At 71.6% G+C, this 55,947-nt stretch carries 50 protein-coding genes; 16 read left to right on the top strand and 34 right to left on the bottom strand.

Annotated elements, in window-relative coordinates; translation table 11 throughout:
* Positions 1-177: 177 nt before the first annotated feature.
* The 3 genes from ACFW3L_RS00005 to ACFW3L_RS00015 are packed head-to-tail and all read right to left on the bottom strand — an operon-like array spanning position 178 to position 2,764.
* Positions 178-870: a CoA-transferase gene (locus ACFW3L_RS00005; RefSeq protein WP_378734536.1), complete on the bottom strand. Its 693-nt coding sequence runs from the start codon at positions 868-870 to the stop codon at positions 178-180.
* Positions 867-1,562, bottom strand: a complete 696-nt coding sequence (locus ACFW3L_RS00010) for a 3-oxoacid CoA-transferase subunit A (RefSeq protein ID WP_378734538.1) — start codon at positions 1,560-1,562, stop codon at positions 867-869. Before ACFW3L_RS00010 ends, ACFW3L_RS00005 begins: the two co-directional genes overlap by 4 nt.
* Positions 1,559-2,764: a thiolase family protein gene (locus tag ACFW3L_RS00015; protein ID WP_378734540.1), complete on the bottom strand. Its 1,206-nt coding sequence runs from the start codon at positions 2,762-2,764 to the stop codon at positions 1,559-1,561. The genes ACFW3L_RS00010 and ACFW3L_RS00015 overlap by 4 nt, the downstream gene beginning before the upstream one ends.
* 71 nt (positions 2,765-2,835) lie before the next feature.
* Between ACFW3L_RS00015 and ACFW3L_RS00020 the strand changes: the two genes are divergently transcribed.
* Both ACFW3L_RS00020 and ACFW3L_RS00025 read left to right on the top strand, forming a co-directional pair.
* Entirely contained in the window at positions 2,836-3,792 is a 957-nt protein-coding gene (locus tag ACFW3L_RS00020) for a LysR substrate-binding domain-containing protein (RefSeq protein ID WP_378734542.1), read from the top strand.
* Between the two features lie 280 nt (positions 3,793-4,072).
* Complete coding sequence (locus tag ACFW3L_RS00025) at positions 4,073-4,771, top strand: IclR family transcriptional regulator (protein WP_378734544.1); 699 nt, start codon at positions 4,073-4,075, stop codon at positions 4,769-4,771.
* 19 nt (positions 4,772-4,790) lie between these two features.
* Here the strand turns inward: ACFW3L_RS00025 and ACFW3L_RS00030 are convergent, their stop codons facing one another.
* From ACFW3L_RS00030 to ACFW3L_RS00095, 14 genes are all read right to left on the bottom strand, one after another.
* Positions 4,791-5,429, bottom strand: a complete 639-nt coding sequence (locus tag ACFW3L_RS00030; RefSeq protein WP_378734546.1) for a flavin reductase family protein — start codon at positions 5,427-5,429, stop codon at positions 4,791-4,793.
* On the bottom strand, positions 5,422-6,507 hold the full coding sequence (locus tag ACFW3L_RS00035) for an ABC transporter substrate-binding protein (protein WP_378734548.1): 1,086 nt from the start codon (positions 6,505-6,507) through the stop codon (positions 5,422-5,424). Before ACFW3L_RS00035 ends, ACFW3L_RS00030 begins: the two co-directional genes overlap by 8 nt.
* Positions 6,508-6,526: 19 nt before the next feature.
* Positions 6,527-7,387 carry an ABC transporter permease gene (locus tag ACFW3L_RS00040; protein ID WP_378734550.1) on the bottom strand — a complete coding sequence of 287 codons (861 nt, stop codon included), beginning with the start codon at positions 7,385-7,387 and terminating at the stop codon, positions 6,527-6,529.
* Positions 7,384-8,154: an ABC transporter ATP-binding protein gene (locus ACFW3L_RS00045; protein ID WP_378734552.1), complete on the bottom strand. Its 771-nt coding sequence runs from the start codon at positions 8,152-8,154 to the stop codon at positions 7,384-7,386. Before ACFW3L_RS00045 ends, ACFW3L_RS00040 begins: the two co-directional genes overlap by 4 nt.
* Entirely contained in the window at positions 8,147-8,899 is a 753-nt protein-coding gene (locus tag ACFW3L_RS00050) for an HpcH/HpaI aldolase/citrate lyase family protein (protein WP_378734554.1), read from the bottom strand. The genes ACFW3L_RS00045 and ACFW3L_RS00050 overlap by 8 nt, the downstream gene beginning before the upstream one ends.
* Positions 8,896-9,810, bottom strand: a complete 915-nt coding sequence (locus tag ACFW3L_RS00055; RefSeq protein ID WP_378734556.1) for a hypothetical protein — start codon at positions 9,808-9,810, stop codon at positions 8,896-8,898. The genes ACFW3L_RS00050 and ACFW3L_RS00055 overlap by 4 nt, the downstream gene beginning before the upstream one ends.
* Positions 9,811-9,813: 3 nt before the next feature.
* Positions 9,814-10,731, bottom strand: a complete 918-nt coding sequence (locus tag ACFW3L_RS00060; protein WP_378734558.1) for a DUF6282 family protein — start codon at positions 10,729-10,731, stop codon at positions 9,814-9,816.
* Between the two features lie 797 nt (positions 10,732-11,528).
* Complete coding sequence (locus ACFW3L_RS00065; RefSeq protein WP_378734560.1) at positions 11,529-12,218, bottom strand: sirohydrochlorin chelatase; 690 nt, start codon at positions 12,216-12,218, stop codon at positions 11,529-11,531.
* Between the two features lie 42 nt (positions 12,219-12,260).
* Positions 12,261-13,361, bottom strand: a complete 1,101-nt coding sequence (locus tag ACFW3L_RS00070; protein WP_378735346.1) for a uroporphyrinogen-III synthase — start codon at positions 13,359-13,361, stop codon at positions 12,261-12,263.
* An 86-nt stretch (positions 13,362-13,447) separates the two neighbouring features.
* Positions 13,448-13,810, bottom strand: coding sequence for a nitrite reductase small subunit NirD (gene nirD / locus ACFW3L_RS00075; RefSeq protein ID WP_378734562.1), 363 nt, complete (start codon positions 13,808-13,810; stop codon positions 13,448-13,450).
* Positions 13,807-16,317, bottom strand: a complete 2,511-nt coding sequence (gene nirB, locus ACFW3L_RS00080; protein WP_378734564.1) for a nitrite reductase large subunit NirB — start codon at positions 16,315-16,317, stop codon at positions 13,807-13,809. The genes nirD and nirB overlap by 4 nt, the downstream gene beginning before the upstream one ends.
* Before the next feature lie 167 nt (positions 16,318-16,484).
* Positions 16,485-17,927: an FAD-dependent oxidoreductase gene (locus ACFW3L_RS00085; RefSeq protein ID WP_378734566.1), complete on the bottom strand. Its 1,443-nt coding sequence runs from the start codon at positions 17,925-17,927 to the stop codon at positions 16,485-16,487.
* Positions 17,924-20,056, bottom strand: coding sequence for a molybdopterin oxidoreductase family protein (locus ACFW3L_RS00090; RefSeq protein ID WP_378734568.1), 2,133 nt, complete (start codon positions 20,054-20,056; stop codon positions 17,924-17,926). Before ACFW3L_RS00090 ends, ACFW3L_RS00085 begins: the two co-directional genes overlap by 4 nt.
* Positions 20,053-21,435: an MFS transporter gene (locus ACFW3L_RS00095; RefSeq protein WP_378734570.1), complete on the bottom strand. Its 1,383-nt coding sequence runs from the start codon at positions 21,433-21,435 to the stop codon at positions 20,053-20,055. Before ACFW3L_RS00095 ends, ACFW3L_RS00090 begins: the two co-directional genes overlap by 4 nt.
* A 309-nt stretch (positions 21,436-21,744) precedes the next feature.
* Here ACFW3L_RS00095 and ACFW3L_RS00100 point away from each other — a divergent pair, with 309 nt between their 5' ends.
* Both ACFW3L_RS00100 and ACFW3L_RS00105 read left to right on the top strand, forming a co-directional pair.
* Positions 21,745-22,590: an ABC transporter substrate-binding protein gene (locus tag ACFW3L_RS00100; RefSeq protein WP_378734572.1), complete on the top strand. Its 846-nt coding sequence runs from the start codon at positions 21,745-21,747 to the stop codon at positions 22,588-22,590.
* The gene (locus tag ACFW3L_RS00105; RefSeq protein WP_378734574.1) at positions 22,587-22,889 is read left to right on the top strand and encodes a hypothetical protein; all 303 of its coding nucleotides are present in this window, start codon (positions 22,587-22,589) and stop codon (positions 22,887-22,889) included. Before ACFW3L_RS00100 ends, ACFW3L_RS00105 begins: the two co-directional genes overlap by 4 nt.
* A gap of 113 nt (positions 22,890-23,002) precedes the next feature.
* Here ACFW3L_RS00105 and ACFW3L_RS00110 read toward each other — a convergent pair whose 3' ends face one another.
* Complete coding sequence (locus tag ACFW3L_RS00110; RefSeq protein ID WP_378734576.1) at positions 23,003-24,412, bottom strand: sodium:solute symporter; 1,410 nt, start codon at positions 24,410-24,412, stop codon at positions 23,003-23,005.
* Positions 24,413-24,522: 110 nt separating this feature from the next.
* A complete protein-coding gene (locus ACFW3L_RS00115) occupies positions 24,523-25,356 on the bottom strand; it encodes a MurR/RpiR family transcriptional regulator (protein ID WP_352388730.1) in 834 nt (277 codons plus the stop codon).
* Positions 25,357-25,513: 157 nt separating this feature from the next.
* On the opposite strand from ACFW3L_RS00115, the gene ACFW3L_RS00120 reads away from it, so the two are divergent.
* The 3 genes from ACFW3L_RS00120 (at position 25,514) to ACFW3L_RS00130 (ending at position 30,490) form a co-directional block, all read left to right on the top strand.
* Positions 25,514-26,761 (top strand): amidohydrolase family protein, encoded by a 1,248-nt coding sequence (locus tag ACFW3L_RS00120; protein WP_378734579.1) that lies wholly within the window; start codon positions 25,514-25,516, stop codon positions 26,759-26,761.
* A 922-nt stretch (positions 26,762-27,683) separates the two neighbouring features.
* Positions 27,684-29,243, top strand: coding sequence for a BCCT family transporter (locus ACFW3L_RS00125; protein ID WP_378734581.1), 1,560 nt, complete (start codon positions 27,684-27,686; stop codon positions 29,241-29,243).
* A gap of 197 nt (positions 29,244-29,440) precedes the next feature.
* A complete protein-coding gene (locus ACFW3L_RS00130) occupies positions 29,441-30,490 on the top strand; it encodes a ferric reductase-like transmembrane domain-containing protein (RefSeq protein WP_378734583.1) in 1,050 nt (349 codons plus the stop codon).
* Positions 30,491-30,547: 57 nt separating this feature from the next.
* Here the strand turns inward: ACFW3L_RS00130 and ACFW3L_RS00135 are convergent, their stop codons facing one another.
* The 3 genes from ACFW3L_RS00135 to ACFW3L_RS00145 are packed head-to-tail and all read right to left on the bottom strand — an operon-like array spanning position 30,548 to position 33,646.
* On the bottom strand, positions 30,548-31,372 hold the full coding sequence (locus ACFW3L_RS00135) for a carbohydrate ABC transporter permease (protein ID WP_378734585.1): 825 nt from the start codon (positions 31,370-31,372) through the stop codon (positions 30,548-30,550).
* A complete protein-coding gene (locus ACFW3L_RS00140; protein ID WP_378734587.1) occupies positions 31,372-32,322 on the bottom strand; it encodes a carbohydrate ABC transporter permease in 951 nt (316 codons plus the stop codon). Before ACFW3L_RS00140 ends, ACFW3L_RS00135 begins: the two co-directional genes overlap by 1 nt.
* Positions 32,315-33,646: an ABC transporter substrate-binding protein gene (locus tag ACFW3L_RS00145; RefSeq protein WP_378734589.1), complete on the bottom strand. Its 1,332-nt coding sequence runs from the start codon at positions 33,644-33,646 to the stop codon at positions 32,315-32,317. The genes ACFW3L_RS00140 and ACFW3L_RS00145 overlap by 8 nt, the downstream gene beginning before the upstream one ends.
* A 248-nt stretch (positions 33,647-33,894) precedes the next feature.
* Here ACFW3L_RS00145 and ACFW3L_RS00150 point away from each other — a divergent pair, with 248 nt between their 5' ends.
* Positions 33,895-36,048, top strand: a complete 2,154-nt coding sequence (locus ACFW3L_RS00150; protein WP_378734591.1) for an alpha-N-acetylglucosaminidase TIM-barrel domain-containing protein — start codon at positions 33,895-33,897, stop codon at positions 36,046-36,048.
* A 263-nt stretch (positions 36,049-36,311) separates the two neighbouring features.
* Positions 36,312-37,424 carry a winged helix DNA-binding domain-containing protein gene (locus ACFW3L_RS00155; protein ID WP_378734593.1) on the top strand — a complete coding sequence of 371 codons (1,113 nt, stop codon included), beginning with the start codon at positions 36,312-36,314 and terminating at the stop codon, positions 37,422-37,424.
* A gap of 150 nt (positions 37,425-37,574) precedes the next feature.
* Here the strand turns inward: ACFW3L_RS00155 and ACFW3L_RS00160 are convergent, their stop codons facing one another.
* From ACFW3L_RS00160 to ACFW3L_RS00190, 7 genes are all read right to left on the bottom strand, one after another.
* Positions 37,575-38,348: a DUF1932 domain-containing protein gene (locus tag ACFW3L_RS00160; RefSeq protein WP_378734594.1), complete on the bottom strand. Its 774-nt coding sequence runs from the start codon at positions 38,346-38,348 to the stop codon at positions 37,575-37,577.
* 130 nt (positions 38,349-38,478) lie between these two features.
* Complete coding sequence (locus ACFW3L_RS00165; RefSeq protein WP_378734596.1) at positions 38,479-39,207, bottom strand: IclR family transcriptional regulator; 729 nt, start codon at positions 39,205-39,207, stop codon at positions 38,479-38,481.
* Between the two features lie 81 nt (positions 39,208-39,288).
* Positions 39,289-39,888 (bottom strand): RraA family protein, encoded by a 600-nt coding sequence (locus tag ACFW3L_RS00170; RefSeq protein ID WP_378734598.1) that lies wholly within the window; start codon positions 39,886-39,888, stop codon positions 39,289-39,291.
* A 196-nt stretch (positions 39,889-40,084) separates the two neighbouring features.
* On the bottom strand, positions 40,085-40,351 hold the full coding sequence (locus tag ACFW3L_RS00175; RefSeq protein WP_378734600.1) for a hypothetical protein: 267 nt from the start codon (positions 40,349-40,351) through the stop codon (positions 40,085-40,087).
* A 58-nt stretch (positions 40,352-40,409) separates the two neighbouring features.
* Positions 40,410-41,753: a TRAP transporter large permease subunit gene (locus ACFW3L_RS00180; protein ID WP_378734602.1), complete on the bottom strand. Its 1,344-nt coding sequence runs from the start codon at positions 41,751-41,753 to the stop codon at positions 40,410-40,412.
* Between the two features lie 383 nt (positions 41,754-42,136).
* Positions 42,137-43,015: an HpcH/HpaI aldolase/citrate lyase family protein gene (locus ACFW3L_RS00185; protein ID WP_378734604.1), complete on the bottom strand. Its 879-nt coding sequence runs from the start codon at positions 43,013-43,015 to the stop codon at positions 42,137-42,139.
* On the bottom strand, positions 43,015-44,199 hold the full coding sequence (locus ACFW3L_RS00190) for a CaiB/BaiF CoA transferase family protein (protein ID WP_378734606.1): 1,185 nt from the start codon (positions 44,197-44,199) through the stop codon (positions 43,015-43,017). Before ACFW3L_RS00190 ends, ACFW3L_RS00185 begins: the two co-directional genes overlap by 1 nt.
* A gap of 148 nt (positions 44,200-44,347) precedes the next feature.
* On the opposite strand from ACFW3L_RS00190, the gene ACFW3L_RS00195 reads away from it, so the two are divergent.
* On the top strand, positions 44,348-45,031 hold the full coding sequence (locus tag ACFW3L_RS00195; protein ID WP_378734608.1) for a GntR family transcriptional regulator: 684 nt from the start codon (positions 44,348-44,350) through the stop codon (positions 45,029-45,031).
* 296 nt (positions 45,032-45,327) lie between these two features.
* Here the strand turns inward: ACFW3L_RS00195 and ACFW3L_RS00200 are convergent, their stop codons facing one another.
* Positions 45,328-46,071 carry an SDR family NAD(P)-dependent oxidoreductase gene (locus ACFW3L_RS00200; RefSeq protein WP_378734610.1) on the bottom strand — a complete coding sequence of 248 codons (744 nt, stop codon included), beginning with the start codon at positions 46,069-46,071 and terminating at the stop codon, positions 45,328-45,330.
* Between the two features lie 96 nt (positions 46,072-46,167).
* Here ACFW3L_RS00200 and ACFW3L_RS00205 point away from each other — a divergent pair, with 96 nt between their 5' ends.
* A complete protein-coding gene (locus ACFW3L_RS00205; RefSeq protein WP_378734615.1) occupies positions 46,168-46,590 on the top strand; it encodes a winged helix-turn-helix transcriptional regulator in 423 nt (140 codons plus the stop codon).
* 337 nt (positions 46,591-46,927) lie between these two features.
* Here ACFW3L_RS00205 and ACFW3L_RS00210 read toward each other — a convergent pair whose 3' ends face one another.
* Positions 46,928-47,248: an antibiotic biosynthesis monooxygenase family protein gene (locus tag ACFW3L_RS00210; protein WP_378734617.1), complete on the bottom strand. Its 321-nt coding sequence runs from the start codon at positions 47,246-47,248 to the stop codon at positions 46,928-46,930.
* A 454-nt stretch (positions 47,249-47,702) separates the two neighbouring features.
* On the opposite strand from ACFW3L_RS00210, the gene ACFW3L_RS00215 reads away from it, so the two are divergent.
* Both ACFW3L_RS00215 and ACFW3L_RS00220 read left to right on the top strand, forming a co-directional pair.
* Positions 47,703-48,731, top strand: coding sequence for a LacI family DNA-binding transcriptional regulator (locus ACFW3L_RS00215; protein WP_378734620.1), 1,029 nt, complete (start codon positions 47,703-47,705; stop codon positions 48,729-48,731).
* A complete protein-coding gene (locus ACFW3L_RS00220; protein ID WP_378734622.1) occupies positions 48,724-52,185 on the top strand; it encodes a substrate-binding domain-containing protein in 3,462 nt (1,153 codons plus the stop codon). The genes ACFW3L_RS00215 and ACFW3L_RS00220 overlap by 8 nt, the downstream gene beginning before the upstream one ends.
* A gap of 102 nt (positions 52,186-52,287) precedes the next feature.
* On the opposite strand, the gene ACFW3L_RS00225 is transcribed toward ACFW3L_RS00220, so the two are convergent.
* Positions 52,288-53,427, bottom strand: coding sequence for a methyltransferase domain-containing protein (locus tag ACFW3L_RS00225; protein ID WP_378734624.1), 1,140 nt, complete (start codon positions 53,425-53,427; stop codon positions 52,288-52,290).
* Positions 53,427-53,570, bottom strand: a complete 144-nt coding sequence (locus ACFW3L_RS00230) for a hypothetical protein (protein WP_378734626.1) — start codon at positions 53,568-53,570, stop codon at positions 53,427-53,429. Before ACFW3L_RS00230 ends, ACFW3L_RS00225 begins: the two co-directional genes overlap by 1 nt.
* Before the next feature lie 138 nt (positions 53,571-53,708).
* Here ACFW3L_RS00230 and ACFW3L_RS00235 point away from each other — a divergent pair, with 138 nt between their 5' ends.
* The 3 genes from ACFW3L_RS00235 to ACFW3L_RS00245 are packed head-to-tail and all read left to right on the top strand — an operon-like array spanning position 53,709 to position 55,313.
* A complete protein-coding gene (locus ACFW3L_RS00235; protein WP_378734628.1) occupies positions 53,709-53,912 on the top strand; it encodes a hypothetical protein in 204 nt (67 codons plus the stop codon).
* A 1-nt stretch (position 53,913) separates the two neighbouring features.
* Positions 53,914-54,444: a DUF6879 family protein gene (locus ACFW3L_RS00240; RefSeq protein WP_378734630.1), complete on the top strand. Its 531-nt coding sequence runs from the start codon at positions 53,914-53,916 to the stop codon at positions 54,442-54,444.
* Entirely contained in the window at positions 54,441-55,313 is an 873-nt protein-coding gene (locus ACFW3L_RS00245) for a helix-turn-helix domain-containing protein (RefSeq protein ID WP_378734632.1), read from the top strand. Before ACFW3L_RS00240 ends, ACFW3L_RS00245 begins: the two co-directional genes overlap by 4 nt.
* An 11-nt stretch (positions 55,314-55,324) precedes the next feature.
* Here the strand turns inward: ACFW3L_RS00245 and ACFW3L_RS00250 are convergent, their stop codons facing one another.
* Entirely contained in the window at positions 55,325-55,813 is a 489-nt protein-coding gene (locus ACFW3L_RS00250; protein ID WP_378734634.1) for an HIT family protein, read from the bottom strand.
* Between the last annotated feature and the right edge of the window lie 134 nt (positions 55,814-55,947).

Here is a 55,947-nt window from a genome sequence, read left to right on the forward strand (position 1 = left end):
GGGGGGGCCTTGGGTCCCCTGGCTATCAGCGCCAACACCCCCCCCCCCCGGGCCCCCCACCCCGCGGAGCAGTGGGGGCCCGGGACCGGGGGGGGGGGCCCCCCCGCCCCCCCCCCGCCGACGCGTCGGCCCGCTCACGCGCCGCGTACTCCGCCGACCCTCTTCCGGAACACCCCTTCAGCCCGTGGGCGCGGTGTCCGGGTCCGTGATGCCGAGCCGTCGTGCCAGTTCCCGGGCGCCGACACCGTACGTCTCCCGGATCCGTACGCCCTGCGCACCGACCTCGAAGACGCCGTGGTCCGTGTAGACGCGACTGACACAGCCGACCCCGGTGAGCGGATACGTGCAGAGCGGTACGAGTTTCGGCTGGTCGGAGCGGGTGAACAGGGGCATCATCACGTGGACCTCCTTGGCTCCGATGGCGAGGTCCATGGCACCGCCGACAGCGGGAACCGCGTCGGGTGCGCCCGTGTGCCAGTTGGCGAGGTCGCCCTGGAACCCCACCTGGTAGGCGCCGAGAACACAGACGTCCAGGTGTCCGCCGCGCATCATGGCGAAGGAGTCGGCCTGGTGGAAGTACGCCGCTCCCGGCAACTCGGTCACCGGGACCTTGCCCGCGTTGGTCAGGTCGGGGTCCACGGCGTCGCCCTCGGCCCTCGGCCCCATGTTGAGCATGCCGTTCTCGGTGTGGAGCACCACCCCGGAGCTGGCCGACAGGTGGTCGGCGATCCTGGTGGGCTGCCCGATCCCGAGGTTGACGAAGGCTCCGGACGGGATGTCGGCGGCGATGACGGCGGCCAGCTCGTCCATCGACAGGGGGTGGTCGGCCCTCATCGGCGCTCCGGCGGACGGATCGTTCGCGTGGGTCATCGGGCCCCCTGGACGGTGTGGCGACGGGTCTGCACCTGGACGATCCGGTCGACGTAGATGGACGGGGTGACCACGGCTTCGGGGTCGAGTTCCCCCGGCTCCACGATCTGGTCGACCTGGACGACGGTCGTCGCCGCCGCCGTGGCCATGACCGGGCCGAAGTTGCGTGCGGTCCTGCGATAGGTGAGGTTGCCCAGCGTGTCCGCCCGGTACGCGCCGATCAGGGCGTAGTCACCCCTGATCGGGTACTCCAACAGGTACCTGCGACCGTCGATCTCACGTTCCTCCCTGCCCTCGGCCAGAGGCGTACCGATCGCCGTCGGGCAGTAGAAGGCGCCAATGCCCGCCCCGGCCGCGCGCATCCGCTCGGCGAGGTTGCCCTGCGGCACGAGCTCGAGTTCGATCTCACCCGACCGGTAGAGGCGGTCGAAGACCCAGGAGTCGGCCTGCCGGGGGAAGGAACAGACGACCTTGCGCACCCGTCCGGCCGCGAGCAGCGCGGCGAGCCCGACCTCGCCGTTGCCGGCGTTGTTGGACACGATCGTGAGGTCCTTGGCTCCCTGGCGGATGAGCGCCTCGATCAGGTCGAACGGCATGCCCGCCAGTCCGAAGCCGCCGACGAGGACGGTGGCCCCGTCCTCGACCCCGGCCACGGCTGCGTCGGCGCTCTCCACGACCTCCGCGCGGCTCATCGGAGCCGCCCCGTGTCGTCGGTGTTCTCCAGCACGACGGCCAGCCCCTGGCCGACCCCGACGCACAGCGCGGCGACGCCGTAGCGCCGTCCCGACTCGCGCAGCACCTTGGCCAGGGTGGCGAGGAGTCGACCACCGGAAGCGCCCAGCGGATGTCCGATCGCGATGGCCCCGCCCTTCTGGTTGACGATGGCGGGATCGATCCCCCAGGCGTCGACACAGGCGAGCGCCTGCACGGCGAAGGCCTCGTTGAGCTCGACCGCGCCCACCTGCTCCCAGCCGATCCCGGCGCGGGCCAGGGCACGGTTGGCGGCCTCGACCGGCGCGAACCCGAAGGACCGCGGATCCAGCGCCGTCACGCCCCGCCCGGCGACGCGGGCGATCGGGGCGGCCCCGATCGTGTCGGCGGCCCCCTCACTGCCCAGGAGCACCGCGGAGGCACCGTCGTTGAGGGGGCTGGCGTTCCCCGCCGTGATCGTGCCGCCCCGCTCGGGTGAACGGAACACGGTCCTGAGTGTGGCCAGCACGTCCGGTGTGGACGCGGCTCGGATGCCTTCGTCGCGCACCAGGTCGGTCTCCGCCACCGGTGTCACCAGGTCGTCGTAGAAGCCCGACTCCCAGGCCTGGTGGGCGAGTTCGTGGGAGCGGGCGGCGAACCGGTCCTGCCGCTCCCGGGAGATCCCGAAGCGTTCCCGGAGCAGTTCGTTGGCCTCACCGAGCCCCACCGTCCACTCCTCCGGCATGCGCGGGTTGACCAGACGCCAACCGAGCGTGGTCGACACGGCGGTGAGGTCCCCGACCGGGAACGGCCCCGTCGGCTTGGGCAGCACCCACGGCGCCCGCGTCATCGACTCCACACCACCGGTCAGCACGATCTCGGCGTCGCCGGACTCGATCGTCCGGCTGGCCGCCATCGCGGAGTCGAGGCCGGACCCGCAGAGGCGGTTGACCGTGGTGCCCGGGACGCTGACGGGCAGTCCGGCGAGCAGCGCCGCCATACGGCCGACGTTGCGGTTCTCCTCCCCGGCCCCGTTGGCGTTGCCCCACACCACGTCGTCGATCGCGGCCGGATCGAGTTCGGGCACCGTGGCGAGTGTGGAGGTGATCGCGGCCGCGGCCAGGTCGTCGGGGCGGACCCCGGCCAGCGCGCCGTTGAAGCGACCGAACGGCGTCCGGGTCGCGGCGTACAGGAATGCGCTCATGGCACCGACGCTAGGCCCTGAGCGCGATATCCTGAAGTACTCATATCCCAGGCTATTGATATGGACCAGATATGGATCTGCGGCATCTCAGGTACTTCGTCGCGGTGGCGGAGGAACTCCACTTCGGTCGGGCCGCCGAGCGGCTGCACATGGCCCAGCCGCCGCTCTCCCAGCAGATCCGCCAGCTGGAGGCGGAACTCGGTGTCGAGCTGCTGCACCGTACGACGCGTCGCGTCGCGCTCACCGAGGCCGGCCGGGTGTACCTGGACCTGGCACGCGGGATCCTCGCGGACGTCGACCGGGCCGCCCACCAAGCCCGTCTCGTCTCCTCCGGCGCCGTGGGCCACCTCTCCCTCGGATGCGTGGGATCAGCGACGTACAGCCTGCTGCCGAACCTCAGCCGTCGGCTCTCGGTCGAGCTCCCGGGGGTCGACTTCTCCTTCCGGGGTGACATGCTGGGCCCCGACCAGGTCGAGGCGCTGCGCGGCGGCACGATCGACGTCGCGTTGTTGCGCCCCCCGGTGGCCGACCGCTCCATCATCGTGCACACGCTGCGCCGGGACCGGCTGCTCGTCGCCCTGCCGGTGCACCACCGCCTGGCCGGGCGCGGACGGCTGCGTGCCGAGGACCTCGCGGGAGAGGATCTGATCGTGCACTCCGCGGACCGCCGGTCGGTGATGTACGACATCGTCCTGGGCCTGCTGCGCGACGTGGGCGTCGAGCCACGCGTTCGCCACGAGGTCGGGGAGACCTCGACCCTGGTCACTCTGGTGGCCGGGGGGCTGGGTGTGGCGGTCGTGCCCGAACCCGTCACGGCGCTGGAACTCCGGGGCGTCGCCTACCGGCCGCTCACCGGGGCCGACGCGCACGTGGAACTCGCCGTCGCGCACCGCGCCGACCGTTCCGAGCCCCACCTGGCACGTACCGTGGAGATCATCCGGGCGACGGTCCCAGGGATCACGGACCACACCCCCCGGCGGGACACCGCCCACGAGGACGAGGAGGGTCACGGGCGTTCCGGTGCGTGAGCCATGCGGGACCTCGCGGCGCCGAGGGGAGGTCGTCGGGACGACCGACGGCCGATGCCCCGGCGCCCCGGGATCGAGGCGTTCCTGGTCAGGACCACCCCCGGCGGGGATCGTCGGATCCCCTGGCTCCACGGGGTTCTCGGAGCCCGGATCCCCGGGGCCGGACGCCGCCAGCGGTTCTTCGCGGTCCCCCCGAGCACGGTACGATGTGGTCGCCATGTGAACAACTGGAACACATCACGTCAGGGGCTCCGGAGTGGACATCCAAGCAGTAGACCGGGTGGGAATGATCCTCGCACTGTTCGGTCCGCATCGTGAATCAGTGACGTCGACCGAAGCCGCCGACCTCATCGGACTCAACCGCACGACGACCTACCGTTACCTGACCTCCCTGGTCAACGCCAACGTGCTCGCCCTCCGCGACGACCGCACCTATGTTCCGGGACCGGCACTCGTGCAGCTCGGCGCCTTCGCCCTCGGCCGACGCGACATCCTGCGCCTCGCCGTGGACCCGATGCAGACCCTGGCCCGCGACACCGAGATCACGGCGGTCCTGTCCCTCTGGGGTTCCTCGTCACCGGTCGTGGCGCACGTCGAGGAACCTCCGCGCCGCGAGATCGTCGTCTCCGTGCGGGTGGGCATGCAGCTGTCGACCGCCGCCGCGCAGACCGGCATCTTCCACACCTTCATGGCCGACGCCCCGAGCGTGGTGCGCGCCTCGCGACAGCTCCCGGACGGGGAGCGTGAACGGATCGGGCGCCTGGTGCGCGAGACGTCCGAGCGCGGGTACGCCGCCCAGGTCAGCACGCGGGGCATCGCCGTGCTCGCCACTCCCGTGTGGGACGAGCACGGCCTCGCGGCGTCACTCGCGCTCCTGAGCACCCGCGACGTGCTCGACGTCCACGCCGAGAGCGTCGAACTCGCGGCACTCCGGAGTGCCGCGACCACGATCTCCCGGTCGCTCGGCGCGGACGACTGAGCCCCTCAGACCTGCTCCGTCAACGGTCCCCCCTGCCCCGGGCCCCCGACGGCGCGTCACCGAGCCGTTCGACGTTCCCGAGCCGTCCGTAGGTCGGACCAGCCAGGCGTGACGCCGGATCGATCATCGCGGTGTCGATCTTGAGGCCGTCCAGCGCCGACGAGAGCACGTGGAACCGCACGACCTCCCCGACCGTGAACTGCGCACCGGCCCGGCCGAACTCCACCACGCGCGCGAGCCGGCACTCCAGACTCACCCGGGCGGTGGCCAGCCGGGGCACGCTCACCACGTCGCTCGGCTCGGTCGCGAGACCGAGGAGCTCGGCCTCGTCGACACCGGGGGGATGGACCTCCCCCGACTCGTGGACCTCCCTCCAGTGCTCCCATCCGGGGATGTTGACGACGTACTCCCCCCGTTCCGCGATGTTGCGGGCCGTGTCCTTGAACCCGCCCCCGCGCCGCCCGATGTTGATCCCGACCATGGGCGGATCGTTGGACACCATCGTGAAGGCGCTGAACGGGGCCAGGTTCGCCGCACCGTCACGGCCCACGGACGTCACCCACGCGATGGGCCGGGGAACGACACAGCCCGTGAGCAGCCGGTAGTTCTCCTGGGCGGTCAACCCCGAGGGGTCGATCACGGTCGTGTCGTCAGGCATGGTCGGCGGCTTCCTGTCGGACGGCGGCCCGGTCGAAGTCGTTGATGTCCTGGATCAACGAGTCGTCGTACAGGTCGGCGGGGTCCACCGGTTCGGTGAGCTCGCCCGCGTCGAGCAGGAAGTCCACGTTGGCCTGGAGCGCCTCCTGGTCGATCACGCCGTACGGGTCGTCCTCGGCGCCGAGGTTGGCCAGTCGCGCCTCCAGGACGGAGACCGACGAGGACAGGGCGACGTCGTCGTCCAGGCCCGAGGGGCGCGCCTCGGGGTGGGCGTCGAAGAGCAGTTGGACGGCGGCCTCGGGGTTCGCCTCGCTGAAAACGACGCCCTTGGCGATCGCGCGGCCGAGCTTGACGTACAGCTCCCGGTCCTCCTCCAGGTCACCCGTCCGGGCCGCGAGTCCACCGCTCGTGAGCATGTCGGTCCCCGGGACCTCGATCTCGCGCAGCTCGATCCCCTGGTTCTCCAGCACCTGGAACGACGTGTCCAGCAGGGCGAGCGCGTCGACCTGGCCGTTCTCCACGGCGGTGGCCTGCTGGCCACCCGTCCCGATCGCGACGAACGTCACCGAGTCCTCCGGTACACCCGCCTCCCGCAGACCGACCTGGGCCTGCGTGACCGAGGCGCTCGCGAGACTGATCGCGCCGACGGTCTTGCCCTCCAGGTCCTCGATCGACGTGATGTCGCTGTCGGCCGGGACTCTCAGGCCGTAGATGTTGTCCTTGTAGTAGGACATGAAGTAGGTCAGGTCGAGGTTCTTGCCGGGCTCACGGCCCAGGATCACCGGTTCGGGGCTGACGGCCCCGGTCGCCACCTGGCCGGTCGCGATCTGCTGGACCTGGGTCGTCGCGGAGTCGGCCAGGATGATCTCGACGTCCAGGCCCTCGTCCTCGAAGTAGCCCATCTCCTGGGACACCGCGATCGAGGCGATCCCCGCGTTCCAGGTCGGGGTCGCGAGCGTCATGGAGACCTGCTGGTCGCCACCGTCGCCGCCCGACCCGCCACAGGCCGCGAGCAGGGAGGTGAACATCAGTACGGCGCCGCCTTGCAGCACCTTGCGGGACACGCGTGTCATGGTCATGAGTCGTCCTTCGAGGGAGTCAGTTTCCAACGGAGCGGGCACGGTTCTCCTCGGACCAGAAGGCGAGTCGCCGCCCGCCGAGGACGACCGCGTAGTGCAGTACGAGACCGATGGTCGAGAGCACGACCAGGGCCGCGAACATGGTGGCCACGTCCAGCGAGGTGTTGCTGGCGATGATCAGGTAGCCGAGTCCGGCCTGTGAGCCGACGAACTCGGCGACGATGGCACCGATGACCGAGAGCACGACCGCCACGTCCAGTCCGGCGATGATGCTGGGGACGGCCGTCGGCAGGCGCAGCCGTGTGAGGACCTGCAGACGCGTCGCTCCGAAGGAACGCATCATGTTCACCTGGTCGCTGCTGGTGGAGTTGAAGCCGAGCGTGGCGTTGACGAGGATCGGGAAGAACGCGATCAGCGCCGTCGTGAGGATCTTCGACTCCATTCCGAAGCCGAACCAGACGAGGAACAGCGGCGCGAGGGCCACCTTCGGCACGGTCTGGAGCACCACGACGATCGGCAGGACGATCTTCTCGGCCAGGCGCGAGGAGCTCACCCACACCGCGACGAGCAGTCCGGAGACGACGGCGATGGCGAAGCCGTAGAGGATCTCCTGCAACGTGACCCAGGTGTGGCGCAGGAACGGCCCGTCGGTGAAGCCCTCGACGAGCGCCTCCACGATCCGGGTGGGCGCGGGGAAGAGGATCACCGAGATGTCGAAGGTGCGGACCACCACCTCCCACACGGTCAGCAGGATGAGCACCGTGGCGCTCGACAGCAACCAGCCAGGAAGGTCGGAGAGCCTGCGACGCGTCTCGGTGTCCCCCGCCTCGCGGCGCACTGTCAGGGTCTGCCCTGTCGAGGAGGAGTCTGGTGCGGTCATGGGGTGGTCACCACTTCGGCTGTGTCAAGGACGGTTCTGATACGGCGCGTGTAGTCACCGAACGCGGCGGTGCTCACGACGTCGAGGGTGCGCGGGCGCGGCAGGTCGATGTCGATGACCGCGCCGACGCGACCGGGGCGCGGCGTCATCACGACGACGCGGTCGGAGAGGAGGACCGCCTCGGAGATGCTGTGGGTGATGAAGACGACCGTCTTGCGGTCCCGTTCCCAGATCTCCAGCAGGTCCATCGTCAGCTGGTCGCGGGTCATCGCGTCCAGTGCGCCGAACGGTTCGTCCATCAGCAGGATCCGAGGGTCGTGCAGGAGGGCCCGAGCGATCCCGACACGCTGTTGCATCCCGCCGGACAGCTGGTAGGGGTGGCTGGTGGCGAAGTCCGACAGCCCGAGCATCTCCAGGAGCTCGTGCGCCCGGCCTTCGTCGCGCCTGCGCTGGGAGCGCCCCTGGAGGGTCGAGGGCACGAGCACGTTGTCCAGGACGGTGTGCCAGGGAAGCAGGAGCGGCTGCTGGAACACCATCCCGGTCATCGCCGACTCGTCACGCGCCTCTGCCCGGTAGCTGATACTGCCCTCGGTCAGCGGCTCCAGTCCCATGATGAGTTTGAGCAGGGTGCTCTTGCCGCATCCGCTCGGTCCGACGATGGAGACGAACTCCCCGTCGGCGATGTCGAGGTGGAAGTCCTCGACCGCGACCGTTCCACCGCGATAGTGCTTGCTGACGTGGACGAAGTTCATGACTGGCTCACCCATGGAGCGACGCCTTTCCCGTGTGGTCCTCGGTTGCCCGCATGCGCCTGACGGCGTTCACGGCGGCTTCCGCGAGCAGTGTCGTGTCGGCGGCGCCGACGAAGAAGTCCAACCCCAGTTCGCGGGCGCGTGCGGCGCCGCCCGGTCCTCCCGCCGCCCCCGCGGCGATCCCGTGCCTGTGAGCCGCGGTGACCACGGTGCGATCGGCGTCTCCGACGGCACGTCCGGCGTCGAGCCCGAGGTCGGCGGCGCCGAGAAGGAGCCCGGTGATCCCGTCGACCGCGGCGATGTCCTCAACGTGCTCCAGCGCGGAGAGCGACTCGATCTGCGCGATGACCTCGACCGGCCGGGACAGGTAGTCGGCTCGTGGCCCCTGCCCCCACGCCCCGGCTCGCGACGTCGCACCGGAGCCGCGCCGTCCCTCGGGAGCGAACCGCGTCGCGGACACGATCTCGGCGGCGGCCTCGGGACCGTCGACGTGGGGAACGACGATCCCGTCGGCGCCGGCGTCGAGCACCCGTTGGACGAAGGACGGCCCCTGGTCGGGAACCCGCACGAGCGCGCGCATCCCGTGCGCCTGGCCGACGGCGATGTGCCGGGCGATCGCCGACAGGTCCAGCATCGTGTGTTCGGCGTCGACGACGATCACCTCGACACCGGCGCGGGCGAGGATGGCCGTGGACTCCCAGGAGTCGAGCTTGACCCAGGCGGCCCACTGTGGGCCCTGGGACCCGTTCCCACTGCTCATCGGTCCGTCTCCGGCCACGGGTAGTCGTCGGCGTTGAGGACCCAGCCCGGACGGCGCGAGAAGTCCTCGCGCGGCCCGGCGAAGATGTCGACCATGCGGTTCTCGCCGGATCCGACGGCCTCGCTGGTGTGCACCAGCGGCGGCGGGATGATGGTGAGCGACGGCCCGCCGATCTCACGGTGATGGTCGGGGCGCCACGCGGTGCGGTCGTTTCCCCACGCACGCCGGATGTGGTGGACGTACTCACCGGCGTCGACGAAGCTCAACTGCTCGAAGTCGTCGTGGGTGTGGGGCGAGAGGGTGCGCGGGTCCCGGGGTCCGACGCGTGGGTACAGCAGGTTCACCATCGCGTGACGGCCACGGAGGATGCGCCCCAGGCGTCCCTCCTGCGGGGCGATGTCCTCGATGGCGTCGTAGACGCGGATCTCGGCGTCGCCCGAGGGCGCGGGCCAGGGATCGGCGGGAACGCTGAGTCCGAGGCCGTCGGCGTAGGCCTCGCCGTTGAGCGCCTGGTCCAGCAGGTCCGACGCGGCCACCGTGTGCAGCCGCAGCAGCCGCAGCGCCCCCTCGACCTCGTACCGCCAGGGGCCCGGCTGGACCGTGACGACGCTCGTGGGTTCGACGCCGACCGTCTCCCCGTCGGTGCGCACCACGAGGCGGCCTCGGGAGGGCAGGACCACCAGCATCGTCTCGTCGGCGTCCTGGCGATCGACGGTGTCCCCGTCGGCGTGTTCGGCGTAGACGACGGCCGCGTTGGCGGCTCGTACCGTCCACAGACGCCCGCCCCGTCCCGTGGTCACGGTGGGTGCGAGTTCACTGAAGTCGAAGTACTGCGGGTCGTGCGCGGCGTCGGCGTCGGGCCCGCTCGAGGCGGACAGTTGGCTGCGCGGGTCACTCGCGAGGTAGGCCATCCGTCAGCCCCTCTCGACCGGAGCGGGACGTTCGTCTTCCAGACCGAGCAGGAAGGCGGCGTTGTGCGAGGTGACCTGGCGAAGCTCCTCGACGGTCAGGCCTCGTTCGAGCAGGGCCGCACCGACGCGCATGAAGGCGTCGACGGGCATGGGGCGCCCTCGCTGTCCGAGGTCCGAGGAGAGGACCGTGTGGTCGGGGCCGATGGCCCGGATCCACTCGACCAGCAGCCCCGGGTCCCACTTGCGGAAGCCCTGGGGGTCGTACATGCCGACCTCGTGCTCGATGTAGCCGCCCAGCTCCGCCAGCTGGCGGCAGCGCTCGACGTCGGCGTCGACGATGAAGTTCGGGTGGCTGAGGATCATGCGGCGCACGCCGCGCTCAGTGGCGGCGGCGAAGAGCTGGGCCGACTGGGCCGGTTCCAGATGGCCCGCCGAGAGGAGCACGTCCGCCTCCGCCACCAGGTCGATGACCTCGTGGGCCGCGTCGAGGAGACGGCCCTCGGCGTCGACCACGTCGACGACCCGGTTGGGGATGTCGTAGTCGGACTCGGGGAAGCCGTGGTGCTCGTTCTCGCAGTGGCAGCGGCTGGAGAAGGTCGGGAACCAGACCGCGCGGCCGCCCATCTGGAGCGACATCGCGACCGCGTACGGGTTCAGTCCGCCCACCTGGGCGTTGAGGGCGATCCCGCCGAAGATCGGCGTCGCGACGCCGTCCAGTTCGCGGTGCATCGCGAGCAGGTCCATGACGGTGTTGTGGTGGTGCGACTTCACCAGGATTCCCCGCATGTTCAGGCGCTCTCCGTCGCGGGCCGCCTCCACGTGGTCGAACTCCCGTGAGAAGGGGTTCGGGCCCGAGTGGCAATGCAGATCGACGGCTCCGTCGAGTGCCTCCGCGAGGGGCGGGAGGGACGTGAGAGTCATAGAGCACACCTCTGAGATCAGGGTCACATGTTCGTATTGAATCATCTATGTTCATATTGCGACTGTCAAGTGTGGGTGTGCGTTCGCCCCGGGACGGTCCCCACAAGGCGCTTCGTTGCGGGGATCGAACACGTTCCCGCAGCGTGTGGCCACTGTCGCGCCCCGACGACAGCTCGTGCGGGGGTGCCGACACCGCGTGACCGCACTCCCCCGCCGCCACCGCGCGGAGGGACGTTCGTACGGGTTGCGCCCGCCCGCGCGAGCCTTGAGGCCTCGGTGCGTCCGGCGCTCTCCCCCACCCGTGTGGCCCCGGCGTACGGACCGAGAGGCGACCGCACCGACACGCGTCGCCGCGAACTCCGGACGTCCACCTCGCCCGCCCGAGGTCTCCGTGCGTCCCCGCTCTCCCCACGAGTGGCCCGGGTGTACGCGCCGAGGAGCGATCACACCGCCACGCGTCGCCGCGACCGCCGAATCACCTCGGCACGGCTGAGGCACGGGTACGGGGCTCGCGTCGCCCCCAGGGTTTGGCCAGCGAAGGGCGGTGCGGTCAAGGGGCGCGGGGTCGAAGACACGGGGGACGAACCCCCGTCCGGCTGGGGCGGTTGCCCACCGCCGGGGGCGGCGTCCACCCGTCCCGACCCACGGGAAGGGCCCGTTCCGGAGAGAACCGGAACGGGCCCGTCGAGTGTTCGGTCACCGCCGGGCGGGCTCACCCGCCGGGCGTTCGGATCCACGGAGGACGTGCGCGCGTGAGGACGCCACGGCCGTCCGTGCCTGGTGGGAAGCGGTCGTCCTCAGGCGGGCTGCCCGACGACCGCCCGGCGGTAGCGGTCCACCACCGCGCGGGCGATGGCCGGCGCTGGGCACAGGGGGTCCGCCACCGCGTCGGCGCCCGCGTGCGCCAGCCGGTCGTGGAACAGGCCCGGGGCCAGCAGCCAGCTGGCCACAGCCACCCGGCGGTGCCCCCGCTCGCGCAGCTGGGCGACGCGTTCGGTGACGGTGGGTCCGCCGGTGGCGATGAAGGCGACCTCCACCCGGGTCCCCAGGCGCCGGGAGAGGTCGGCGGCGGCCCGCCGGAGTTCGGCTCCGGCACCGGGGTCGGAGGTCCCGACGCAGGCCAGGACCACGGCGTCGCCGGTCCGGTACCCGGCGTCGTCCAGGCGACGCACGGCGGTGTCCAGGAGCGCCGGATGGCCGCCCAGCGCGGGGGTGACGACGGCGTCGGCGCGACCGGCCCGGGCCAGCTGGTGCGGGATGTCGGTGCGCACGTGATAGCCGGAAGCGAGGAAGGCGGGCACGACCACCAGCGGGCCCGGTGTGCGGGCCGCGACCTGGCCGACAGTGGGTGTGCGCACGTCGGCGAAGGCCAGTCGGGCGGGCTGGCGGACCAGTTCGGCCACGTCCAGGGCCAGGGACCGGGCGACGGCGGTTCCGTGCGGGTCGCGGGTGCCGTGGACGGCCAGGATCAGGTTGCCGGTGTTCATCGCGTGGCGGGCGTACCCGCTCCGTCCTTCCTGGTGCCGGGGTCAGGAGGTGCAGTCGGGGGTGTCCAGGGCCAGCCGGTAGCCGCGCTTGACCACGGTCTGGATGATCCGGGGGTCGCCCAGGGCGGTGCGCAGCCGGGCCACGGCCGACTCCACCGCGTGGGAGTCGGCGTCCTCACCCAGGCAGGTGAGCAGGTGGGAACGGTCCAGGACCCGGCCGGGCTGGTGGGCCAGCGCCCGCAACAGCCGCATCAGGGTGGGCGAGAGCGTGTGGACGACGCCGTCGACCAGGACGGCGTGGCCGCGCGGGCGCAGGCGGTGTCCGGCCACGTCCAGCGCGGGGAACCGGGCGGGCAGCTCCTCCGCGAGCCTGCGGACCTGGGAGCCGATCCGGGCCCGGTCCGGCCAGACGGTGGGGATGTCGTGGGCCATGAGGGGACGCGCGGTGACCGGACCCACGCACATGGCCAGGACGTCGCCGCTCAGCGCGCGGACGAGCCGGGCCTGCTGACCGGTGGTGTGGGCGCGGGCCAACAGCCCTGCTGCGGCGGGCGCGCTGGTGAAGGTCACCGCGTCCACTCCCCCGCCGGTGACCGCCTCGATGAGCCGGTCCAGGGCGGCGGTGTCCTCGGGCGGGGTCCAGCGGTAGACGGGTACCTCGACCACCTCGGCTCCGGCCAGGCGAAGCGCGGCGGTGAAGTCCGGCAGGGGCTCGCCGTGCAGCTGGACGGCCACGCGCAGGCCCCGGACGCCCTGTTCGAGCAGGTGGTCCAGGACCTCGGCGGAGGACTCCGAGGGCGGTGACCACTCCTCGGTGAGCCCGGCCGCCCGGATCGCTCCACGGGCCTTGGGACCGCGTGCCAGCAGCCGGGAGGCGCGCATACCGTCCAGGAGCCCCTCGGCGGTTCCCCATGTCTCGCACGCCTCGACCCAGCCACGGAACCCGATACCGGTGGTGGCCACGACGACGTCGGCGGGGCGGCGCGCGAGCTCGTCGGAGACCGACGCCAGGCGCTGGTCGTCGCTGAGCGGCACGATGCGCAGGGCGGGCGCGGCCACGACCCGGGCCCCCTTGCGGCGCAGCAGGGCGCTCATCTCCTCGGCGCGGCGGGCGGCGGTCACCGCCACGGTGAACCCCGCCAGCGGCGCTGCGGCGGCGGGTTCGTTCCCCGGAGACGGGGCGCCAGTGGCGGGTTCGTTGCCCGGAGGAGTGGTGGCGGGGGCGGTGCTCACGGTGTTCCCCCCTCGGTGGCGATCTGCACCGTGCCACCCCTCTGGCGCACGGACCAGGTGGTCAGTCGAGTGTCGCCGTCGAGGCCGGTTCCGGTGCGCAGGGAGTAGACCTCCTTGAGCATGGGCGAGGTGATGGTGGGTTCTCCGCCCCGGTCACCGACGATGCCCCGGGAGATGACGGCGGCGCCGGTGCGGGGGTCGATGTTGTCCACCGCGTACAGGTGGTGGTCGCGGGTGCGGAACAGGGCGACCTGTCCGCCGTCGGGGAGCAGCACGGCCACACCGTCCTCGACGCGCAGAGTGTGTGCGGGGCAGACGTCGGTCCAGGTGATGGCGGGTGCCTGCGTGGTGACGGTCATCGGGTGGCCTCCTGCGGTCGTCGGGCGGGCATGCCCAGGTTCACGGACGCGGTGTCGGGCACCCGCTGGTCGCGGGCGGTGGTGAAGCTGATCGTGGGGTCGGGCGTGTGGGGGGCGTTGGCGAAGGACACGAACCGGGAGAGCTTCTCCGGGTCCGCCAGGACCGCGGCCCACTCGTCGGTGTAGGAGGCCACGTGCCGGTCCATGGCCTCCTCCAGTTCGGCGGCGACGCCCAGGGAGTCGTGGACGACGACGTCGCGCAGGTGGTCCAGGCCGCCTTCGAGGGACTCGATCCACGGCGCCGTGCGCTGGAGCCGGTCGGCGGTGCGCACATAGAACATCAGGAACCGGTCGATGTAGCGGATGAGGGTGGGCTCGTCCAGGTCACCGGCCAGGAGTTCGGCGTGGCGGGGTGTGAACCCGCCGTTGCCGCCCACGTACAGGTTCCAGCCCTGGTCGGTGGCGATCACCCCGAAGTCCTTGCCCCGGGCCTCGGCGCACTCCCGGGCGCATCCGGAGACGGCGGACTTGAGCTTGTGGGGTGACCGTAGGCCCCGGTAGCGCTCCTCCAGGCGGATGGCCAGACCCACCGCGTCCTGGACCCCGTAGCGGCACCACGTGGTGCCCACGCACGACTTGACCGTGCGCAGGGCCTTGCCGTAGGCGTGTCCGGACTCGAAGCCCGCCTCCACCAGGCGCGCCCAGATGGCGGGCAGCTGTTCCAGCCGGGCGCCGAACAGGTCGATCCGCTGGCCCCCGGTGATCTTGGTGTAGAGGTCGAAGTCGCGTGCCACCTCGCCGATGACGATCAGTTTGGCGGGGGTGATCTCCCCGCCGGGGACGCGCGGCACGACCGAGTAGGTGCCGTTGCGCTGGATGTTGGCCAGGTAGCGGTCGTTGGTGTCCTGGAGGGTGGCCTGCTCGCCCTCCAGGATGTGGCCGTTGCCGAGTGAGGCCAGGATCGACGCGACGGCGGGTTTGCAGACGTCGCAGCCGTGTCCGGTGCCGTGGGCGGCGATCAGCGCGGAGAAGGTGGAGGTGCCGGTGGCCCGGACGATCTCGACGAGTTCGGCGCGCGACTGGGTGAAGTGCTCGCACAGAGCTCTGGACTGCTCGATTCCGGACTGGGCGAGGATCCGCTTCAGCATGGGTACGCACGAGCCGCAGCTGGTGCCCGCCCTGGTGCAGGCCTTCAGCGCGGGGACGTCGTGGTTGCCAGCGTCGACGGCCCGGGTGAGGTCGCCCTTGGTGACGGCGTTGCACGAGCAGATCTGCGCGTCGTCGGGCAGTGCCTCGGCGCCCAGCCCCGCGGCGCCCTCCGGGGTGATCAGGGCGAGCGGGTCACCGGGCAGCGGGGATCCGACCAGGGGGCGCAGGGTGGCGTAGGCCGAGGCGTCACCGACCAGGGCACCGCCGAGCAGGGTGGTGGCGTCGTCGGAGACCACGAGCTTGGCGTAGCGGCCGCCCGCGGCGTCGTTGACCACGACGTCCAGGGCTCCGGGTGTGCGACCGTGCGCGTCACCGAAGCTGGCGACGTCGACCCCGAGGAGTTTGAGCTTCGTGGAGGTGTCGGCGCCGGTGAAGGTGGCCGCGCCGCCCAGGAGACGGTCCGCGACGACCTCGGCCATGGCGTTGCCGGGAGCGATGAGGCCGTAGACGGTGCCGTCGTGGTGTGCGGCCTCACCGACGGCGTGGACGCGGGGGTCGCTGGTGGTGCAGGTGTCGTCGATGACGATGCCGCCGCGTTCGGCCACGCGGAGTCCGGCGGCGCGGGCGAGGTCGTCCCGGGGGCGGATGCCCACGGAGAACACGACGAGGTCGGCGTCCAGGTGGGCGCCCCCGTCCAGGGTCAGGCGCGCCGCGCGCCCCTGGGGCGAGGGTTCGACGCCCGTCGAGGCGACGCCGGTGTGCACGTGTACGCCCAGGTCGGCCACCAGTGTGCGCAGCAGGGACGCGGCGCCCTGGTCGAGTTGGGCGGGCATCAGGTGGGGGGCGAGTTCGACCACGTGGGCCTCCAGCCCCAGCAGGCGCAGGGCGTTGGCGGCCTCCAGCCCCAGCAGGCCGCCGCCGACGACCACTCCGGTGCGGGCGCCACGGGCGGAGGCCGTGATGGCCTCCAGGTCCTCGATGGTCCGGTAGACGTGGCAGCCCGGGAGGTCGTGTCCGGGGATGGGCGGCACGAAGGGGGTGGAGCCGGTGGCCAGGACCAGGCGGTCGTAGGGCAGTTCACGGCCGCTGGCGGTGGTCACCGTGCGGCGGACGCGGTCGACGGCGGTGGCGCGTTCGCTGACGTGCACGTCGACGGCGGGGCCGGAGAGGTCGCCCAGGGAAAGGTCCTGGGCGCTGGCTCCGTCGAAGTAGGAGGACAGGGCGACCCGGTCGTAGGCGGTGCGGGGCTCCTCGCCCACGACGGTGACGTGCCAGCGCCGGTCGGTGTCGCGGTCCCGGAGTGCCTCGACCAGGCGGTGGCCGACCATGCCGTTGCCGATGACGACGAGCTCTTCCATGGTGTGCTCGGCTCCTCGTGTAGCGGGTGCGGACTGCGTCCAGGCAACCTCGCGGGTGTTTCCCTCGGGTCAGACGACCGTGTCGCGGTTGTTTCGTTGTGCTGCCACCGCAGGTGGGGGCGGGGTGATGCGCGGACCGGGGTGGAGCGGCCGACCGACGGGCCCGGTCACCCCACCGGGGCGGGCCGCATCCCCGACAGCAGGGCCCCCACGTCGCGTACGCACCCGCCGCAGCCGGTGGTGGCGCGGGTGCGTTCGGCGACGGCCTCGCGGGTGCGGGCCCCGTCCAGCCACGCCTTCTCGATGTCGGCGCGGCTGACCGCGTTGCAGCGGCACACCGGTGCCTCCGCCGCCCCCTGGGCCTCGGGGACGGTGGTGGGCGGCCCCTGGAGGAGGGCGAGGCGGTCGGAGGGCACCGGGGCGCCGGTGTCGTAGAGCTGGGACAGGGTGGCGGCGGCCTCGGGGAAGCCCAGCAGCACGGCGCCCACCACCCGTTCCCGGCGTACCGCGAGCTTGGCGTAACGGCCGCCGTGGCGGTCGCTGATGGTCAGGGTCTCCAGTCCCGGGGCGTCGTCGTCCTCGTGGACCCGCCCGAACGCGGTCAGTTCGATGCCCTCGGCCTTGAGCCGGGTCAGCGGTCGGGCTCCGGTGTAGGAGGCGTGCGGCGCGGAACCGGTCAGGCGCCGGGCCAGCACGGCGGCCTGTTCCCAGCCCGGCTGGACGAGTCCGGCACCGCCGCCGGGGTGCTGGGCGCAGTCACCGACGGCGTGCACCCGGGGGTCGGAGGTGGCCAGGCCGTCGTCCACGACCACCCCGTGGTCGACCACGATCCCGGCCCGGGCGGCCAGTTCGGTGTTGGCGCGTACCCCGGCCGCGACCACCAGGGCGTCGCCGGGCAGGACGGTGCCGTCGTCCACTTCCAGACCGGTACCGGGGATCCAGCGGGCGGCCGAGCGGCGCGCGTGCACCGCCACGCCCACCGCGGCGTAGCTGTCGGCCAGGACCCGCGCGGCGCCCTGGTCGATCTGACGGCACATGATCCAGGGCGCGGACTCCACGACGGACACCCGTGCCCCACGGCCCACCAGGCCGCGTGCGGCCTCCAGGCCCAGGACGCCTCCGCCCAGGACCACCACGGGGGCGCCGGGCCGGGTCTGGGAGAGGAGGTGCTGGCAGTCCTCCAGGTCGCGCAGGGTGTGCACCCCCTCCCCCGGTCCTCCGTCCGGGGCGCGCACTCCGGGAACCGGCGGGAGCGCGGCGCGCGCTCCGGTGGCCAGGACGAGTTCGTCGTAGGTGAGGTGCGTTCCGTCGTCCAGGGAGAGGACCCGCCGCCGGGCGTCCAGGGCGGTGGCGGCCACACCGGTGCGCACGGTGATCCCCGCTCCTCCGGGGGCCGGTAGCCGGATCTGGTCGGGGCCGTAGTCCCCGGCGAGCACGCCCGAGAGGAGAACGCGGTTGTAGGCGGGGTGCCGTTCGGCGCCGACCACGCTCACGCGCACGCGGTCCCCCGCCGGGTCCAGCCGGGCCGTCTCCTCCGCGAATCGGGCGCCGACCATACCGTTCCCGACGACCACGATCCGGCGCGGGGACGTTCTCTGCGCGGTGTTCAACTGGTGCCTCCTGGCATGGGTGCGCTGGCCGGGCCCCGGGTTCCTCGACCCCGGCCGGGCGGATCGGGTTCCAGGCGTACGGCGCTGACCTTGAACTCGGGCATGCGGCTGACGGGGTCCAGTGCCGGGTGGGTCAGGTTGTTGGCGGACTGCTCACCGGCGAAGTGGAAGGGCAGGAACACCGTGTCCAGACGGGCGGTGGGCTCCAGGCGCACCCGGGCGCGGGTGTGGCCACGGCGGGAGGTGACGCGGGCCCAGTCCCCTGCGGCGAGTCCGGAGCGCGCGGCCGTGGCGGGGTGCACCTCCACGTACGCCTCGGGTTCGGCGCCCTCCAGCTCGGCCACGCGGCGGGTCTGGGCTCCGGACTGGTAGTGGCCCATCAGTCTGCCGGTGGTGGCCACCAGGGGGTACTCGGTGTCAGTGGTCTCGGCGGGGGCGCGGTGGGAGACCGGGACGAGGCGGGCGCGACCGTCGGGGTGGGCGAAGGTGTCCAGGAACAGGCGGGGCGTGGACCCGGTGGGGGTCCGGACCGGCCAGTACAGCGCCTGGCCGTCGGCCAGGCGCCGGGGGGTGACGCCGGAGTAGTCGGCCGGGCCTCCGGCGGAGGCGCGGCCGAGTTCGGCCAGGACGGCGTCGGGATCCGTCGGGAACCGCTCGGCGGGTTGCCCCAGCCGCACGGCCAGGGCGGAGAGGACCTCCAGGTCGGTCCGCACCCCCTCCGGCGGGGCGGTCGCCCTTGCCCGGCGGAGGACGCGGCCCTCCAGGTTGGTCATGGTGCCGCCCTCCTCGGCCCACTGGGCCACGGGCAGCACCACGTCGGCCGTGGCGGCGGTCTCCGAAAGCACGAAGTCGGCCGCCACCAGCAGGTCCAGGGAGTCCAGGCGGTCGCGGACCCGTGCGGTGTGGGGGGCCGACACCAGGGGGTTGGAGCCGAACAGCAGGAGGGCGCGCGGCCCGTCGGGGGTGCCCAGGGCGTCGAGGAGTTCGAAGGCCGAGCGGCCCGGACCGGGCAGGGCGGCAGGGTCCACCCCCCACACCCGGGCCACGTGTTCACGTGCGTCCGGATCGTCGATACGGCGGTACCCGGGCAGCTGGTCGGCCTTCTGGCCGTGCTCGCGTCCGCCCTGGCCGTTGCCCTGACCGGTGATGCACCCGTAGCCCGAACCGTGGCGGCCGGGCAGCCCCAGGGCCAGGGCCAGGTTGATCCAGGCCGACACCGTGTCGGTGCCCTTGGAGTGCTGTTCGGTGCCGCGCCCGGTGAGGACGTAGGCGGAGCGGTTCCCGGCGGCCCGGCCCAGCAGGTCGGCGGCGGCGCGGATGCTCGCGGCGGGTACGCCGGTGACCCGTTCGGTGCGTTCGGGCCACCAGGCGGCGGCGTGCTCCCAGGCGGCGTCGAACCCGGTGGTGCGTGCGGCGACGAACGGTTCGTCGCACCAGCCCCGCACGCGTGCCGCGTGCAGCAGCCCCAGGGCCAGGGCGAGGTCGGTGCCGGGCCGGGGAGCCAGGTGGAGGCCGCCCCGGTCGAGGGCGACACGTGCGGTGGCCGACCGGCGCGGGTCGATGACGATGAGGGTGGGCGCGGAGAGGTGCCCCATCATCGGCGGCATGGTCTCGGCGGGGTTGGCCCCGGCGAGTAGGACCACCTCCGCCTCGGCCACGTCGGTCAGGGGGAAGGGCATGCCCCGGTCCAGGCCGAAGGCGCGCGTGCCCGCGGCAGCGGCCGAGGACATACAGAAGCGGCCGTTGTAGTCGATCTGGGAGCTGGCCAGGGCCAGGCGGGCGAACTTGCCCAGGGCGTAGGACTTCTCGTTGGTCAGGCCGCCACCGCCGAAGACCGCGACGGCGTCGGGGCCGGACTCGGCGCGCAGGGACGCCAGGCGTTCCGCGACGTGGTCCAGGGCGGTGTCCCAGTCCGTCTCGACCAGCTCGCCGCCGCGCCTCTCGCGCAGCAGGGGGCGGGTGAGGCGGTCGGGCACGGTGAGGAGCTCGGCGGAGGTCCAGCCCTTGCGGCACAGGCCGCCCCGGTTGGTGGGGAAGGGGGCCGGACGGGCGGCCAGGCGCCCGTCCGGTCCGGATTCCAGGCTCATGGCGCACTGGAGCGCGCAGTAGGGACAGTGGGTCGTGGTCATCGGGCCGTCACCGGGAGGGGCTCGTCGGCGGAGGCGGAACGCGCGGGGCGACGCAGGTACACCGCCCAGGTGACCCCGGCGCAGAGCAGGTAGAACGCGCCGAAGGCGACGAAGGCGGGAGCGGTGGAACCGGTCGCGGCGAACGACTCGCGGAAGCCGACGTTGATGCCCACGCCGCCCAGCGCGCCGACCGCGCCGATCAGGCCGAGCATGGAGGAGGCCACGCGCTTGGTGCGTGCCAGGGCCTGTTCTCGGGGTTCTCCGGCGGCGATGGCGTCCTCCGCCCGGGCCGCGTAGATGGAGGGGATCATCTTGTACGTGGAGCCGTTGCCCAGGCCGGTGAGGACGAACATCACCGCGAACGCGCCGATGAACAGGCCCAGCTGGCTGGCCTGGACGGCCAGGACGAGCACGGCGGAGCAGACGGCCATGGCGGTGAAGACCCACAGGGTGACGCGGGCCCCGCCCAGGGAGTCGGCCAGCCTGCCGCCGACGGGCCGGATGAGCGAGCCGAGGACCGGACCCAGGACGGCGATCCCCGCGGCCTGCACGGGCTCCAGTCCGAACTGGGCCTGGAGCAGCAGGCCGAAGGCGAACCCGGTACCGATGAAGGAGCCGAAGGTGCCCACGTACAGCAGCGACATGATCCAGAAGTGGCGGTCGCGGGTGGCCGACAGCTGCGCGGCCGCGTCGGCGCGCACGTGGACGAGGTTGTTCATGGACCGGTACGCCCACCAGGCCGACAGCAGGATCAGCGGCGCGTAGAAGAGCGGGACCAGGTAGCCGGAGGAGGTGGTGAACAGGGCGATGACGGCCAGTCCGACCAGCTGGACGGTGGCGACGCCGATGTTGCCGCCGCCCGCGTTCAGGCCCAGTGCCCACCCCTTCTCCCGTTCGGGGAAGTAGGAGTTGATGTTGGCCATGGAGGAGGAGAAGTTGCCGCCGCCCACACCCGCGGTGGCGGCCAGGACCAGCAGCAGCCAGAAGGGGGTGTCGGGGTCGCGGACCAGGAAGAAGGCGGCCACGGTCGGGACGATGAGCGCCAGGGTGGCGACGACGGTCCAGTTGCGTCCGCCGAAGATCGGCACGGCCAGGGTGTAGGGCACGCGCAGGACGGCGCCGACCAGGGTCACCACCGACAACAGCAGGAACTTCTGCTCGGGGGTGGTGGAGAAGCCGTGCTCGGGCGTCATGAACAGCACGAGCACCGACCAGATGCTCCACACCGAGAAGCCGATGTGCTCGGAGGCGATGGAGGCCCACAGGTTGCGGCGGGCCACCCGGCGCCCCCCGTCGTTCCAGAACGCCTCGTCCTCCGGGTCCCAGCGGGAGATCCAGCTCCTGCCTGTGCGCGGCGCGCGTTGGCCTGTTCCGGTCACGGCTGGTGCCTTCCTGATTGACGGGGTCGACGGAACCGAAGGTAGGAAGGCCGCGTTGCCGGGAGGTGTCCGACGGTGACACACGGGGGAACAGTCGGCTCACTCGGAGGGCGCGGCCGTGGTGAGAACATCCGTCGACGCTGGTGGAAGGTAGTGGCCCGGCTACGCGTCGACAAGGGGGATCCGCTGTTTGTGGGAGGAATCACCCTCCGCCCGCGTCGGGCCGCCCCCACGGCCGCGACGGTTCGACCTCCGGTGCCCCGGGTAGCCCCTCCCAGGCCACCCCCCAACACGGAGAGAGTCAGCACCATGCCCCCCTGTGAACGGCGCTCGCGGGCGCCCCTCGCCGCGAGCGGCACCGCGCTCGTCCTGTCCCTCACCGCCTGTACCGGCGCCTCCACCGTCGACGACGGTGTGGAGGGAGCCTCCGCCGCCGGGTCCGGGTCCCTGTCGGCCGGCTACGTCGGCAGCATCGACCAGCTCGGCCTGCCCATCGCCGCCGAGACCGGCACGTTCGAGGACCACGGCCTCGACGTGACCCTGGCCGCCCCGTTCCCCACGGGCGTCGACGCGATCAACGCGCTGGAGGCGGGCGACGTCGACGTCATCCAGGTCGGCGTCCCGGGCCTCGCCGCGCTCGACAGCGGCGTGGACCTCGTCATCGTCGGTCACTACAGCGGGTCGGCGGCCCAGCGCAACGTCGACGACACCATGTCCCTCGTCGCCGTCGAGGACGCGGACATCGACCCCGAGGACCTGACCACTCTGGAGGGGAGGACGATCGCCACCAGCCTCGGCACGATCAACCACCTCTACCTGCTCGCCCTGCTGGAGGAGGAGGGTGTCGATCCCGAGGACGTCGACCTCGTCAACACCGCGCCACCGGACATGCCCGTGGCCCTGGAGACCGGCGGCGCCGACGCGGCCGTCGCCTGGGACCCGTGGCCCCTCACCGTCACCGACCAGGTCGAGAGCGCGTGGGAGGTGGTCCGCGGCGGCGGCTACCTCCCCTACGTCGGCTACGTCATGACCACGCCGGAGTACCTGGCGGGGAACGGGGAGACGGTTCGGGCGTTCCTGACCGCCGCGCCGAGTCCGACCAGTGGATCCGGCACCACCCGGAGGACGCGGCCGACTCCGCCACACGCTGGTTGACCGGCACCGATCCCGACATCGCCCGGGCCGCCATGGAGCACAACCTCGCCCAGCTGGACGGCCGCTTCTCCGCCTGCAACTACCTGGCGCTGGACACCGTCTCCCGGCTCCTGTCGGAGCAGGGTGTCACCGGGGCCGACATCGACGTCGACTCGGTGGTGGACCCTTCGTTCGTCCTCGCGGTCCAGGAGGACCACCCCGAGCTGTTCGACGACCTGCCCGAGGTCCCCGACTCGGCCCGGATCACGCCCGACCACACCTTCGACCGCGCGGCCGACGAGGAGGCCTGCGCGGTGTGAGGCCGGGGGCGGGACACCCGGGGCGGCGCCCTCGGGTGGCCCGCCGGGAAGACGGCGACGCGCCGCCGGGGGATCCCCCGGCGGCGCGTCGCCCGCGTGCGTACCTCTCGGCGTCAGTCCACGCCCGCCGCCTCCAGGGTCCGGCGGTCGGGCGCCTTGGTGAGCAGGCTCGCGACCACGAGGGCCAGGACGGCGGCGGGCAGCGCGACGATCACACCGTTGAAGCCGCCCGGGGCTCCGGCGATCTCCCAACCGATGGTGACGCCGGTACCCGTGATCAGGGCGGCCACGGCGCCCGCCGTGGTGGCGCGCTTCCAGAACAGGACCGCCAGCACGGCGGGGGTGATCGCCGCGCCGTAGATCGTGTACGAGTACATCTGGAGGTCGAGGACGGTCGGGAAGTACAGGCCCAGGGCGACCGCGACCAGGGCGATGGCGACGACGGACAGGCGCTGCACGACCAGGGTGCCCCGTTCGCCCACCTTGCCCCCGCTGAACCTGGCGAACAGGTCGAAGGCGATGTTGGAGGCGCCGGAGAGCATGAACGACGAACCCGTGGTGACGACGAACGCGACGGCACCGGCCAGCAGCAGCCCGCCGATGAGCGTGGGCAGGTGGCCGTCGGTGGCCAGGCGCAGGACCGACTCGTCGCCGTTGATCCCGGGCATGAGCACGGCCGCGGAGGTGGCCAGCATGATGACGGGGACGAACACGAAGAAGCTCGCGATGAGCATGCCCAGCGTGGAGTTGCGCGCGGCGCGCTCGTCCTTGGCCGCGGCCAGCCGCTGGTAGAGGTTCTGGTCGGCCAGCAGGAGCAGGAAGAGCGGGAGGAAGTAGCCGAGCAGCTGGAGCGGGCTGAGGCCGCCGCTGGGGGTGCGGGCCGCCTCGGGCAGCCCCTCCCAGTAGACCGGAAGGCCGCCGACCGCGACCAGGATCAGCGGTACCGCCACGATCAGCGCGCCGAAGACGAGGATGGCCGAGACGAAGTCGGTGTAGGCGACGGAGAACAGACCGCCGGTGACGGTCAGGATCGTCACGACGGCGGCGACGATCAGCGCGCCCTGGGTCGTGGTGAGCGGTGTGATCAGGGAGAGGACGTAGCCGCCGCCGACGAACTGCGAGGCGACCAGACCGACGTAGGCGATGGTGGTGACCACCGCCGCCACGGTGCGCACTCCGCTGCCGAAGCGGGCCTCGAGCAGTTCGGGCACGGTGTGCCGGGCCGCCCTGCGGATGCGGCGCGCGGCGAACAGCAGCACCAGGATGCCCAGCGGCGTTCCGGCGAAGAAGATCATTCCGGCCATGGGGCCGTAGTTGTAGGCGAAGTTCGCGCCACCGATGATCGTGCCCGAGCCGACCCAGGTCACGATGAGCGTCGCGATCATGACGGGTGTGGACAGGCTCCGCCCGGCGAAGAGGAAGTCCTCACCGGTGCGGACCTTGGAGGAGCGGGAGTAGTACAGGCCGATCCCGACCATCACCAGCAGATAGGTGGTGATGAGGACCAGGTGGGTCGTTTGCATGAGCTGCCTCAGGAGGGGACACGATGGGGTGAACGGCGGGTGAAGCCCGATGTAACCAGCAACGATGTCCCGAATGCAATGCTTGTTGCACGTGGTGTGACCCAGATCACCTAGAAGAGGTCGGCTCGCCGCCAGAACTCCTCGGCCCGCCTGACCGACTCCAGCGCCGCGTCACCCCCGATCCTGGCCAGTTCCGCCAGCACCGCGTGCACGACCGTCATCGCCGCCGTCAGGGACGGGAACATGCCCACCCCCTCACTGGGCACGGCCACGACGTGGTCGGCGAGCACCCCCAGGGGCGAGTCCCGCCGGTCGGTGATGAGGGCGATCGCCACCGACTCCTCGGCGGCGATCTCCACCGCGCGGCGCAGCCCGACCGGGAGCATCCACAGGTCACAGACCACGAGCAGGTCGCCCTCTCCCATCCGGGCCAGGGCGTTGACCAGCGCGGTCCCCCCGGAGTCGTGGAGGCGCACCTCGTAGCCCATGATCCCGGCGGCGTGGGAGAGCTGCACACCCGGGGCCGCGAAGGTGCCCGAGCCCAGGACCAGGGTGTTCCGTGCTCCGTGGATGGCGGCGGCCACGGCCCGCACCCGCTCGGGTTCGAGCGTCCGCTCCAGCAGCCGCAGGTTCTCCCGGTCCGAGCGCACCGCCGCGCGCACCGGGTCGGTGTCGGAGCCCGCGTGCTCGGCCAGCACCTCCCCCGCACTGAGCGAGGCCAGGTACCGCGAACGCAGCTCGACGCGCAGGGCGGGCCACCCGGTGAAGCCGAGCTGCTGGGCCGCGCGGACCACGGTGGCGACGTTGACCTCGGCCCTGGCGGCCACCTCGGCGGCGGTCGCGTAGGAGGCGAACCGGGGTTCGTCCCGCAGGACGTGCAGGACCCTCTCGCTGGCCCTGCCCAGGCGCCCCCGCGCGAGCGTCTCCTCGATCCAGTCCGCCATCGGTCCTCCTCCGTTCGAGCGGTCCGGACCACCCGGGTCGCGCCCATCCAGCGATACCACCCCCGCTCGACATCCGAGGCCCGTTGCAACGTATATTGCATCTGGTCGCGGCGGATCGCCCCGCGACGGACCGCGCACCCGACCCTGGAGGTTCCCCGTGACCGACGGCCCCCGGCCCACCGCCTACACGAACACGGCCCTGCTCGACCCCGAGACCGGTACCCGGACCCCCGGGTCCTGGCTGCTCGTCGAGGACGGCGTCATCGCGGCGCGCGGCACGGGCGAGGTGCCGGTCTCCGTCACCGACCGCGCGGAGACGGTCGACCTCGGCGGGGCCACCCTCATGCCCGGCCTCATCGACGCCCACGTGCACGTCACCGCGCTCAGCGCCGACCTCGGTGCGGTCGGTGACCACTCCCCCTCCTACGTCGCGGCCTTCGCCGCCAGGTCCCTGTCCGACATGCTCGGCCGCGGCTTCACCACGGTGCGCGACGTGGGCGGCGCCGACTGGGGTCTGGCCGAGGCCGTGGACGACGGGCTCGTGGACGGCCCCCGCCTCGTGTTCGGTGGCAAGGCGCTCTCCCAGACCGGAGGGCACGGCGACTTCCGGCCGCGCGGGCGACACGGCACGGACCAGCACGGGTGCTGCCCCGGCGCGGGCCTGGTCTGCGACGGACCCGTCGAGTTCCGCAAGGCCGCGCGCGAACAGCTCCGCACCGGCGCCCACCACGTCAAGGTGATGCTCTCGGGCGGAGTGGCCTCCCCCACCGACCGGATCGACTCCACCCAGTCCTCGGAGGACGAGCTGCGGGCGGTCGTCGAGGAGGCCGAGGCCGCCAACCGGTACGTCACCGGGCACGCCTACACCGCGCGGGCTGTCAACCGCGGCCTGCGCCTGGGTGTGCGCTGCATCGAGCACGGCAACCTCATCGACCAGAGCAGCGTCGAACTGTTCGTGGAGCACGGGGCGTTCCTGGTGCCGACCCTGGTCACCTACCGCGAGCTCTCGCGCCAGGGCGCGCGCAACGGACTTCCCGCCGAGAGCCAGGCCAAGGTGGACACGGTGCTCCACAAGGGGCTGGAGGCCCTGCGGATGGCGCACGAGGGCGGCGTGCGCCTGGTGTTCGGCACGGACCTGCTCGGCGGCATGCAGTCGCACCAGAGCGCCGAGTTCGCCATTCGCGGCGAGGTCCAGCCCGCGGCCGACGTGGTGCGTTCGGCCACCAGCGAGGCGGCCGCGCTGCTCGGGCTGGAGGGCGAGGTCGGCACCCTGCGCACGGGGGCCCGCGCCGACCTGGTCGTCGTCGACGGTGACCCGCTCTCCGACCTCTCCCTGCTGGCCGAGCCCGAGCGGGGCGTGCGCGCGGTGCTGCGCGGCGGTGTGACACGACGCACCCGCGCGTAGCCGAGCGGAGTAACGAACCCCGGTTCCACTCCCGTCCACGGCCCCGGAGACGGTCACGTCCCGACCCGTCCCGGGGCCGTGGCGCGCACCGCTCCGGGGCCCGAGCACACCCTCCGGTGGGCGCGGCGTGGCGCCCCCGCCACGCGGCGCCACGCCGGACCCCTTCTCCCCCGAACGCCCGAGGGGCAGGGCCTGGCGCCCTCCCCCGGTCCCACCGACGCCCGGTCTCCCCGGCCCCCGCCGGTAGGTCCGACACCCCACCCGCGTGGTCGGCCGTGGTCGACGCCGGAGGACGCGCCCCGCCTCCTCCTGACTCCGGACGGGCCGTCGTCCGCTCCCTCCCCGCCCCCGTGTCGGCCCCGAGCTCCGCGCCACCGGGGTGGCGTCCCCGCTCCCACATGCGAGTACGCTCGTCCGGAGGCCTTTTCCAGCTCTTCGGCCCCGTGGGGCTCGACCGCTCTCACACCGCCCAACGAGGTCGGTACGCGAAGGTCGGACCACGAGCGGTGGCCGGTCCGCACTCCGGTCCGGAGCTGCGCGAAGGCCTTTCGAGTCAGTGCGCAGCCGTGCTGTCGACCTCGCCGGGCGCTGACTCGGTCAGGGGCCGTCCCAGCCGTGGCCGCCACCGGCACCCGCGTCGCGGACCCTTCGCGACGCTGTTCTCGTTCTCCCGGACTCCGTCCCACTCGCCTCGACACCGACCGTCCCGCTGTTCCGTTCGGCGTCGAAGGGCGCCCGTCGCCATGCGCGCTCCGGGACGGTCCTCCGGGTTCCGATCTTCCACCGACGAACAGGCGGTCCACTCCCGTGCGACGTCCACTCGACCCCAGAACGGTCGTACTCCACTGCCCACCGCCGTGCGACGCCCCACCCCGTGTGTCCCCCGTGACCGCGGCGCGGATCGCTCGAAAGGTGTCGACACATGAATGACGCTCCGGCCGGGCGAAGAACCGTCGGGGTGGTCTTCTGGGCCTCCCTCGCGATCTCCGCCCTGTTCGTGGTCTGGGGCGTGGTCGCTCCGGAACACCAGATGTCCACGATGAACACCGCCCTGAACGGGATCACCTCCAGCTTCGGCTGGGCGTACCTGCTGCTCCCCCTCCTCCTGATCGGGCTCCTGGTCTGGCTGGCCCTCAGCCGCTACGGCCGCGTCCGGCTGGGCGCCGACGAGGACCGCCCCGAGTTCGCCACGCACACCTGGATCGCCATGATCCTCTGCGCGGTCATGGGCATCGGCCTGGTCTCCTACGGCATCGCCGAGCCGATCTCGCACTTCGCGGCTCCCCCGCACGACCTGGCAGAGCCGGGAACCCCCCAGGCCGCCGTCCTCGCGCTCCAGTACTCCTTCTACGACTGGGGCCTGCACGCCTGGGCCATCTTCGCGGTCTTCGGCCTGGCCCTGGGCTACTCGATGTACCGCAAGCAGCGGCCCGGCCTGGTCAGCGCGCTGTTCCGGCCGCTGCTGGGACGGCACGCCGACGGCCCGGCGGGCAAGGCCATCGACGTCTTCACGGTCTTCGCGACCCTGTTCGGCACCACCACCTCGCTCGGGCTGGGCGCGCTCCAGATCGACAACGGCCTGAACCGCATCCTGGGCACGCCCACCGGAGCCACCACCCAGGTCGTCATCGTGGTCGTGGTCACGGTGCTCTTCAGCCTCTCGGCGGCCTCGGGCGTCAAGCGGGGCATCCGCTACACCAGCGAGATCAACCTGTCGGTGGCCTCGGTGCTCTTCGTCTTCGTGCTGTTCCTGGGCCCGACGGCCTTCCTCGTCTCGCTCTTCCTGGAGTCCCTGGGCCAGTACGGCGGCGAGTTCCTGCTGATGAGCCTGCGTGGCCCGGCCTTCGGTGACACCGACTGGCTCCAGATGTGGACCTACTTCATGATGGCCTGGTGGGTGTCCTGGGGCGCCTTCGTCGGTGTGTTCCTGGCCCGCATCTCGCGCGGCCGCACGATCCGCCAGTTCATCCTGGTCGTCCTCGGGATGCCCAGCCTCGCCTTCTTCGCGTGGTTCTCCGTGTTCGGCGGCGCGGCCATCGACCTGGACCTGAACCACGGCACGGACATCGCCGGGGCCACAGCGGCGGACCTGAACAGCGCCTTCTTCGTCACCCTGGCCGAGTTCCCGCTGCCCATGGTGACGGCGACGCTGGTGGTGATCCTGGCGGTGCTCTTCTTCGTCTCCGGGGCCGACGCCAACACGTACGTGCTGGGCATGCTCACCACCCACGGGTCCATCCGGCCCCGCACGCCGATCCTGCTGCTGTGGGGCGCGGTGACCGGTGCCCTGGCGATCATCCTGCTGCTCTCCGGGGGCCTCAACGCCCTCCAGCAGACGGTGATCGTGGCCTCGGCGCCCTTCCTCGTGGTCATCGTGGGCGTGGTGGTCAGCTTCCTGCGTGACCTGCGCACCGAACCCGACACCTCCTCGTCCGGGCACCACGTGGCCACCCAGGCGGAGGAGCCGTCCCCGGCGGGCTGACCGCCGGTACCGGATTCGCCGACGCGCACCGACGGGCCCCTCCCACACGGAAGGGGCCCGTCGGCGTCCGTGCGTCGGACCGCTCCCAGGGGGATGGACGGCGGACGGACCGCTCCGGTTCACTGTGATCGCCGTGGGGAAACCCCTCGCACGCCGCGGCGTCGTCCCGTCCCCCCACCCCCTCTGGGAGACCCCACATGAACCCCTCCCCGTCCCCCGAACGCTCCGCCGGCGCCGGGAGAAGACCCCGGCTCGACCGCCGCACCCTCAGATCCGACCTGCGTCACCTGCTCTTCGACGCGACCGCCGCCCTCGCCGTGACCTTCGTGATGTTCGTGGTCCTGTACCTGCGCGTCGAGGGCGGAACCTCGCGGACGCTGGAGGTGATGCCCCACCTCGCCGACGCCCAGCGGTACTGGCTGTACTGGGCCTGCCAGGCCTTCGGCTGGTCCGCGCTGCTGTGGGCGTGGATCACCGTGATGCTCGGCCTGCTGCGCGCCACCAGGCCGCTGCCCTCGTCGCCCGTCAACCTCTCCCGGCTGGAGCGCTGGCACCGGGTCACCAGCGTCACCACCATCGGGCTGATGTTCGGCCACGCCCTCGCGTTCTTCCTCGAACTCCTCCGGGAGAACGCCGACGGCCTCGGCGCGTTCCCGCTCCTGTTCTCGGCGTTCGTCGACGTGTTCGTGCCGGGCGGTTACTCCACGGGGACCGGCCAGGTCGCCATCCTGCTGGGTCTGATCGCCCTCTACCTGGCGATCCCGCTCAGCCTGTCGTTCTACGTGCGCGCCTGGACCGGGTCCCGGCTGTGGCGTGTCCTGCACCGCTTCGTCATCGTCGTCTACGTGCTGAGCGTGTGGCACACCCTGCTGTACGGCACGAACGTGTGGTTCGACGGAGCGTTCCGCACCTTCGTCTGGGCGCTCCAGCTCCCCGTGGCCCTGCTGTTCCTGGCCCGGCTGCTCGCCCCGCTGCGCCCGGAGGAGCGTCTCACCCGCGCCGACCTCACCCGGGGTCCGGCGCTCGCCGGTCCGGCCCGGCTCTGCGGCCGCCTCCTGGCCGCCGTCGGCGTGGTCGTCCTGCTGCTTGTCACGGTGACCGGCCGCGACGGCGGACGAACCCCGGGGCAGGCGTCCGGGGACATGCTGGTCACCCAGCCGATGGTGTGGGGCGGGCTGGCCGTCCTGCTGACCGTCATGGGCGCGGTCGGCCTCGCGGTCCGGGCCGCGGGCCGGGAAGCCAGCTAGCGGAGTCGGCGTGACGGCGGGGCGGAGGTGGGACCTCCGCCCCGCCGTCACCCTTTCTCACCCCTTCACGGCGCCCCGCGTGATGCCGTTGACGAAGCTGCGCTGGAAGGCCAGGTAGACGACCACGATGGGAGCGATCACGATCAGGCTGGCCGCCGAGAGCAGGGGGATGTCGGTCCCGTACTGGCCGACGAACAGTCCCAGGCCCGTGGGCGCGGTGCGCAGGGCCGGGGTCTGCATCATCACGAGGATGAGCAGGAACTGGTTCCACGACCACATGAACACCAGCACAGACAGCGTGGTGACGGCGGGCCACGAGATCGGGAGCAGCACCCGGGCGAGCACGACGCTGTCGCGGGCGCCGTCCACCCGCGCCGCCTCCACCAGTTCCCTGGGGACCCCGGCGAAGTGGGACTGCATCCAGTACACGCCGAACGGCAGGAACAGGGCGACCTCGGCCAGGACCACCCCCGTGTAGGTGTTGGTCAGCCCCACCTCCCGCAGGTTGAGGTACAGGGCGATGACCAGCAGTTCCACCGGAAGCGTGAGGCCCAGGACGAAGCCCAGGGAGAGCACCCGGCCGCCCCACACGCCGAGGATCGAGAGCGCGTACCCGGCCAGGGTCGCGAAGCAGACCGTCAGCGGCACGACGCACACGGCGATGACGAAGCCGGACCTGGTCAGCTGGTCGAAGCGCCCCGCCTCCCAGGCCAGCCGGAAGTTCTCCCACGACCACTGCTGCGGCACACTCAGGCCGCCGACCGCGCTCCCGGTGGGGTGGAGGGCGGCCAGAACGATCCCGAGGAAGGGGAACAGCACCAGCACGGCGATCAGCGCCAGCACGCTGTGGCGCAGGACCGAGACGGGGACGTCTTGACGCATCACTTCTCCCTCGCGAGCAGTCGGATGACGCTGACCAGGGCGACGACCAGCAGGGTCAGGACCACGGCGAGCGCACTGGCGGCGCCGATGTCTCCCTCGTTGAAGGCGAGCCGGTAGACGAGCAGCGCCGGGACGTTGGTCTGTCCGGCGGGGCCGCCGTTGGTGGTGACGTACACGAGGTCGAAGCTGGCCAGCGCGGCGATGGTGGTGATGACGCCCGCGATGCTGATCTCCTTGCGGAGCCCGGGCAGCGTGACGTGGCGGAACCGGCGCATCCGTCCGGCCCCGTCGAGGGCGGCGGCCTCGTGCAGCGCGGGGTCGATCTTCTGGGCACCGCTCATGAACAGGACCATGCAGAGGCCGCTCATGCACCACGTGCCGATCAGGCCGAGGGCGATCAGCGCGAAGTGGTAGTCGGCCAGCCAGGAGCGGGTCAGACCGCCCAGGCCCACCGCTCCCAGGAACTCGTTGACGGCGCCGTCGCCGCTGTAGAGCCAGCGCCAGGTGGTGCCCACCGCCACCAGGGGCAGCACCTGGGGCAGGAAGTAGACCGTCCGGTAGAAGGTGGTCCCCCGGCCGCCCCGGGCGGTGAGCAGCCCGGTCATGAGCAAACCCACCGCGATGGGGACGAAGGAGAAGAAGACGATGAGCACGAGCCCGTTGCCGATCGCCCCGGCCAGGAGCGGGTCCGTGACGACCCGCGTGTAGTTCTCCACTCCGGCCCAGGTCGGCGGCTGGACGCCGTCCCAGTCCAGGAAGGAGAAGGAGAAGGTGCTCAGGGCCGGGTAGATGGCGAAGCCGCCGTAGACGGCCAGGGCGGGCAGGAGGTAGAGCCAGCCCCTGAGCCCGGTCCGGACCCGCCGCCACCGACGCGGGCGCCCGCCCCCGGCACCGTGGGTCGGCGCGGGGGCGGGCGTGGTGTGCGGGTGCGCTGGCGCGCCGTCACTCATGGTGGCTTTCCCATTCGGCCTGCAAGGAGGCGAGGAACTCCTCCGGGGTGGCGCTCCCCGAGATGAGCCCCTGGATCCCGGGGGTGAGCTGGTCGATCATGCCGGGTGCGGCGTGGTCGGGGAACGGGACGATCCCCTCGTTGTCAGCGACCGTCGAAAAGCCGAAGTTGACCTCGTTCAGCAGGCCGTAGCTCTCGGTCGGTGCCTGGGTGTCGACGGGCATGAAGCCGGTGGCCAGCTGGATCTCGGCCGCCTCCACGCTGCTGAGGTAGTTGAGGAACGCGGCGGCCACGTCCGGGTGCTCGGTGTGGGAGGAGACGGCGTAGGCGACGCTGCCGCCGGAGGCGACCGGGGCCTGGTCGACGGCGGTCCCCGGCATGAGCAGGAAGCCCACGTCGTCGCCCATCTCCGCCTCCAGTTCGAAGGCGGCCCAGTTCCCGGTCACCAGGAACATGCTGTCGCCGTCGACGAACTCGGCGCGGGCGTCGTTGTCCGAGGTCGCGTTGGCGCTCTCGGGGACGTACCCCGCCTCGACCCAGCGGTGGAAGGTCTCGGTGGCCTCGGCCGCCGCCTCGGTCTCGATCGTGGCGCCCTCCGCTCCGTACACCCAGTCCTTGTAGTCGTCGCGGTCTCCGAGGCCGTTGAGCAGGGCGTTCCAGATCTGGAAGCCGCCCACTTCGAGGCCGCCCACGCTCATGGGGGCGATGTCGGCCTGGTGGGCGAGTTCGAGGGCGGCCTCGAAGTCCTCCAGGGTGGCGGGCGGTTCGGGGACCCCGGCCTCCTCCATGACCTCGGTGTTGTGGAAGACGCCCAGGACGGAGAGGGCTCCGGGTGCCGCGTAGAGGCTGCCCGTGGCGAACTCGGTGGCCTCCTCGTTGGACTGGAGCGGCTCCAGGGTCGCCTCCGGAAAGGTCTCGTCCCAGGCGTAGGCCTCGGCGTAGGGGTCGAGGTTGAGGATGTGGCCGCCGGGGATGAGCGAGCGCATCGCGCCGGGGTTGTACTGGGCGATGTCGGGGGCGTCGTCCGAGGTCATCGACAGGCTGATGGTCTTCACGTAGTCCGTGAACTGGGTCTGCTGGAGCTCGATGTTCACGTTGGGGTACATGGCCGTGAACCCCTCCACCAGTTCGTGGGTGGGAGGGTCGTCCGCGAAGGCCAGGGTCAGGGTGGCCTCCGTGTCACTGATGTCGGTGGAGACGTCGTCCGGTGTGTTGTCCTGGGCGGAACCGCCGGAGAGGGCGGCGCAGGCCGTGAGCGTGAGCACGGCCGCCGCGCCCGCCAGCGAGAACGCGGCGGGGCGCAGAACCTTTTCCTTGGGGGGCATCCTGATTCTCCGTTGATCCTTTTTGTCGGGGGGTGCCGGGCGCCCTGGGGAAACCGACTTCCCAACCCCCGGAACGGCGGGCAACGAAGGAAACTCCGGCGCGGAATTCGCAGGTCGCACGGGATCCGACACCGCGCTCCCCACCCCGAAGCCGGAACCGGAGCCTGGTACCCCAAGGCTTGTCCGGCCTCAGATCAATTATGTACTGTACGTAACTGAATTCTCACGACGCAACTTGGATAACCTAAATGTCCGCTATAGCAACAGATCCTCCAATTTGGGATTCAGTGGTGACCGGGTTGGTCACCAGGATTCTCGGCCGAGGCCATCCGGATGTCCACTTCCTGTCACTCGACGCGCGGGAGAGGTCCTTCGAGTTCGGCGCCGAGGCGGGCGTCCTCACTGTCGCCGCCACCGACGCCCTCGCCGCCGCCGTCGGGGTGCACACCTACCTGCGGACCGTCTGCGCGGTCGCGGTCGGCTGGGACACCCCCCGGCCCCTGCCCGTCACGGAGTTCCCTGACGCCCCGCCCACCCGGGGGACCGCCGAGACCGAGCACCTCTACTACCTGAACTTCTGCACGCAGGGGTACACGTCCGCCTACTGGGGCTGGGACGACTGGGAGCGTGAGACCGACTGGATGGCGCTGCACGGCGTCACCATGCCGCTCACCCTGCTCGGCCACGAGGCGGTGCTGCGCGAGGCCCTCACCGGGCTCGGTCTGGACGAGTCCACCGTGCTGCGGTTCCTGGGCGGTCCCGGCTACCTGCCCTGGCAGTACATGGGCAACCTGGACGGCTTCCCGGACCCGATGCCCTCCTCGTGGATCGACGCCCACCTGGACCTGGCCCGGAGGGTGCTCGAACGCCAGCGCTCGTTCGGCATGACCCCGGTGCTCCCCGGATTCACCGGCCACGTCCCCGCCGAACTCGCCCCGGGCCGGACCCGCACCCGCGACTGGCAGGGCTTCCGGACCCACGTCCTGGACCCCGCCGACCCCCTGTACGCGCGCGCGGCGGAGGAGGTCGCGGGCGTCCAGGCCCGCCTGCTGGGCACCGACCACCTGTACGCGATCGACCCCTTCATCGAGATGGTGCCGGTGGACGCCGACCCCGCCTTCCCCGGTGCGGTGGCCCGGGCCACCCTGGACGGCCTGACCGGGGCCGACCCGGACGCGGTGTGGGTCCTCCAGGCCTGGCCGTTCTCGTACCAGCGGGACTTCTGGTCCGACTCCCGGGTGAACGCCTTCCTGGACGCGATCCCCGACGACCGGGTGCTGGTCCTGGACCTGTGGGCGGAGGAGGACCCGCAGTGGTCCCGGTTGGACTCGTTCGGCACCAAGGCCTGGATCTGGTGCGCGCTGCTCAACTTCGGCGGCCGCACCGACCCGATCGGGGACCTCCAGGGCGCCGTGGACGGGATCAACGCGGCCAAGGCCACGGGAAACCGGCCCGTCGGGCTCGGGCTGGCCATGGAGGGCACCCGGAACAACCCCGCCTTCTTCCACCTCGTGGCCGACCAGGCGTGGACCCGGACGGAGGACGTGCGCCGGGACTGGCTGCCCGGGTTCGTCCGGGGGCGCTACGGAGCGGACGCCGACCCGGCCCTGCTCGCCGCCTGGCGGGGGCTGAACGCCACCGTCTACGGCGCTTCCGACGTGCGGATCTTCCCCGAGCAGTTCAACGGGGTGCTGACCGCGCGACCCGGCTACGCGGACCTCGCTTTCCCCGACCGCGTCCGGACGGACGCCGCCGGTCTGGTCTGGTACGACTGGGCGGACCTCGTCGGAGCCTGGGAGGCGCTGGTGGGCGCGGCCGAGCGGCACCCGGCACTCGCGGACGGCCCCCTCGGCGGCGACCTCGTCGACGTGGCCATGGCCGTCCTGTCCAGGGTCTGCGACCACCGGTACGCGGAGCTGGTGGAGGCGGCGGCGGGGCGCGGTGAGGTCCCGGAGGAGGGGGTCGCGCGGTTCCTGCGCGTGTTCGACGACCTCGACGCGCTGCTGGCCACCCGTCCCGAGTACCGGTACGCGACCTGGGAGGCCCGGGCGGAGGCGTGGGCCACGGACGACGACGAGCGGCGGGTCCTGCGGGACAACGCCCGCCGCATCCTCACCGTGTGGACCACGACCGAGGACACCGTGCTCGACGACTACGCCGCCCGGCTGTGGTCCGGGCTGGTCGGCGGCTACCACCGGCCCCGTTGGGCGGCCTGGTCACGGGGGCTGCCCCGCGCCCTCTCGGACCGGTCGGCGGCGTCGGCGGAGCTCGACCGCGAGCTGACAGGGATCGCGGAGCGCTTCCTGGCCGAGGGAGCGCCGCCGGTGCCGGTGCCCCAGGAGGGGGTCGTGGCCCGCTCCCGGCTGCTCCTGGACCGGTACGGGCGCGCCGACGCCCCCTGACCGCGCCCCGGGAAGACCGCCCGGACCGCCCTGTCCACGGACCGCGGCCCGGTGGGGGACGCCGGGGCGACCGGCGCCGGGACGGCGCTGGCCCCCACCGAACCGGGGGCCTGGCGGCGACCACGGAGGAACGCGACGCGGTCGGCACGTGGGGACGGCCCGGTCCGTGAGGAGCGCCACCGGTCGCCCCGGCGAAGGAGGACAGAACCTGACCTCGACCCCTGGGAGGGTTCCCGGGTACGAGAGGAACAGGGGAACAGACCATGCCCACGAAGAACGCGACCGTGCTGGACGACCGGGCGCTCAACCGTGCCGCCCTGGCCCGGCAGGCGCTGCTCGAACCGACCGGGAGGTCGGCGCTGGAGACCGTCTCCCACCTGGGCGGGCTCCAGGCCCAGGAGCCCCAGGAACCGTTCGTCGGGCTCTGGACCCGGATGCGGGCCTTCGAGGCCGCCACGCTGTCCGAGCTGCTGACCGAACGACGCGTCGTGCGGGTCCACCTCATGCGGCGCACCGTGCACCTGGTGACCGCCGAGGACGCCCTCGCCTGGCGGTCCCGGTTCGACGCCATGCTGCGCCAGAAGGTCATGGGGGTCTACCGGGACGACCTGCGCGGGGTGGACCTGGACGAGCTGGCCGAGGCGGGGCTGGCCGTGATGTCCGACGGCCAGCCGCGCACCATGACCGAACTGGTCGAAGCGCTCTCCCACCGCTGGCCGGAGCCGGGGCGGCGGCCGCTGGGCGAGATGCTGGTCTCGGCCCTGCTGCCGGTCGTGCAGGCCCCGCCGCGCGGGCTGTGGCGTACCCGGGGCGGGGTCCGCAACGTTCTGCTGTCCTCCTGGCTCGGTCAGGAGGTCGATCCGCTCCCCGCCGACGGCTCCGACCCGGCCGGTCGGGCCCTGGTCCGCCGCTACCTCGCCGCCTACGGCCCCGCGACCTCCACCGACCTGCGCTCCTGGTGCGGGCTGGCCGGGCTCCCCGCGGCGGTGGCCGCCGTGCGGGACGAGCTGGTGTCCTTCCGCGACGAGCGCGGCCGGGAACTGCTGGACCTGCCCGACGCGCCGCGACCGGACCCCGACACCGCGGCCCCCGTGCGCTTCCTGCCCGCCTTCGACAACGCCGTCCTCGGCTACCACTACCGGAACCGGTTCATCGACGACGAGCACCGGGGGCTGTCGGTGGCCGGTGAACGCGTGGTGCTCGTGGACGGCCGCGTCTCCGCGACCTGGCGCACCGAGGAGGGCACCGTGGTGGTCACCCCGCTCCGCCCGCTGTCCCGGGACGACCGGGAGGAGGTGGCGGAGCGGGGACGGCTGCTGGCCCTGTTCCTGACCGACCGGGACAGCGACCGCGTACGCGTAGAGGCGTCCCGCTGACGTCGACGTATCGTTCCCGGACGGCCAGGACAGCGACGCGTGCACATCGGAACGCCCCTCCGTGAGCGCCCGCCCCGGAGCCCGGGGAGGGCTGGCCCGGCCCGCACCGTCGGAACCGCCCCCGGTCGAACTGGCCGGGGGCGACCTCCGTCAGCCCTGCACGCCGTTGACGGCGAGCCTGCGCAGGGTCAGTTCCGAGGCGGTCGTCATCTCGTTCGGGACGCCGAGGGAGGCGAGGAAGTCAGCGGTGGCCCGCACCTCCTCGCTGCGCCGGGAGGCGTGCTTGACGGTCCCGCTGAGGAAGCGGTCGACCAGCTCCGCTCCGCCCGTGAGCTGGGAGGCGATCTGCTCGCGCACCCACTCCTCCGCTCCGGCGGCCCTGCCCGCCACGACGGCCTCGCACACCACCGAGGCGAGGGGCTTCATCAGGGAGCTGCGCAGGAGCTTGCGCGCCGTGGCCTCCCCCGGCTCCCCGGGCAGGGCCTCCACCTCGGCGCCCAGGGACGCGCACACGCGGGCGACCTCGGGGGCTCCCGGACCACTGGCGATGAGGTCGGTGGCGGCTCCCCCGATGGTCATCGGGCCGAGGATGGCCACGTCGGCGAACCGGGCCCCGGTGGCCTGGACCCTCTCGCTGAGCGACCTCATGACGTCGGGGGTGGCGGAGGTGAGGTCGGCGTAGACGGTGTCCGGGGTGAGCGCCCCGAGCACACTGTCCGCGACGGCCGGGGCGACGGAGGCGGAGGTGAGCACCAGGACCATCTCCGCTCCGGCCACGGCCTCGTGGGCGGACTCCGCGCGCCGGACGCCCTCGGGGGTGTCCGCGGGGCCGGGGTCGAAACCGGTGACCTCGTGGCCCGCCCCGGTGAGCGCGGTGGCGTAGATGGTTCCGGCCTCACCGAGACCGATGACGGTGATACGCATGGTGACCTTTCGTCGTGTGGGAGCCGACGACGGTCCGGTACGGCGCACGGGTGTGCCCGCTCCGTCCGGTCGCCGCTCCGCCGTGGTCCGGCGGGCGGCGTTCCCGGTACGGGTCAGGCGCGGGGCCGGATCACGAGAGGGAGTGCCGCCCGCTGAGGGCGGAGGCTGCTCTTCGGAGTTCGGGGACGGCCTGACGCAGGCGGTCCTGGGAGGTGTGTTCGGAGGGCCCGGAGACGGAGAGGGCGGCGAGCGGCTCCCCCGTCGGGCCGGTGACGGCGACGGCCGCGGCGGCGACGGCGACGTCGCGCTCACCGATGGTCAGGCTGTGGCCGTCCCTGTCGATGTCCTCCAGTTCCCGGCGCACCCGCTCGGGGTCGAGCAGTTCCCCCGAGGCGTTCGTGCAGCCTTCCGACATCGCCGCCACGGCGTCCCGCTCGTCCTTGGGCAGGTGGGCCGCGATGACCTTGCCGGACCCCACGTAGAGGGGGAACCAGCGGCCGATCGGAACCTGGTAGTGCAACTGGGGGCTGCCGTCGACCCGCACCGCGAGCACGCGCTCGAAACCGCTGCGCACGTAGAGGGAGGAGGTCAGCCCGGTGACCGAGGTCAGGCTCTGCATGACGGGACGGGCCTGCTGGGTGAGCTGGTCGTTGACCAGGAACCCGTGGGCCATGCGCAGCACGGCCACACCCAGGCGGTAGGTCTGGTTCTCCGCGACCACGAGACCTCTGCGCTGGAGTACCGCCAGCGACCGGAGCACGGTCGCCGGGTGCAGGTCCACCAGGCGGCACAGGTCCACCAGGCGCAGCGGGGTCTCGCTGCGTTCCAGGGCCTCCAGGACGTCAAGGGCACGCTCCACACTGCGTACCGTGGGCTGACCCGACGACTCTGCGGCCACTGCGGAACCCCTCAGACTGTGGAGCTGGATGTCCCGCAAATGCTACAGGGCGGCGATCCTGGCCCGGGCCTCCTCCTCGTTGGCGTGCTTGCCCTCGGCGGCGGCGACGATCTCCTCCAGACGGTGCCGGGGGATGACGGTGACCCCGTCGTCGTCACCCACGATCACGTCTCCGGGGTTGACCACCACGCGGCCCACGGAGACAGGGACCTGGAGCAGGCCGGGGCCGTTGCGGTAGGGACCGGCCGGGGTGACGGCCCGGGCCCAGGTCGGGAAGCCGATGGCACCGAGGTCGTCGGCGTCGCGAATGGCGCCGTCCACGACGAATCCGGCGAGCCCCCGGGCCTTGGCGCGCCTGCCCATGAGGTCACCGAGCAGGGCCCGGTGCGTGACCGCCTGGCCGTCGATCACGAGCACGTCACCGGGCGCGGCGGTGTCGATCGCCTCGTGGATGAGCTTGTTGTCGCCCCCGGCGGTCATCACGGTGAAGGCCGGTCCCACCACCTTCGCGCCCTTCCAGACGGTCGAGATGGCGGCCTCGGCCACGTACAGGCGGTCGAGCACGTCACCGACGTTGGCCGCGGGCAGCGCTCCCAGGCGTCGGTGCAGGTCTTCGGGGAGGGGTGTGGTCTGTCCCGTCATGGGATTCCTTTCGAGGGCGCGAGCCGCCGGTGCGTTCGGCGACGAGTCCAACATTTCACCTAGCGAAGCTTGTTGTCAATGCATGAAATTTTTGCGGCACTTCGCGCTTGCCGTGTGACCCTGAGCGACAGGAGAAGGCGGGGCTCAGCCCGGTTCGGGCCGGGCCCCGCCTCCGAAGGGCGGGAGACCGGAAGGGTCAGGCCGCCGGCGTCTCCTCGTCGTCGTTCTGGAGGTACGAGGCCAGGAACGCGATGACACCGAAGGTGGACGCGAGGGTCACGGAGGGGACCAGCAGGTGGTCGGACGCCGCGCTGACGAGCCCGGGCTGCGACAGGACGGTCCCCACCAGCTGTCCCAGCACCATGAGGATCGCGACGAGGAAGAACGCGGCGAAGGTCGCGACGAAGAGGACCCGGAGGATGCTCAGCGCGAGCTGGCGCGGCGACTGTTTGCGTTCGGACATCAGGTGCCCCTTTCTGTTCGGGCGGGCGGCCGTGCCGCCCGCCCGGGACCGCGATGGATCAGACGACGAAGATGGGCAGGATGCCCCAGCCCACGAGGCAGGCCAGGAGGATGATGGGCACGAGGTAGAACAGGATCAGCGGCACGAAGGTCTTCTCCGCCTTGACCTGCACGATCCCCGACGCGATGAAGATCGGCGCGGAGGGCGGGGAGGACCCCTCGGTGGAGGCGGCCACCAGCGGCACGACCAGCGCGATCACCGGATCCACTCCGACGGCGACGAGGCTGAGGAAGGACACCTGGCCCACGGCGGTCAGCGCGGCGGTGGAGGTCAGCGGGATCGAGACGATCGCGACCAGGAGGACGGTCAGCGCCACCATGAGGAAGGGCCCGGCGTTGAAGTAGCCCAGCACCTGCTCGACGTCCTCGGCCAGGCCGAGGTCCGCGAGCACACCGCTGGCGGCCATCGCGAAGATCAGCAGCGCCCCGATCGTGCCCAGGCGCGGCATCGCCGCGAGCACGAAGTCGTACCACTGGCGCGCGCTCCCCGGCAGCTCACGGCGGCCGACGATGGCGGCGATGAGGATGATCAGGATCGGGATCCACGTGATGAGCGAGATGTCCCCGAGCGCGTCCCCGAGGCGGTCCGGCGAGCCCAGGTAGTCCGAGAGCGGACCGGTGGTCACCGCGATCGGGATGAGGGCCCCGAGGTAGATGAGGGTGGCGGGCCAACCGGCGCGCCACACCCGGCCGAACGGCAGCCGGGCCTGGTCCTCGGCCACTCGCACGCCGTCCACCCGGACGAAGACGAAGGCCATCACCAGCCGGTGCAGGACCTGGTACAGACCCGTGACCAGCAGGGCGAGGTAGATGTCCCCGGTCGAGACCGCCGCGCCCGCGAAGCCGAGCATGATCACCATGGACGAGCTGGGCGGCAGGGCGGCGCCCATGCCGCCGTTGCCCGCGAGGATCGTGGCCGCGCGCGCCCGGCTGAAGCCGTTGCGCACCATCCAGGGTCCGGTGACCGAACCGGTGGAGGCGACGTTGCCCGAGTTGGAACCCGACAGCGCCCCCATCACTCCGGAGGCCACGACGTCCACGTAGGCGGGACCGCCGCGCAGGCGCCCCAGGGCGGCGTTGAGGATGTCCAGGATCTTGTTGATGAGGCCGGTGCGCTCGATCATGTACGCCATGAACACGAAGGCCAGCGCGGCGTAGATGACCTCGTTGGAGGTGGTGTTCACGAGACCGGAGACCATCGCTCCGAAGAAGTCCCCTCCCGCGAACAGGCAGGTGGCGATGAAGCCGAGGAACATGGCCTCGCCCATGTTCCTCTTGAAGACGGCGCTCCAGACGATGATGACCGCGATGAAGGCGGCCAGGGCCAAGAGTGCAGAGGGCATGGGAGGCTCCCGAGCTCGGTGATGTGGGGACGGCGTCGCGGAGTACGCCGGCGGTGGCGCGCACCGCTCGGAGGAATCGAACGGTCGGCCCGGTGGGGAGGTCTCCTCGCCCACGTGTCGACACTTTTCACCTGGACGAAACAACGTTTCAAACAGTGAAGTGTAAGTTCGCTGTGTGAAGTGTGTCCCAGGTTACGTCGAACGTCAACCGTTGGCCAGGAATCTCCTGACCTGCAATGGAGCAGTCACACCACGCACATGCCCCAGGGCACGCCCCAGGCACGCGTGACGGACACCCCGCCACGTTCGACCGGCGGGGCGGCTCGGAGGCCCTGAGGCGGGACGGGAACGGACCGGCCCGCCTCAGGGTGGGAGGCCGGACCTCAGTCCGACCCCCGTTCGGCGATGCTCTGGGCCAGGGCGAGCGTGCGCAGGGCCGCCGTCACCACCGGCGCGTCGATGAAGCGGCCGTCGGCCAGGGCGATCGCGCCGCCCCCACGGACCGACTCCGCGGACGCGCCCTCGGCCGCCTCCGCGATCTGGCGGGCACGGGACACCTCCTCCTCAGAGGGGGTGAAGGCGCGGCGGATCACCGGCACCTGGCGGGGGTGGATCGCGGACCGGCCGAAGAGTCCGGTGTCGCGCCCGCGCAGGCAGGAGCGGTACAGACCCTCCGTGTCCCTGACGTCGATGTAGGCCGCCATCCCCGGCGCCGCCAGCCCCGCGGCGGCCGAGGCGACGACGATGCGGGTCCGCAGCCAGGAGAAGGCCTCGTCCCCCCGGAGCCCCAGCTCGGCGGTCAGGTCCGCCTCACCCAGGGCCAGCGACCGCACGGCGGGGTGTGCCGCGATCTCCGAGGCGTTCTCCACACCCCGCGCGGACTCCAGGAGGCAGTCCACGGGCACGCCCTCACCGACGGCGCCGACGACGAGGTCCACGTCCTCCGCCGACTCGATCTTGGGCACCCGCACCCCGTCCGCACCCCCGGCCGCCACGGCGGCGGCGTCGAGCGCGAACCACTCGGTGTGCGGCGCGTTGACGCGGACGTGCACCCGTACCCCGTCGTCGACCGACTCCGCGTGGCGGGCGTCGAGGAAGTCCCGTACGTGGCGCCGGGCCGTGTCCTTGGCCGAGGGCAGGACGGCGTCCTCCAGGTCCAGGATCACCGCGTCCGCCCCGGAGGCGATCGCCTTGGAGAAGCGCTCGGGCCGGTCGCCGGGCACGTAGAGCCAGGTGACCAGGGGCGCCTGGACGGCGCTCATCAGATGACCCCCGCTTCGCGCAGCCCGGACCGGGCAGCCTCGGAGTAGCCGAGTTCCGCCAGCACCTCGTCGGTGTGGCGGCCCTTGGGCGGTCCCACCCAGCGGATCTCGCCGGGACTCTCGGACATCCGGAAGGGCACGTTCTGGATCGCCACGCTCCCGAGCTCGTCGTCCGGCACGTGCACGATCGTCTCCAGGGCCCGGTACTGCGGGTCGGTGGCGATGTCGGACGCGTCGTAGATCGGCGCGATGGCCGCCTGTGCCCGGTCGAACTCCTCGATCACCTCGTCCGCGTCGCGCGCGGCGATCCAGGAACCCACGGCCTCGTCGAGTTCGTCGGCGTGCTCGTAGCGGGTGCGGCCGGAGGCGAACCAGGGCTCGTCCACCAGGTCCTCGCGCCCCACCAGGCGCATCACCCGTTCGGCGATGGACTGGGCGCTCGTGGAGATCGCCAGCCAGCGACCGTCCCGGGTCCGGTAGGTGTTGCGGGGGGCGTTGCTGGTGGACCGGTTGCCGGTCCGCTCCGGGATCGCTCCGGTCGCGTGGTAGGCGGTGAGCTGGGGGCCGAGGACCGTGAGGATGGGCTCGATGATGGCCAGGTCGATCACCTGCCCCCTACCGGTCTCCTCCCGGTTGTGCACGGCGACCATGACGGCGTAGGCCACGGCCAGCGCCGCGATCCCGTCGGCCAGGGCCAGGGGCGGGAGCGTGGGGGGTCCGTCCGGCTGTCCGGTCATGGAGGCGAAGCCGCTCATGGCCTCGGCGAGGGTCCCGAAGCCGGGACGGTGGGCCATCGGCCCCTTCTGCCCGAACCCGGTGACGCGGGCGATGATGAGCCGGGGGTTGCGTTCGAGGAGCGTCTCAGGGGAGAGGTTCCAGCGTTCGAGGGTGCCGGGTCGGAAGTTCTCGATGAGGACGTCGGCCTCGTCCAGCAAACGCAGCGCGACCTCCTGCCCCTCGGGCTGGGACAGGTCGAGCGTGGTCGTGCGCTTGTTGCGGGCCAGCATCTTCCACCAGAGCCCGACCCCGTCCTTGGTGGGCCCGTGGCCCCGGGCGGGGTCGCCGCGACGGGGGTGCTCGACCTTGACGACGTCGGCCCCGAAGTCGCCCAGGTAGGTGGCGGCCATCGGACCGGCGAAGAGCGTGGCCGCGTCGACGACCTTCAGGTTGCTCAGTGATCTCATAACAAACAACTTATAAGATATATAAGTAGGCGCAAGGGGGTCCTTGTGAACCACCACACCCCTGAGGTCCCGTCAGCCCCTGCGGGACACCGGCACCGGCCCCCTAAGCTTGGTTCCATGAACATCGCGTCGACGGGGAGGTCCGCTCTTGTCCGCCTCTGGTAGCGGGGAGACGGCGGGGCTTCCGCGTACCGGTCGTCCCCCGACGAGCAAGGCCGAGTACGTCCACGAGACGCTGCGACACGAGATCGTGAACGGGGTCCATCCCCCCGGTGCCTCCGTGAACCAGGACGAGGTCGCCACCCGCCTCGGGGTCTCCATCACCCCCGTGCGCGAGGCGCTGCGCCGTCTGGAGAGCGACGGCCTGGTCACCTACCGCGCGCACCACGGCGCCACCGTCTCCGCGCTCGGCGTCGAAGCGGCCGAGGAACTCCGACAGCTGCGCGCGGCGGTCGAGGGTCTGAGCGCGCGGCTGGCGGCCCAGCGGATCACCGACGCCCAGCTGGCCGAGCTCACGGAGGTGCACGACCGCATGGTCGCCGCGCGTGACTCCGGTGCATCACAGGATCTGGCCCAGGACAGCCGCCTGTTCCACCAGATGGTCGCGGACATCGGCGGTCCCGCGTTCCTGGGCGGGCACGTCCGCTCGCTCCGGCGCAACAACCCCATCCTGGAGACCGTCTCGCGGTGGAAGGACCCGGCCAGGGTCAGCCTGTACCTCGACGCGCACGGGCGGATGCTCGGCGCCTTCGCGCAGGGGGACGGGACCGAGGCCGAGCGCCTCATGGCCGAGCACATCCTCGCCGCTCCCGGGGAGCAAGGCTCCGACTAGGGCGGTTTCCGTGGATGCTTTCGCCGGTGATGGTGGAGCCGCCACCGATGCGAGCGGCACTCTCCCCTACTGTGCGCTGCTTCGCGAGCTCCGCGGCCTCGCACACGGGGGCCCGGCCGGGTTCCGGCTGCCCGAGCCTCATCGGCGCGGCGTGGCGAAAACGCGAGGACACCGCGCCGAAGGCGTCCGTTGAGGGTGGTGGCGGGCGACAGGTGGGAGGAATGATCCACGAGGTACGCCCTGAGGACGTACCTCGTGGATGCTCGTGACGGGCGGTTGACCTCCGACGGGGGCGGCTACCCGACGAGGAGCTCCGGGGCCGGCGCCTCGGGGTGGATCCGCTCGACCCCGCCCCGTTCGGTGTACATGTCCCAGTAGTGCTCCGCGAGTTCGTCCGGATCGACGACCGGGAACGCGTCGAGCAGCGCGGAGCCAGCCGCCGTCCCGCCCATCTGGCCCTCGATCATCTCGCTGCGGGCGATACCGGCCCTGACGGACAGCGTCCCCGCGTAGACGCCGGTCCCGTCGAGCTCACCGTTCAGGGAGTACAGGTAGTTGCGGGCGGCCGCCATCACCGGACCGACACCGCTGAGGTGGGGCATCGGCCGAACCGCCGAGTACCCGGTGGTCATCAGGAGGGCCCCGTCCCCGCGCTCGGTCATCTCCGGCAGCACGGCCCGGAAGACCTCCACGGGGGTGAGCAGCAGCAGGCGCGAGAGTCCCTCCAGGGTGGCCGCGTCCAGTTCGGCGGCCGGGGTGAAGGGCATGGCGCCGCCGATCGGCCCGTACTCGACCACGTCGATCCGGTCGAAGCGGTCGCGAACGGCCGCGACCAGCGCGGGCACCTCGGCGGGCTCGGACAGGTCGGCCGAGAAGGCGGCCGCCTCGACGCCCTCGCCCGCGAGGCTCTCGACGAGCGCGTCGAGACGGTCCCGGCGGCGCGCGACCAGGGCGACCCGGAAGCCCTCGCGCCCGAAGCGCCGGGCCACGGACACGCCGAGGCCGGTACCGGCTCCGAGGACGGCGATCACTTTCGACATGGGCTGGCTCCAATTCCTACTACTTGTGCGTAACGCCATGATGGACCGGTAAGGAAGGGTGTACAAAAGGCACATCCGTGTTCGCCACGAAGGGAGATGTGCTCAGTGGACACAGCCCGACCGACCGACGACCGGCTCCTGGGGCCCTGCTCCTACCTGCCGACCGAGCACGCGGACACCGTCAGGAAGGTCCTGGACCGCGTCGGTGACAAGTGGACGATGCTCGTGGTCGTCACCCTGCGCGACGGACCCCGGCGCTACACGGACCTCCAGCGCGCGATCCCCGGCATCTCCCAGCGCATGCTCACCCTCACGCTGCGGCGGCTGCACGAGGACGGACTGGTGACGAGGACCGCGCACGCGGAGGTGCCGCCCCGCGTGGAGTACGCCCTCACTCCACTGAGCCGCGGCCTCCTGGAGATCGTCGCGCCGCTGGTCGACTGGGCCCTGGAGCACCACGACGAGATCAGCGCGAACCAGGACCGCACCAACGCGGCCTCGGGGGCGGGCGGGCGGTAGGACGCGACCCGGGGGGAACACGCGCCGTGCGAGCTCGGGCCGCCGCGACGCCCGACCGGAACGTCGCTCACGTGGATCACTTCTCAGATGGGCGACGCCCGGCGGGGGCGACCACCCGGCACGGGCCACGCCCGGCACGGGCCACACTTCCCGCGCAGGCAACGCCCGACATGGGTAACTCCCAGCACGGGCCACTTCCCGCGTAGGCAACGCCCGACATGGGCGAGGCCCCGCACGGGCCACTCTTCCGCGTAGGCAACGCCCGGCACGGGCGAGGCTCCGGCGGGGGACGACGCCCGAACGGAGGCCTCCGGGCCTGTGCCCGGAGGCCCCTGGATCAACCGCCCTCGGTGAACCGCAGCCGGTACAGCGCGGACACGGAGGTCGCGATCGCCCTGCACTGGGTGAAGTGCGGCTGGGAGTCCGGGTGCTCGATCGCCTTGGTGAAGTGCTCCTCGCTCTCCCACTGCGCGTAGTTGCACACCTTGGTGCCGTCGAGGCTGACGTGCACGTTGGCCGAGACGAACCCGGGGAAGTGGCGCATGACGTCCTCCGTCGCCTCGTGCAGGAGTTCCACCAGCCTCTCCTGGTCGCGGGGTTCGACTGTGAACGTGTTGACGAGCGCGACGAGATCGCGGTCGGTACCGATGACGGCCATGGTCAACTCCTTGTGTCGTCTTCACCGTGGCCCGCGGTCTCCACCCGTATTCGGATCACGTTCGGACACGTTCCGTGACGACTGGGAAACCGCCCGGAGCTGCTGGGGGGCGTACCGGACTCCGTCCAGGGTTCGTGACGCCGGTCGCGGGGGGTCGAGGGCGGGCCCGGTCAGAATACGGCGCCGCTGGTCAGGGGGCACGCAACGTGCGTGGGCGCGTCGAGCGCGACCACATCCCCGCTGCGGGCGGACATCGGCGGACTTGCGTCACCCTGTCCCCCTATGGACGTCCGCCGACTCGGCCCGACCTCCCCTCCCATCCCGAACGATCCGATTTGTGAATTCGTGTGTCGATGACGCATCATGTCAACGTGATCGCACATGTAATCGTTTCCACGCGGGCGGCCAGCCCTGGCCGCCGCGCGCCGGAACCCGGCCGGGGCGGTGGTCCTCGGTGGTGAGTATCAAGGATGTCGCCGCCACGTCGGGGCTGTCCGTGGCCACGGTCTCCCGGGCCCTGAACGGGCACCCGTCCGTCAGCGACGGCGCCCGACAGAAGGTGCTGGCGGCGGTCGACACCCTGGGCTACCGACCCAACGTCGTGGCACGCTCCCTGCGCACCGACCGGACCGGCACCATCGGCCTGGTGATCAGCGACGTCCTCAACCCCTACTTCACCGAGCTCGCCAGGGCCGTGGAGGAGGAGGCCCGCGCGCTGGGCTTCAGCGTGATCATCGGCAATGCCGACGAACGCGCGGACCTGGAGGACCACCACGTCCGCAACCTGCTGGAACGCCGCATCGACGGGCTGCTGGTCTCCCCCGCCGACGGCCACTCCCCCAGCACCCTCGAAGCCGCCGCCGGGCCCACCCCCGTCGTCTTCGTGGACCGCTGGATCGCCGGGTCCGACTCCCCCGTGGTGCGAGCCGACGGCCGGGGTGCCATCCGCGACCTGGTCGACCACCTGCACGCCCTGGGCCGCCGCCGGATCGCCGTCATCACCGGCCCGGCCGCCACGACCACAGGCCGGGAACGGCTGGACGCCTTCCGCGCGGCCCTGGCCGCGCACGGCCTCCCCCTCCGCGAGGAGTACGTGGGGCGCGGTGACTTCCAGGCCGAGAGCGGCCGTCTGGCCACTGAACGCTTCCTCGACCTGCCCGACCCCCCCGACGTCGTCTTCGCCACCGACAACCTCATGGCGCTGGGCGCCCTCGACGCGATCTCCGCGCGGGGTCTGCGCGTGCCCGACGACATCGGGCTCGCCGCCTTCGACGACATCCCCTGGTTCTCCCACACCGACCCGCCGATCACCACGATCGCCCAGCCCACCGCCGAACTCGGGCGGGTCGCGGTCCGGGCCCTGGCCGCGCTCATCGCGGGCGAACCGGCCACCTCGACCGTCCTCCCCGCCCACCTGGTCGTCCGCCGCTCCTGCGGCGAGCCCGCCACTCCACCCCAGACAGGAGGAGCCGCACGTGAGTAGCCCGCACGAACTGCTGCGCATCGAGGGCGTACGCAAGGCCTTTCCGGGGGTGGTGGCCCTCGACGAGGTCGGCTTCGACCTCCGCCGGGGCGAGGTCCACGCCCTCCTCGGTGAGAACGGGGCCGGGAAGAGCACGCTCATCAAGGTGCTCTCCGGGGCCCACCGCCCCGACCGGGGGCGCGTCCTCGTGGACGGCGAGGAGGTCGTCATCCGTGACGCCCAGGACGCCGCGCGACTGGGGATCGCCACCATCTACCAGGAGTTCAACCTGGTCCCGGACGTGACGGTGGCCGAGAACATCTTCCTGGGCCGTCAGCCCCGCCGGTTCGGTCTGATCGACCACCGGCGCATGGAAGACGACGCCGCGCTGCTACTGGACCGGGTGGGCGTGAACGTGTCCCCCCGCGCCAAGGTGCGCGGCCTGGGCATCGCCCAGCTCCAGATGGTGGAGATCGCCAAGGCGCTGAGCCTGGACGCCCGTGTGCTGATCATGGACGAGCCCACGGCCGTGCTCACCACCGGGGAGATCGAGCGGCTCTTCGAGATCGCCCGGCGCCTGCGCGACGAGGGGGTGGGGATCGTCTTCATCACCCACCACCTGGAGGAGATCGGCGCGCTCGCCGACCGGGTGACGGTCCTGCGGGACGGCCGTTCGGTGGCGCACGTGGCCGCCGACACCCCCGAGGACGAACTCGTGCGCCTGATGGTGGGCCGCAGCATCGACGAGCAGTACCCGCGCGAGCGCCCCGCACCCGGGGAGCCCCTGCTGCGGGTGCGCGGTCTGACCCGCCACGGCCGGTTCCGGGACGTGGACCTCGTCGTGCACGCGGGCGAGGTGGTCGGCCTCGCCGGACTGGTCGGCGCGGGCCGCACCGAGGTGGCACGCTCGGTGTTCGGTGCCGACCCCTACGACGACGGCGAGGTCGAGGTGCTCGGCCGGGCCCTGCCCGGTGGCGACGTCAACGCCGCCATGCGGGCCGGGCTCGGCCTGGTCCCCGAGGACCGCAAGGGTCAGGGCCTGGTCCTGGACGCCTCCGTGGAGGAGAACCTCGGGCTGGTCACCCTCGGTCCGACCAGCCGGGCCGGGTTCGTGGACCGTTCCGGCCAGCGGGCCTCCGCGCGCCGGATCGCCGGTGAGCTGGGGGTCCGCATGTCCGGCATCGACCAGCACGTGCGCACCCTCTCCGGCGGCAACCAGCAGAAGGTCGTCATCGGCAAGTGGCTGCTGGCCGACTCCCGGGTGCTGATCCTCGACGAACCCACGCGCGGTGTGGACGCGGGCGCCAAGGTGGAGATCTACCGCCTGGTCAACGAACTGACCGCCTCCGGTCACGCGGTGCTGATGATCTCCAGCGACCTCCCCGAGGTGCTGGGGATGAGCGACCGCGTGCTCGTCATGGCCCAGGGCCGCATCACCGGGGAGCTGGCCGCCGAGGACGCCACGCAGGACGCCGTGATGTCCCTGGCGCTGGCCGCCGCCCCCCGAACCGACACGGAACAGAACGGAGTGGAGGGCCCCATGGCCACTGACACTGACAAGAGCGGCGGCGCCTGGCCCGCCGTGCGGCGCTTCCTGCTGGAGAACGGCGCGCTGACCGCCCTGGCCCTCCTGGTCGTGGTCATGTCGCTGCTGTCCGACGACTTCCTCACGGCGCAGAACCTGCTGAACGTGGGTGTCCAGGCGGCCGTGATCGCGGTCCTGGCCTTCGGCGTGACCTTCGTGATCATCGCGGGCGGGATCGACCTGTCCGTGGGTTCGGTCGCGGCGCTGTCCGCGACGGTGCTGGCGTTCCTGGCCACGGTCGAGGGGGTGCCGGTCTGGTTGGCGCTGCCGCTGGCCGCCGCCACGGGCACCGCCGCCGGTCTGGTCAACGGCGCGCTGATCGCCTACGGCAAGCTCCCGCCGTTCATCGCCACGCTGGCGATGCTCTCCGTGGGGCGCGGCCTCTCCCTGGTGATCTCCGAGGGGAGCCCCATCGCCCTGCCCGACTCCGTGGCCGCCCTGGGCGGTTCGATCGGCGGTTGGCTGCCCGTTCCCGTGCTGATCATGGTCGTGATGGGCCTGATCACCGCCGTGATCCTGCGCCGGACCTTCACCGGGCGCGCGATGTACGCGATCGGCGGCAACGAGGAGGCCGCACGCCTCTCCGGCATCCGGGTCAAGCGTCAGAAGCTCGGCATCTACGCCCTGTCCGGCCTGTTCGCCGCCGTCGCGGGTGTCATCCTCGCCTCCCGTCTGGCCTCCGCGCAGCCGCAGGCCGCGCAGGGGTACGAGCTGGACGCCATCGCGGCAGTCGTCATCGGCGGCGCCAGCCTGGCCGGTGGCGTGGGTACCGCCTTCGGCACGCTGATCGGCGCGCTCATCCTCGCGGTGCTGCGCAACGGGCTCAACCTCCTGTCGGTCTCCGCCTTCTGGCAGCAGGTCGTGATCGGTGTGGTCATCGCCCTCGCGGTCCTGTTCGACACGCTGCGCCGCCGCTCCGGCGGTGCCGGTGGCGGCACCGGGGCCGGAGCTTCGGTGAGCAGGGGCCGACGCGGGATCCAGCTCGTCATCGCCGCCGCGGCCACGGCCGTGGTGGTGGGCGCGCTGTCCTTCCTCGTCCCGAACTCCTCCTCCGACGGTCCCCGCGTGGGGATGTCGGTGTCCACGCTCAACAACCCGTTCTTCATCCAGATGAGGGACGGCGCCCAGGCCGAGGCCGACGAGGCGGGCGTGAACCTGGTGGTCACCGACGCCCAGGACGACGCCTCCCAGCAGGCCGACCAGATCCAGAACTTCATCAGCACCGGCGTGGACGCGATGGTGATCAACCCGGTGGACTCCGACGCCGCCGGTCCCCCGGTGGTGGGCGCCAACAACGCGGACATCCCGGTGATCGCGGCCGACCGCGGGGTCACCGACGCCGAGGTGGCGACCCTGGTGGCCTCCGACAATGTCGAGGGGGGACGCCTGGCGGCCCGGACCATGGCCGAGGCACTCGGTGAGGAGGGCCGGATCGTGGTCCTCCAGGGGACCCCGGGCACCTCCGCCAGCCGTGAGCGCGGCGCCGGTTTCGAGGAGGGGATCGCGGAGTACCCGGACATCGAGGTCGTGGCCCAGCAGCCCGCCGACTTCGACCGCTCCAAGGGGCTCGACGTGATGACCAACATGCTGCAGGGCAACGGGGACATCGACGGCGTGTTCGCGGAGAACGACGAGATGGCACTGGGCGCGGCGGCGGCCCTGTCCTCGCGTGGCGAGGAGGCCGTGGTGATCGGTTTCGACGGCACCCCCGAGGGCCTGGAGGCGGTGGCCGACGGCGGGCTGCACGCGTCGATCGCCCAGCAGCCCGCCGAGCTCGGCAGGACGGCGGTGCGCAACGCCATCGCCGCCGCGAACGGCGAGGCCCTGGAGGAGACCGTGATGGTCCCCGTCGAGGTGGTCACCGAGGAGAACGTCGAGGACTTCTCCTGACCCAGTAGCAGCGTGACGGCATGAGGGAGGGCCTGGGCGTGCGTACGCCCCAGGCCCTCCCACGTCGCTGACGGAGCCGCGCCGCCGGTTCCTGCCCCAGGTTCAGGGCGCGGAGGCGACCAGGTGGGACTCCTCGTCCAGCCAGACCCGTTGGTGATCGGCGGAGACCGTGAGACCGAACCGGGAGTGCTCGGGGCGGCCCTCCCCCAGCCACCACCGGTAGGCGGCCTCCAGTTCGGTGAACAGCTCGCGAGGACCGTGCTGGCGGACCTCGTACCCCGTCCCCCGCTGGCCGGGGTCGATGTGCCATGAGGCCCATGAACCGGTGTCCGGATCGACCAGGTGGACCGTGAACTGAGGGCCGTCGGACTCACTGGACTCGACCCGGTTCAGCACGGTGGGCATCCGCAGCCCGATGGCGAAGCTCGCGCCGAAGTCGCTGATCGGCTCGTACGGGTACAGCTCCGTCCGCGTGGTCGTGAACTCCTGCGTCTCAGGGTGGACGTAGGTCTCGACCACTCTCCTCGGCACACGCTGGTCACGCACCCACATGAACGCCACGTCACCCCCGAAGCGCCCGCGCGCCGTGCCGTCCGGTCCGACCCGGAGTTCGGCCAGCACCCCGTTGTGGAAGGCGTTCCCCCAGGGGGTGAGGATGCGCCCGTCCGGCCGGGTCTGGGCGACCCAGTGGTAGGGCACCCGCTGGACGGCGGCGGTGCTGATCACCCGGTCGTAGGGGGCGCGCGCGGGCCAGCCCTGCATCCCGTCGCCGGTGACCACCAGGGGCGTGAACCCGGCTGACATCAGCCGAACCCGGGCGGTCTCGGCCAGCTCGGCGTCCACCTCGACGCTGGTCACCTCGTCGTCACCCAGCAGGTGCGAAAGGAGAGCGGCGTTGTATCCGGTGCCGGTCCCGACCTCCAGCACGCGCATGCCGGGGAGGACGTCCAGGCGCCGGAGCATGTCCGCGACGATCGTGGGCTGGGAGGCGGAGCTGGTCGGATACCCGGGGCCATGCTCGGCCCCGTCGTCCCTCTGGGTGACGATCGGGATGTCGGCATAGGCCAGCTCGAACCACCGGGCCTCGTCCCGGGCACGGTCCACGGTGGTCCCGTCCGGGGTGGTGATCCGGTCCGGGAGGAACCGGTGCCGCTCGACCCTTTCGAAGGAGGGGCGCAGGTGCGGGGGCAGGTCGCCCGCCCGCACGAGGCGGGCGACCAGCTCTTCGTGTGGGAGAAGCACTACTTGTCGTCCCTCTCGTGCTTGCCACCGCCGGAGCCCCCGTCGTTGGGGGTGGGCGGAGGGATCGGCCGGTCGGGCTTGTGCCCGTCCGAAGTCGAGTTGTCCTCGTGCTTGTTGTACACGACGCTTCCGGGAACCCGCATGGGCTGCTCCTTGAGGGAGTCCGTGATGGCGATCCGCCACCTATTCCATTAATAGTGGAATCCTCTGCGTGCGACAAGGGGGTGACGCAAAGGAGTATTCCTGTCATGATGGAATCACCTCGACCCCCTGGAGGACCTGTGAAGCTGACCTGGATCGCCAGTGAATGCGGCAATCGGCGCACCTGCCCGACCGTCTACGCCACCGACCGCGGAACACTCGTCGTGCAGGGCTACATCCTTGCTGACAAAGACATCACCGGGATCAACATCCCCGATGGGGAGAGTGTCGTGGAGATTCCTCTCGCTCTGCTCCAAGAGGTGGCTCGTGCTCACGGAAGCTGAGATGGAGAAGTTCTTCGATGACCACCTGACCAAGTCAGCCTTCCGACTGGAGATGTTGGACCACTATGAGGTCGACTCGGATGGAGACGACTTCGCCCGTTTCAAGGCCGGAGAGCCAGAGCCCGACTGGGAACGCAAGAACCAGTGGCTGGACGTCCTGCGAGCGGAGAAGGAAGCCGGGATCCTGGAACACCGGGTGCGTGTACTCAGATCTCCACTCAACGACTACATCCGCTACGAGTGTGAGTGGGGGTATGTGCCCAACAGTGGGGCCGGAGAAGAAATCCATGTCCTCGATCTGGCCGAACGTGATCTCCCCACCGTCCTGGTTGACCACGACTTCTGGCTGATTGACGACAAGTACCCGCTGCGTATGCACTACAGCGAGACCGGCGAGTTTGTCGGGGCCGACCTGGTCGATAACGTGGAGCTCTACCAGAAGGCCAGGGACGCCGCGTTGGCCGCAGCCGAACCGTTCGAGCGGTGGTGGGCACGTCGTCCCGAAGAGTGGAGAGCAAACCGGACCGCATGACAGGCTCCCCTAGAGCTTCGACCGATCGCGGGCCACAAGCCCGCGATCGGCTCGCTCGCGCCCTGAGAGAGGCCCGTGGGCGCGCAAAGCTGAGCGGAGTGCGAGCAGGTCAGGCTGCGGGCATGTCGCAGTCCAAGATCTCCAAGATCGAACGATCCCTGCTCTTGCCCTCTGTGGATGACGTGGTCGAGCTCTGCCGGGTCTACGAAATCCCCAAAACCGAGCGCACCAAGCTGCTGCTCTTGGCTGAATCCCTACGTGAGGAGGCCTCAGCACGGGTGATCATGGCCCGGGGAGTGTCCCAGTTCCAGAGCAGGGTGACGCAGCTGGAAGCTGCCGCCGCCGTGGTGCGCTCATATGAACCCGCGCTGGTGCTGGGAGCGTTGCAGACTCGTGAGTACACACGCTGCATCTTTGATGACCCCCGAGACAAGGTTTCGGCAGATGAAGTCGAGGCTGCCATCGAGGCTCGGCAAGAGCGGCACCGCGCTCTCAGAGCGGGCGCGACCCGGTATGTGTTGATTATGCCGGAAGGCGCCTTGCGATGGCATGTGGGTTCTGCGTCGATCATGGCGAAGCAGATCGAACAGATCGCCACGATTGCGGCTCGGGGCGGAAATACCGAGGTTGGCATCATCCCTTGGACGCAACCTGTACATGTCTTCCCTGGCCATGCCTTTGACGTGTACGACGAAGACGCTGTCGTCGTGGCTACCGAGACAGCGACGGCGACCCTGACCGGCGCCGCTGACATCGCGACCTACATTGAGCTCTTCGGTGAACTGGAGAAACTGGCCTGCTTCGGAGATGAGGCGGTCCAGCACCTGGAGCGCATCGCGGAGGAGTATCACCAGCTCACGCGGAGGTGATCTCGGGCGGGTCAGGAGCGCGCGTCCCTGACACGCTTGGCGACGTCGGCGAGCCAGGAGTCATCGGCGCGCTGGTGGTCATGGGACGACAGGTACCCCTGGTACGTGTCGAAGTAGCCGTCGATGCGGGAAGCCACCTCACGCCAGTCCTCCCCCGCGTTGCCCACGGTCCCGTGCATCGGGAAGAGCTTCGCGTGCGCGTGGTCGACCCCGTAGCCCTCGTACATGATCCCGGTGCGCGCCACGTCGGGGAAGGTCGCGTCCAGGCGGCGCGCGACCTCGCGTGCGGCCAGGTGCAGGGCCGTGTACTCCTGCGGGTCCAGGTCCACCACGTAGCTGGTGCGATGGGCCTTGGGGATCACCACGGAGAACCCCTCGGTGTTCGGGAAGATCGACAGGAAGGCCAGGTGCGCCTCGTCCTCCCAGATCCGGTGGGCGGGCGCCTCACCCGCCACGATCTCGCAGAAGACGCACACGAGGCCGGATCGCGTGGAGTTCACCGTGCTCCTTGGGGTTGAGGTGTCACAGGAGGATGGTTCGGGCCCTCCCGCGAGGACCCGCCATGCACGGCCGGGCCCCACGTACCGGAGCGTGCGACACGAGCGTAGACGCGACACGTACAGCACAGGGGCGG

The organism is Nocardiopsis sp. NPDC058789, assembly GCF_042745575.1.
Taxonomy (GTDB): domain Bacteria; phylum Actinomycetota; class Actinomycetes; order Streptosporangiales; family Streptosporangiaceae; genus Nocardiopsis; species Nocardiopsis eucommiae.

Bases quoted from the DNA above. Each gene is read 5' to 3' on its own strand.
- ACFW3L_RS00005 (WP_378734536.1), bottom strand. From the start codon at position 870: ATGACCCACGCGAACGATCCGTCCGCCGGAGCGCCGATGAGGGCCGAC.
- ACFW3L_RS00010 (WP_378734538.1), bottom strand. From the start codon at position 1,562: ATGAGCCGCGCGGAGGTCGTGGAGAGCGCCGACGCAGCCGTGGCCGGG.
- ACFW3L_RS00015 (WP_378734540.1), bottom strand. From the start codon at position 2,764: ATGAGCGCATTCCTGTACGCCGCGACCCGGACGCCGTTCGGTCGCTTC.
- ACFW3L_RS00020 (WP_378734542.1), top strand. From the start codon at position 2,836: ATGGATCTGCGGCATCTCAGGTACTTCGTCGCGGTGGCGGAGGAACTC.
- ACFW3L_RS00030 (WP_378734546.1), bottom strand. From the start codon at position 5,429: ATGCCTGACGACACGACCGTGATCGACCCCTCGGGGTTGACCGCCCAG.
- ACFW3L_RS00035 (WP_378734548.1), bottom strand. From the start codon at position 6,507: ATGACCATGACACGCGTGTCCCGCAAGGTGCTGCAAGGCGGCGCCGTA.
- ACFW3L_RS00040 (WP_378734550.1), bottom strand. From the start codon at position 7,387: ATGACCGCACCAGACTCCTCCTCGACAGGGCAGACCCTGACAGTGCGC.
- ACFW3L_RS00045 (WP_378734552.1), bottom strand. From the start codon at position 8,154: ATGGGTGAGCCAGTCATGAACTTCGTCCACGTCAGCAAGCACTATCGC.
- ACFW3L_RS00050 (WP_378734554.1), bottom strand. From the start codon at position 8,899: ATGAGCAGTGGGAACGGGTCCCAGGGCCCACAGTGGGCCGCCTGGGTC.
- ACFW3L_RS00055 (WP_378734556.1), bottom strand. From the start codon at position 9,810: ATGGCCTACCTCGCGAGTGACCCGCGCAGCCAACTGTCCGCCTCGAGC.
- ACFW3L_RS00060 (WP_378734558.1), bottom strand. From the start codon at position 10,731: ATGACTCTCACGTCCCTCCCGCCCCTCGCGGAGGCACTCGACGGAGCC.
- ACFW3L_RS00065 (WP_378734560.1), bottom strand. From the start codon at position 12,218: ATGAACACCGGCAACCTGATCCTGGCCGTCCACGGCACCCGCGACCCG.
- nirD (WP_378734562.1), bottom strand. From the start codon at position 13,810: ATGACCGTCACCACGCAGGCACCCGCCATCACCTGGACCGACGTCTGC.
- nirB (WP_378734564.1), bottom strand. From the start codon at position 16,317: ATGGAAGAGCTCGTCGTCATCGGCAACGGCATGGTCGGCCACCGCCTG.
- ACFW3L_RS00090 (WP_378734568.1), bottom strand. From the start codon at position 20,056: ATGACCACGACCCACTGTCCCTACTGCGCGCTCCAGTGCGCCATGAGC.
- ACFW3L_RS00100 (WP_378734572.1), top strand. From the start codon at position 21,745: ATGCCCCCCTGTGAACGGCGCTCGCGGGCGCCCCTCGCCGCGAGCGGC.
- ACFW3L_RS00110 (WP_378734576.1), bottom strand. From the start codon at position 24,412: ATGCAAACGACCCACCTGGTCCTCATCACCACCTATCTGCTGGTGATG.
- ACFW3L_RS00115 (WP_352388730.1), bottom strand. From the start codon at position 25,356: ATGGCGGACTGGATCGAGGAGACGCTCGCGCGGGGGCGCCTGGGCAGG.
- ACFW3L_RS00125 (WP_378734581.1), top strand. From the start codon at position 27,684: ATGAATGACGCTCCGGCCGGGCGAAGAACCGTCGGGGTGGTCTTCTGG.
- ACFW3L_RS00130 (WP_378734583.1), top strand. From the start codon at position 29,441: ATGAACCCCTCCCCGTCCCCCGAACGCTCCGCCGGCGCCGGGAGAAGA.
- ACFW3L_RS00135 (WP_378734585.1), bottom strand. From the start codon at position 31,372: ATGCGTCAAGACGTCCCCGTCTCGGTCCTGCGCCACAGCGTGCTGGCG.
- ACFW3L_RS00140 (WP_378734587.1), bottom strand. From the start codon at position 32,322: ATGAGTGACGGCGCGCCAGCGCACCCGCACACCACGCCCGCCCCCGCG.
- ACFW3L_RS00145 (WP_378734589.1), bottom strand. From the start codon at position 33,646: ATGCCCCCCAAGGAAAAGGTTCTGCGCCCCGCCGCGTTCTCGCTGGCG.
- ACFW3L_RS00150 (WP_378734591.1), top strand. From the start codon at position 33,895: ATGTCCGCTATAGCAACAGATCCTCCAATTTGGGATTCAGTGGTGACC.
- ACFW3L_RS00155 (WP_378734593.1), top strand. From the start codon at position 36,312: ATGCCCACGAAGAACGCGACCGTGCTGGACGACCGGGCGCTCAACCGT.
- ACFW3L_RS00160 (WP_378734594.1), bottom strand. From the start codon at position 38,348: ATGCGTATCACCGTCATCGGTCTCGGTGAGGCCGGAACCATCTACGCC.
- ACFW3L_RS00170 (WP_378734598.1), bottom strand. From the start codon at position 39,888: ATGACGGGACAGACCACACCCCTCCCCGAAGACCTGCACCGACGCCTG.
- ACFW3L_RS00175 (WP_378734600.1), bottom strand. From the start codon at position 40,351: ATGTCCGAACGCAAACAGTCGCCGCGCCAGCTCGCGCTGAGCATCCTC.
- ACFW3L_RS00180 (WP_378734602.1), bottom strand. From the start codon at position 41,753: ATGCCCTCTGCACTCTTGGCCCTGGCCGCCTTCATCGCGGTCATCATC.
- ACFW3L_RS00185 (WP_378734604.1), bottom strand. From the start codon at position 43,015: ATGAGCGCCGTCCAGGCGCCCCTGGTCACCTGGCTCTACGTGCCCGGC.
- ACFW3L_RS00190 (WP_378734606.1), bottom strand. From the start codon at position 44,199: ATGAGATCACTGAGCAACCTGAAGGTCGTCGACGCGGCCACGCTCTTC.
- ACFW3L_RS00200 (WP_378734610.1), bottom strand. From the start codon at position 46,071: ATGTCGAAAGTGATCGCCGTCCTCGGAGCCGGTACCGGCCTCGGCGTG.
- ACFW3L_RS00205 (WP_378734615.1), top strand. From the start codon at position 46,168: ATGTGCTCAGTGGACACAGCCCGACCGACCGACGACCGGCTCCTGGGG.
- ACFW3L_RS00210 (WP_378734617.1), bottom strand. From the start codon at position 47,248: ATGGCCGTCATCGGTACCGACCGCGATCTCGTCGCGCTCGTCAACACG.
- ACFW3L_RS00230 (WP_378734626.1), bottom strand. From the start codon at position 53,570: ATGCGGGTTCCCGGAAGCGTCGTGTACAACAAGCACGAGGACAACTCG.
- ACFW3L_RS00240 (WP_378734630.1), top strand. From the start codon at position 53,914: ATGGAGAAGTTCTTCGATGACCACCTGACCAAGTCAGCCTTCCGACTG.
- ACFW3L_RS00245 (WP_378734632.1), top strand. From the start codon at position 54,441: ATGACAGGCTCCCCTAGAGCTTCGACCGATCGCGGGCCACAAGCCCGC.